The sequence below is a fragment of the Methylobacterium longum genome, from assembly GCF_022179385.1.
Taxonomy (GTDB): Bacteria; Pseudomonadota; Alphaproteobacteria; order Rhizobiales; family Beijerinckiaceae; genus Methylobacterium; species Methylobacterium longum.
Genome location: NZ_BPQS01000001.1, coordinates 340214 through 396146, shown reverse-complemented (window position 1 = coordinate 396146; position 55933 = coordinate 340214). Strand labels below are relative to the sequence as shown.

Annotated in this window: 49 protein-coding genes and 1 tRNA gene (2 of these 50 cut by a window edge); 20 read left to right on the top strand and 30 right to left on the bottom strand. The window is 70.3% G+C overall.

Annotated elements, in window-relative coordinates; genetic code table 11:
* Both tnpB and tnpA read right to left on the bottom strand, forming a co-directional pair.
* A protein-coding gene (gene tnpB / locus MFF58_RS01770) for an IS66 family insertion sequence element accessory protein TnpB (protein WP_238284845.1) crosses the window boundary here: on the bottom strand, positions 1 to 229 show its 5' portion. 14 nt of this gene lie to the left of the window's left edge; the window shows 229 of its 243 coding nt (coding positions 1–229); the start codon lies at positions 227 to 229; its stop codon lies beyond the left edge, outside the window.
* Positions 226 to 642, bottom strand: a complete 417-nt coding sequence (gene tnpA / locus MFF58_RS01765) for an IS66-like element accessory protein TnpA (RefSeq protein ID WP_238284840.1) — start codon at positions 640 to 642, stop codon at positions 226 to 228. Before tnpA ends, tnpB begins: the two co-directional genes overlap by 4 nt.
* Positions 643 to 709: 67 nt before the next feature.
* Here tnpA and MFF58_RS01760 point away from each other — a divergent pair, with 67 nt between their 5' ends.
* The 6 genes from MFF58_RS01760 to MFF58_RS01730 all read left to right on the top strand — a co-directional run bounded on the left by MFF58_RS01760 (position 710) and on the right by MFF58_RS01730 (position 10387).
* Entirely contained in the window at positions 710 to 1174 is a 465-nt protein-coding gene (locus MFF58_RS01760) for a hypothetical protein (RefSeq protein ID WP_238284837.1), read from the top strand.
* Positions 1175 to 1641: 467 nt separating this feature from the next.
* Entirely contained in the window at positions 1642 to 3165 is a 1524-nt protein-coding gene (locus MFF58_RS01755; RefSeq protein WP_238284836.1) for an ATPase domain-containing protein, read from the top strand.
* Entirely contained in the window at positions 3165 to 5213 is a 2049-nt protein-coding gene (locus MFF58_RS01750) for a PAS domain-containing hybrid sensor histidine kinase/response regulator family protein (RefSeq protein WP_238284834.1), read from the top strand. Before MFF58_RS01755 ends, MFF58_RS01750 begins: the two co-directional genes overlap by 1 nt.
* 501 nt (positions 5214 to 5714) lie before the next feature.
* Positions 5715 to 6461 carry a phosphatase PAP2 family protein gene (locus tag MFF58_RS01740; protein WP_373323247.1) on the top strand — a complete coding sequence of 249 codons (747 nt, stop codon included), beginning with the start codon at positions 5715 to 5717 and terminating at the stop codon, positions 6459 to 6461.
* Between the two features lie 330 nt (positions 6462 to 6791).
* On the top strand, positions 6792 to 10016 hold the full coding sequence (locus MFF58_RS01735) for a hybrid sensor histidine kinase/response regulator (protein ID WP_435404754.1): 3225 nt from the start codon (positions 6792 to 6794) through the stop codon (positions 10014 to 10016).
* 164 nt (positions 10017 to 10180) lie between these two features.
* Positions 10181 to 10387, top strand: a complete 207-nt coding sequence (locus MFF58_RS01730) for a DUF6582 domain-containing protein (RefSeq protein WP_238284831.1) — start codon at positions 10181 to 10183, stop codon at positions 10385 to 10387.
* Between the two features lie 340 nt (positions 10388 to 10727).
* On the opposite strand, the gene MFF58_RS01725 is transcribed toward MFF58_RS01730, so the two are convergent.
* On the bottom strand, positions 10728 to 10958 hold the full coding sequence (locus MFF58_RS01725; protein ID WP_238284880.1) for a helix-turn-helix domain-containing protein: 231 nt from the start codon (positions 10956 to 10958) through the stop codon (positions 10728 to 10730).
* An 83-nt stretch (positions 10959 to 11041) separates the two neighbouring features.
* Between MFF58_RS01725 and MFF58_RS01720 the strand changes: the two genes are divergently transcribed.
* Positions 11042 to 11341 carry a hypothetical protein gene (locus MFF58_RS01720; protein ID WP_238284830.1) on the top strand — a complete coding sequence of 100 codons (300 nt, stop codon included), beginning with the start codon at positions 11042 to 11044 and terminating at the stop codon, positions 11339 to 11341.
* Positions 11342 to 11842: 501 nt separating this feature from the next.
* Here MFF58_RS01720 and MFF58_RS01715 read toward each other — a convergent pair.
* From MFF58_RS01715 to pdxY, 6 genes are all read right to left on the bottom strand, one after another.
* Positions 11843 to 11932, bottom strand: a tRNA-Ser gene (locus MFF58_RS01715).
* A 133-nt stretch (positions 11933 to 12065) separates the two neighbouring features.
* Complete coding sequence (gene glgX / locus MFF58_RS01710) at positions 12066 to 14333, bottom strand: glycogen debranching protein GlgX (RefSeq protein ID WP_238284829.1); 2268 nt, start codon at positions 14331 to 14333, stop codon at positions 12066 to 12068.
* Between the two features lie 143 nt (positions 14334 to 14476).
* A complete protein-coding gene (locus tag MFF58_RS01705) occupies positions 14477 to 15451 on the bottom strand; it encodes an ABC transporter substrate-binding protein (protein ID WP_238284828.1) in 975 nt (324 codons plus the stop codon).
* A 188-nt stretch (positions 15452 to 15639) separates the two neighbouring features.
* Positions 15640 to 16362, bottom strand: a complete 723-nt coding sequence (locus tag MFF58_RS01700; protein ID WP_238284827.1) for an NUDIX hydrolase — start codon at positions 16360 to 16362, stop codon at positions 15640 to 15642.
* Positions 16355 to 17239 (bottom strand): PhzF family phenazine biosynthesis protein, encoded by an 885-nt coding sequence (locus tag MFF58_RS01695; RefSeq protein ID WP_238284826.1) that lies wholly within the window; start codon positions 17237 to 17239, stop codon positions 16355 to 16357. The genes MFF58_RS01700 and MFF58_RS01695 overlap by 8 nt, the downstream gene beginning before the upstream one ends.
* 59 nt (positions 17240 to 17298) lie before the next feature.
* Positions 17299 to 18147, bottom strand: a complete 849-nt coding sequence (gene pdxY / locus MFF58_RS01690) for a pyridoxal kinase PdxY (protein WP_238284825.1) — start codon at positions 18145 to 18147, stop codon at positions 17299 to 17301.
* Between the two features lie 127 nt (positions 18148 to 18274).
* Here pdxY and MFF58_RS01685 point away from each other — a divergent pair, with 127 nt between their 5' ends.
* From MFF58_RS01685 to MFF58_RS01670, 4 genes are all read left to right on the top strand, one after another.
* Positions 18275 to 18796 carry a DedA family protein gene (locus tag MFF58_RS01685; RefSeq protein ID WP_238284822.1) on the top strand — a complete coding sequence of 174 codons (522 nt, stop codon included), beginning with the start codon at positions 18275 to 18277 and terminating at the stop codon, positions 18794 to 18796.
* Positions 18797 to 18812: 16 nt separating this feature from the next.
* A complete protein-coding gene (locus MFF58_RS01680) occupies positions 18813 to 19589 on the top strand; it encodes a cobalamin-binding protein (protein ID WP_238284821.1) in 777 nt (258 codons plus the stop codon).
* 92 nt (positions 19590 to 19681) lie between these two features.
* A complete protein-coding gene (locus MFF58_RS01675) occupies positions 19682 to 20194 on the top strand; it encodes an MmcB family DNA repair protein (protein ID WP_238284820.1) in 513 nt (170 codons plus the stop codon).
* 110 nt (positions 20195 to 20304) lie between these two features.
* On the top strand, positions 20305 to 21909 hold the full coding sequence (locus MFF58_RS01670; protein ID WP_238284819.1) for a Na+/H+ antiporter: 1605 nt from the start codon (positions 20305 to 20307) through the stop codon (positions 21907 to 21909).
* Positions 21910 to 21924: 15 nt separating this feature from the next.
* On the opposite strand, the gene MFF58_RS01665 is transcribed toward MFF58_RS01670, so the two are convergent.
* Together MFF58_RS01665 and MFF58_RS01660 are read right to left on the bottom strand one after the other, a co-directional pair.
* Positions 21925 to 22203, bottom strand: coding sequence for a hypothetical protein (locus tag MFF58_RS01665; RefSeq protein WP_238284817.1), 279 nt, complete (start codon positions 22201 to 22203; stop codon positions 21925 to 21927).
* A 149-nt stretch (positions 22204 to 22352) separates the two neighbouring features.
* Complete coding sequence (locus MFF58_RS01660) at positions 22353 to 22811, bottom strand: GNAT family N-acetyltransferase (RefSeq protein WP_238284816.1); 459 nt, start codon at positions 22809 to 22811, stop codon at positions 22353 to 22355.
* Positions 22812 to 23003: 192 nt separating this feature from the next.
* On the opposite strand from MFF58_RS01660, the gene MFF58_RS01655 reads away from it, so the two are divergent.
* The 3 genes from MFF58_RS01655 (at position 23004) to glyS (ending at position 26657) form a co-directional block, all read left to right on the top strand.
* Positions 23004 to 23912: a glycine--tRNA ligase subunit alpha gene (locus MFF58_RS01655; RefSeq protein WP_238284815.1), complete on the top strand. Its 909-nt coding sequence runs from the start codon at positions 23004 to 23006 to the stop codon at positions 23910 to 23912.
* Positions 23913 to 24061: 149 nt separating this feature from the next.
* Positions 24062 to 24505, top strand: a complete 444-nt coding sequence (locus tag MFF58_RS01650; RefSeq protein ID WP_238284813.1) for a DUF3828 domain-containing protein — start codon at positions 24062 to 24064, stop codon at positions 24503 to 24505.
* 52 nt (positions 24506 to 24557) lie between these two features.
* On the top strand, positions 24558 to 26657 hold the full coding sequence (gene glyS / locus MFF58_RS01645; RefSeq protein WP_238284812.1) for a glycine--tRNA ligase subunit beta: 2100 nt from the start codon (positions 24558 to 24560) through the stop codon (positions 26655 to 26657).
* A 93-nt stretch (positions 26658 to 26750) separates the two neighbouring features.
* Here the strand turns inward: glyS and rlmN are convergent, their stop codons facing one another.
* Entirely contained in the window at positions 26751 to 28025 is a 1275-nt protein-coding gene (rlmN, locus tag MFF58_RS01640) for a dual-specificity RNA methyltransferase RlmN (RefSeq protein WP_238284811.1), read from the bottom strand.
* Positions 28026 to 28124: 99 nt separating this feature from the next.
* Between rlmN and MFF58_RS01635 the strand changes: the two genes are divergently transcribed.
* On the top strand, positions 28125 to 28781 hold the full coding sequence (locus MFF58_RS01635; protein ID WP_238284807.1) for a class I SAM-dependent methyltransferase: 657 nt from the start codon (positions 28125 to 28127) through the stop codon (positions 28779 to 28781).
* 73 nt (positions 28782 to 28854) lie between these two features.
* Here MFF58_RS01635 and grxD read toward each other — a convergent pair whose 3' ends face one another.
* The 6 genes from grxD to recQ form a co-directional block, all read right to left on the bottom strand.
* Positions 28855 to 29193 (bottom strand): Grx4 family monothiol glutaredoxin, encoded by a 339-nt coding sequence (gene grxD / locus MFF58_RS01630; RefSeq protein WP_010685583.1) that lies wholly within the window; start codon positions 29191 to 29193, stop codon positions 28855 to 28857.
* Positions 29194 to 29235: 42 nt separating this feature from the next.
* Positions 29236 to 29730 (bottom strand): DUF29 domain-containing protein, encoded by a 495-nt coding sequence (locus tag MFF58_RS01625; RefSeq protein ID WP_279603398.1) that lies wholly within the window; start codon positions 29728 to 29730, stop codon positions 29236 to 29238.
* 23 nt (positions 29731 to 29753) lie between these two features.
* Positions 29754 to 29990, bottom strand: a complete 237-nt coding sequence (locus MFF58_RS01620; RefSeq protein WP_043383516.1) for a BolA family protein — start codon at positions 29988 to 29990, stop codon at positions 29754 to 29756.
* Between the two features lie 27 nt (positions 29991 to 30017).
* Positions 30018 to 32243 (bottom strand): phosphoribosylformylglycinamidine synthase subunit PurL, encoded by a 2226-nt coding sequence (gene purL, locus MFF58_RS01615; protein ID WP_238284805.1) that lies wholly within the window; start codon positions 32241 to 32243, stop codon positions 30018 to 30020.
* Between the two features lie 181 nt (positions 32244 to 32424).
* Entirely contained in the window at positions 32425 to 33579 is a 1155-nt protein-coding gene (locus tag MFF58_RS01610) for a hydrolase (RefSeq protein ID WP_238284801.1), read from the bottom strand.
* 191 nt (positions 33580 to 33770) lie between these two features.
* A complete protein-coding gene (gene recQ / locus MFF58_RS01605; RefSeq protein WP_238284800.1) occupies positions 33771 to 35612 on the bottom strand; it encodes a DNA helicase RecQ in 1842 nt (613 codons plus the stop codon).
* 84 nt (positions 35613 to 35696) lie between these two features.
* Here recQ and MFF58_RS01600 point away from each other — a divergent pair, with 84 nt between their 5' ends.
* Positions 35697 to 35933: a type II toxin-antitoxin system VapB family antitoxin gene (locus MFF58_RS01600; RefSeq protein ID WP_238284799.1), complete on the top strand. Its 237-nt coding sequence runs from the start codon at positions 35697 to 35699 to the stop codon at positions 35931 to 35933.
* A gap of 412 nt (positions 35934 to 36345) precedes the next feature.
* On the opposite strand, the gene denD is transcribed toward MFF58_RS01600, so the two are convergent.
* The 5 genes from denD to MFF58_RS01575 form a co-directional block, all read right to left on the bottom strand.
* Positions 36346 to 37323: a D-erythronate dehydrogenase gene (denD, locus tag MFF58_RS01595; protein ID WP_238284798.1), complete on the bottom strand. Its 978-nt coding sequence runs from the start codon at positions 37321 to 37323 to the stop codon at positions 36346 to 36348.
* A 28-nt stretch (positions 37324 to 37351) separates the two neighbouring features.
* Positions 37352 to 38626 (bottom strand): 3-oxo-tetronate kinase, encoded by a 1275-nt coding sequence (gene otnK, locus MFF58_RS01590; RefSeq protein ID WP_238284797.1) that lies wholly within the window; start codon positions 38624 to 38626, stop codon positions 37352 to 37354.
* On the bottom strand, positions 38623 to 39408 hold the full coding sequence (gene otnI, locus MFF58_RS01585; protein WP_238284796.1) for a 2-oxo-tetronate isomerase: 786 nt from the start codon (positions 39406 to 39408) through the stop codon (positions 38623 to 38625). Before otnI ends, otnK begins: the two co-directional genes overlap by 4 nt.
* 198 nt (positions 39409 to 39606) lie before the next feature.
* Positions 39607 to 40521 carry an L-threonate dehydrogenase gene (ltnD, locus tag MFF58_RS01580; RefSeq protein ID WP_238284795.1) on the bottom strand — a complete coding sequence of 305 codons (915 nt, stop codon included), beginning with the start codon at positions 40519 to 40521 and terminating at the stop codon, positions 39607 to 39609.
* A 177-nt stretch (positions 40522 to 40698) separates the two neighbouring features.
* Positions 40699 to 42021: an MFS transporter gene (locus MFF58_RS01575; RefSeq protein ID WP_238284794.1), complete on the bottom strand. Its 1323-nt coding sequence runs from the start codon at positions 42019 to 42021 to the stop codon at positions 40699 to 40701.
* A 363-nt stretch (positions 42022 to 42384) separates the two neighbouring features.
* On the opposite strand from MFF58_RS01575, the gene MFF58_RS01570 reads away from it, so the two are divergent.
* Both MFF58_RS01570 and otnC read left to right on the top strand, forming a co-directional pair.
* Positions 42385 to 43392 (top strand): LacI family DNA-binding transcriptional regulator, encoded by a 1008-nt coding sequence (locus MFF58_RS01570; protein ID WP_238284793.1) that lies wholly within the window; start codon positions 42385 to 42387, stop codon positions 43390 to 43392.
* Positions 43389 to 44066: a 3-oxo-tetronate 4-phosphate decarboxylase gene (otnC, locus tag MFF58_RS01565; protein ID WP_238284792.1), complete on the top strand. Its 678-nt coding sequence runs from the start codon at positions 43389 to 43391 to the stop codon at positions 44064 to 44066. Before MFF58_RS01570 ends, otnC begins: the two co-directional genes overlap by 4 nt.
* 234 nt (positions 44067 to 44300) lie before the next feature.
* Here otnC and MFF58_RS01560 read toward each other — a convergent pair whose 3' ends face one another.
* From MFF58_RS01560 to kdoO, 4 genes are all read right to left on the bottom strand, one after another.
* Positions 44301 to 45425, bottom strand: a complete 1125-nt coding sequence (locus MFF58_RS01560; RefSeq protein WP_238284791.1) for a mechanosensitive ion channel family protein — start codon at positions 45423 to 45425, stop codon at positions 44301 to 44303.
* 127 nt (positions 45426 to 45552) lie between these two features.
* The gene (locus MFF58_RS01555) at positions 45553 to 50841 is read right to left on the bottom strand and encodes an alpha-2-macroglobulin family protein (RefSeq protein WP_238284790.1); all 5289 of its coding nucleotides are present in this window, start codon (positions 50839 to 50841) and stop codon (positions 45553 to 45555) included.
* Between the two features lie 161 nt (positions 50842 to 51002).
* Positions 51003 to 51302, bottom strand: coding sequence for an antibiotic biosynthesis monooxygenase family protein (locus tag MFF58_RS01550; RefSeq protein ID WP_238284789.1), 300 nt, complete (start codon positions 51300 to 51302; stop codon positions 51003 to 51005).
* 16 nt (positions 51303 to 51318) lie between these two features.
* A complete protein-coding gene (kdoO, locus tag MFF58_RS01545) occupies positions 51319 to 52179 on the bottom strand; it encodes a Kdo hydroxylase KdoO (RefSeq protein ID WP_238284788.1) in 861 nt (286 codons plus the stop codon).
* A gap of 205 nt (positions 52180 to 52384) precedes the next feature.
* On the opposite strand from kdoO, the gene MFF58_RS01540 reads away from it, so the two are divergent.
* Positions 52385 to 52822: an RNA polymerase subunit sigma-70 gene (locus tag MFF58_RS01540; protein ID WP_238284787.1), complete on the top strand. Its 438-nt coding sequence runs from the start codon at positions 52385 to 52387 to the stop codon at positions 52820 to 52822.
* 169 nt (positions 52823 to 52991) lie between these two features.
* On the opposite strand, the gene olsB is transcribed toward MFF58_RS01540, so the two are convergent.
* On the bottom strand, positions 52992 to 53993 hold the full coding sequence (gene olsB, locus MFF58_RS01535) for a l-ornithine N(alpha)-acyltransferase (protein WP_238284879.1): 1002 nt from the start codon (positions 53991 to 53993) through the stop codon (positions 52992 to 52994).
* Positions 53994 to 54140: 147 nt separating this feature from the next.
* Positions 54141 to 54623, bottom strand: coding sequence for an Hsp20 family protein (locus MFF58_RS01530; RefSeq protein ID WP_238284786.1), 483 nt, complete (start codon positions 54621 to 54623; stop codon positions 54141 to 54143).
* A 194-nt stretch (positions 54624 to 54817) separates the two neighbouring features.
* Here MFF58_RS01530 and MFF58_RS01525 point away from each other — a divergent pair, with 194 nt between their 5' ends.
* Positions 54818 to 55852 carry an alpha/beta fold hydrolase gene (locus MFF58_RS01525; RefSeq protein WP_238284785.1) on the top strand — a complete coding sequence of 345 codons (1035 nt, stop codon included), beginning with the start codon at positions 54818 to 54820 and terminating at the stop codon, positions 55850 to 55852.
* A gap of 4 nt (positions 55853 to 55856) precedes the next feature.
* Here the strand turns inward: MFF58_RS01525 and MFF58_RS01520 are convergent, their stop codons facing one another.
* On the bottom strand, positions 55857 to 55933 hold the end of the coding sequence (locus MFF58_RS01520) for a SixA phosphatase family protein (RefSeq protein WP_238284784.1). It continues 448 nt past the right edge of the window; 77 of the gene's 525 nt are visible here — the last part of the coding sequence; its start codon lies off the right edge, out of view — the gene reads right to left on this strand; the stop codon is at positions 55857 to 55859.

Below are 55933 nucleotides of genomic sequence, written 5' to 3'. Positions count from 1 at the left end.
CATGCCGCACTCGACGCAGCCGCCGATGCAGCGAACGTGATCTTCGGTCCCCGCCATCTGAGCTGGTGGTGCTTCCTCGCCTCCGCTGCGGTAACACGAACAGATGCCCGCCATGGGGATCGCGCTTGAGCGTCTCCTGGACGATCAGGCCGAGACTGGAAAAGCCTTTGCGCATGTCGGTGTGGCCGGTGGCCAGCCACACCCGCACGTTGGCCGGCAGCGGGATCATCGGCCCTCCAGGGCATCGAGCACTCGACGCAGCGCCGCGGCATCGACGTCCCTGTCGACCTTGAGACGCCGACCGCCGCCGAGATCGATCTCAATGACGCCGCTCTTGCGCCGAGGCCGACGCAGCGGCGCTGGAGCACGCGGATCATCCGACTGGTGGGTGGGAACAGGAAGTGACGGCTCCGGGGTGATCGCGACGGGCACGAAGACCGGGGCCTGCTCGTCCCCTCCCAAACGGCCTTCCCGAGCCTGACGACGCCACGTGAACAGCAGGCCCTGGGCGATCCCGTACCGGCGCGCCACCGAACACACCGACACGCCGGTCTCGAACGATGCTTCGACGATCCGCACCTTGTCATCGAACGACCAGCGCCGCCGCCGTTCGGCGTTCTCCAGTAGCTCGCCCCGCATCATCCCGACCCGCTGACCTTAACGCCAGCATTAAGGTCAGGCCTCACCGCTGAGTGCGATGCTCTCAACCGTGGCCTTCACCAGAGGCGTACTCTTAGTCTCGCTGTCGGGGATCTTCTCGGCCTGGGTCAACTCGTATCTAGAGGAGTCAGCGCTCGACCTCCTGAAAGCCTACTGGTTTGCAGACCCAGGAGTCCGGCTCAAAGCCGCCTTGTCGTGGGTGATCTGGAGCTTCGTCATCGACTACGTCTCGCTCTACAAGACGAGGATCGTGATCAAGATCCTTCGGAGACACACTCGATGGGGGCCGCTGGTCTGCGTCAGCGATTTCGTAGCGGGGTTCTTGGTCTATATCGCCGGCTTCACGATCCTGTCCCTCCGACCGGTCGTGCTGCGGAGTGACTGGATCTGGCCACCCCCCGCCTCGTTCGAGCTGGCGATGGCGTTCCTCCTCATCGTCGTCTTCTGGGGAAGAGCGCTCGTCCCTGACATAGAGGCTAAAGCGATAGACCAGGGCGTTCCACACGAGAATTAGCGACTTTGATTCACAGCGATGATCCTAAAATCTTGCTGGGCATGGTCTTTGTATTTCAGTTGATATCATTCCTCACGATCGGATCAAATATCTTCTACGCATGATGATGCCGTCCATCTGGCTCTAGATTTTTGTCGGCTCGATCTTCCTCACCAAGGTGATTAGAGGGATCGGCGCCTATCTGCAATTCGAGTTGACGCGTTTCCGGAAGCCGAAGCTGGGAAGACGCCGCCATGGGCGTGAGTCACCGCCTAACCCTTGCCGCGGCAGCAATCCTTCTGAGTGCGACCACCGCCTACGCTGAGCAGGAAACCCGACACGCCGGCCTATGCGGCGCCTTCCACGCCATCCGTTCGCACCCGAAATCATCTTTCCGATGAACGGACGCATATCCTGGGCGATATCGGAGCGTTGTCGGTGCTTGGGCGTTGAGGTCGCGGTTCCGGACCAGGCGGCGCATCGGCGACATGGCACAACAAGCATCCTTATCGGACGGCACCGCCACCCGCGCCCGGATCTCGACCGGAATTCTAGGGCTCGACGATGTCCTCCATGGCGGGCTCACGCCAGACCGTCTCTACCTTCTGGAAGGCACCCCCGGCGCCGGCAAGACGACGCTTTCGCTCCAGTTTCTACTGGACGGAGCCGCGCGCGGCGAACGCGGGCTCTACGTAACGTTGTCCGAGACCGCGGACGAGCTTCGCGCATCGGCCGCGACCCATGGCTGGTCGCTCGACGGCATCGAACTCTACGAGCTCGTCAACGAGCTCGGGCTTGACCCCGACAGCGAGCAGTCGATCCTACACCCATCCGAGATCGAGCTCGGCGAGACGGTCAAGGAGGTCATCGCCCGCGTCGAAGAGCTCAAACCAGCCAGGGTCGTGTTCGACAGCCTCTCGGAGCTGCGCCTGTTGGCTCAGAACCCGCTGCGCTACCGGCGACAAATCTTGGCTCTCAAGCAGTTCTTCGCCAGGCGCGACTGCACCGTCCTGATGCTGGACGACCGCACCTCCGAGGTCGGGGACGTGCAACTCCACAGCATCGCCCACGGGGTCATCTCGCTGGAGCAGGCCCCGCGCGAGTTCGGCTCCGAGCGGCGCCGGCTGCGCATCATCAAGATGCGCGGCATCAAGTTCCGCGGTGGCTACCACGACTTCGTCCTCGACACCGGGGGCATCCGGGTCTTCCCGCGCCTGATCGCGGCCGAGCACCACACGTCCTTCGACCCGACCGCGGCCTCGACGGGCTCTGCCGAGCTGGATCTCCTCCTGGGCGGCGGCCTCGTGCCAGGTACCAACACCCTGCTGATCGGACCCTCCGGCGTCGGCAAGACCACGACCGCCATCCGCTGCATGCTGACGGCGTTGGAGCGGGGCGAGACGGCGACCTACTTCCTGTTCGACGAGGGGCTCGCCACGCTGCTCACGCGCTCAGCCTTGCTGGACATGAACCTCGCGCCGCACATCGAGGCCGGGCGCCTGTCCATCACGCAGATCGACCCAGCCGAACTCGCACCGGGCGAGTTCGCGGCCGCGGTCCGGACCGCCGTCGAGGAGCGCCGTTCGACCCTCGTCGTGATCGACAGCCTCAACGCCTACCTGCATGCCATGCCGGGCGACGAGTTCCTGATCCTGCAGATGCACGAGTTGCTGAACTACCTGAACCAGCAGGGCGTCACGACGCTCCTGGTGCTCGGCCAGCACGGCATCGTCGGCGAGGTGCGCTCCGACATCGACCTGAGCTATCTCAGCGATGGTATCCTGCTGTTCCGGTTCTTCGAGGCCAAGGGCGAGGTGCGCACCGCACTGTCGGTGGTGAAGAGCCGGGTCAACGCGCACGAGCGCACGATCCGGGAGATGCGGGTCGGGATGGGCGGCCTCCAGGTCGGCGAGGCCCTAAGCGATTTCGAGGGGGTACTGACCGGCCTGCCCTCCTACCACGGGAAGGTCTCGATGCTGGCCAGCAACGCACCGCCGCAAAGCGACGACTGATGTCCGAGGCGGAAAGGGAAAGCCGGACCGTCATCCTGGCACCTCGCGGCCGCGACGCCTCCGTGGTGGAGCGGTTGCTGAGCCGTGGAGGCACGCCGACCTCGGTCTGCGCGGACGTGTCGGAGTGGGTGACCTGCCTCAAGGCCGGGGCGGCCGCTGCGCTCGTCACCGAGGAGGCGCTCGCCGACGCGGACATGACCGCGCTGTTCGCGTGGCTCGACGCGCAGCCGGCCTGGTCGGACTTCCCATTCATCGTCCTGGCGACCCGGCAGGTCGGCCGTCGCCCCGCAGCGGCCGCCGACATGCTCTCGCGCCTCGGCAACGTCGTCCTGCTGGAACGCCCGATCAACGCGGAGACCTTGACCAGCGCGGTGGCGTCCGCCCTGCGCGCGCGGCGCCGGCAGTACCAGGCCCGCAGCCTCCTCCTCGAACGGGAGCGCACGCAGGAGCACCTGCACCTCCTTAACGAGAGGCTGGAGCGGCGTGTCGCGGAACGTACCCGCGAGGTCGAGGCTGCACGCGAAACCCTGGCCTTCGCCCTCGATGCCGCCGGCCTGGGCTCGTGGGACCTCGACCTCGCCACTGACGCGTCGCGCCGCTCCCCCCTCCACGACGCGATCTTCGGCTATGCCGAGCCCTTAGCGGCCTGGGGGCGTGCGTCCTTCCGGGAGCATGTCGTCGAGGAGGACCGGTCCACGATGGATGCTGCCTTCTCGTCCGCGATGGAGACGGGTGCCCTCTCACTGGAATGCCGCATCAAGCGCGCGGACGGCGCCGTGCGCTGGATCTCCGTCAAGGGACAGATCAAGCACGGTCCGGACGGGGCACCCGTGCGGATGGCCGGCATTCTGTCGGACGTCACCGACCAGCGCCTGACCGAGGATTCGCTGCGCCAAGCCCAGAAGATGGAGGCCATCGGTCAGCTCACCGGCGGCGTCGCGCACGACTTCAACAACCTGCTCACCGTCATCGTGGGCGGCCTCGACATGATGATCCGCCGACCGGAGCAGGTCGAGCGCGTCAAGCGCCTGGCCGAGGCGGCGATGACGGCGGCGCGCCGCGGCGAGCAGCTCACCCAGCAACTCCTGGCCTTCTCGCGCCGCCAGATGCTGCGACCCCAGACGCTCAATCCCAATCGCTTGCTCCTGGATTTCCGGCCGCTGGCGGAGCGGGCGGCAGGCGGTGCCATCGAGCTGGCCTTCGACCTCGATCCGGCCCTCGACCCGATCCGCATCGACCCGGCCCAGTTCGAGGCGGCGGTGCTGAACCTGATCGTGAACGCCCGCGACGCCATGGAGGCGGGGGCGGGTGGCGCCCGCATCGCGGTGCGGAGCCGCAACGTTCGGCTCGGCACGGCAGCGATCGCCGACAAGGCCGTTCCGCCCGGGTCCTACGTCGCAGTCTCCGTCACCGACACGGGCAGCGGGATCGCGCCGGAGGCACTACAGCGCGTGTTCGAGCCGTTCTTCACCACCAAGGAGGTGGGCAAGGGCACAGGATTGGGCCTGAGCCAGGTCTACGGCTTCACCCGGAGCGCCAGGGGCTTCGTAGATATCGCGTCCGAGGTCGGCGCGGGTACGACGGTGAACCTGTACTTCCCGGTTTCCTCGGACCCGGTCGGCGAGGAGACCGGCCTGGGGCCGCTGGGCGCGCTCCCGCTGCGGAAGGCCGGCGAGGGCGAGACCATCCTGCTGGTGGAGGATGACGCGCAGGTGCTCGACATGGCCATCGAGAGCCTGGAGGAGCTTCGCTACCGGGTCATCGTCGCGCGAAACGCCGCCGAGGCGCTGGAGCATCTGCGCGGCGTCGAACGGATCGACATCCTATTCTCGGACGTGGTCATGCCCGGCGGCATGAACGGGTCGCAGCTCGCCGTGGAGGCGGGACGCATCCGCCCCGGGCTCAAGGTCCTGCTGACCTCGGGTTACGTCGCGAACCTCGACGAGGGACAGGTCATCGGCCAGGGCACGCTGCCCGTGCTCAACAAGCCCTACCGGCGCGACGAACTCGCCCGCTCGCTGCGCCTCGTTCTCGCCGGCGACAGCTGATGGATGCAGGATGCGCGAACTGGTTACCCGCCTGAGGACGGTTTCGTCCCGGCTCCAGCGTCGGCGGTTTCGTTCTTCGAAGTCTCACGCACGCATTCCACTCTGAGCTTACGTTCAATCAGCAGCCAGAACTCGGCCTCCAAACCGTCGGGGCGATGGTTGCGGTCTCAGAGCTCGTAGGCGCGCTCCCGGATCTCGGCGAAGGTGATCTCCCGATCCTTAGCCATGGCGACAGGCATGGAATCCCACGCCCGACGGACAAGGAATATGGAGCGCGCGACGGAAGACTTGGACGGCCGGTTGGAAGCGTTGGCGCGGAACCGCACGTTTTGTTCAGGCCGATGGGACGCGGCACCTTTGCACGCTACCGCGGTGACACGGTGACCTAGAACCGTACGGGGAACGTGGGGAGTCCCGAACGAGTTCTTCGGCTCTGTCGCGTGAGGCGTTGCGTGTCCCGTGCCCGAAGCCTTTCAAGGGACCAACCCAGGAGTTGGGCGCATGAACCAGTCACCTTCGTCCCCTCGAGACGGTGTCATGGCCCGCCTCGGCAAAAGGGAGATCGGCCTCCCCGTGACGCTCTTCTGCGTCGCCGCCCTCATCCTCGGGTTCGCACTCCTGGCCGACGAGGTGATGGAAGGCGACACCATGGGGTTCGACACCCGGGTCGCACGCTTCTTCCGACCTCTCGGTGCGACGGGTCCGATTGGACCGGACTGGCTCCATGAGATGGCCCGCGACGTAACTTCGCTGGGCAGCATGGTCATCCTATGCTTCGTCATCGTGGCGGTGGCGGGCTACCTGCTCCTGATCCGCAAGCGAGGGGCTGCGGCCTTAGCGGTGGGCACGATCCTGGGTGGGACCACCATCAGCTTCGGCCTTAAACTCCTGTTCAACCGTCCGCGTCCGGAGATCCCAGGGGGCATTCAGGTCTTCACCGCCAGCTTCCCTAGCAGCCACGCGATGCTGTCCGCCGTGACCTACCTGACGCTCGGCGCCCTCATGACACGCGTCGCCGTGGGCGCCAGGCTGAAAGCGTACTTCATGGGACTTGCCGTCTTCCTCACGGTACTGGTTGGGGCGAGCCGGGTCTATGTCGGGGTCCACTATGCGACCGACGTACTGGCGGGCTGGTGCGTGGGTTCGGCCTGGGCGGTCCTGTGCTGGGTCGTTGCGCTTTGGCTTCAGCGGCGGGGCAAGGTCGAGCAGCCGGGACTTGGCGCGGTCGGGGCTGGCAGCACGGCATAGGACGAACTGTGCCCCTTCCTGCCGGACGGATCGCCTGTCCCACATTCAGAGAGCGGGTCGAGCAACATAAGACCGTACCGGGTCGGGCAAGGCAGCACGCATAGTCATTCGAAAGAGTGTAAGGGTCGTAGCACCCCATATCCCTGGATTACGGCTTCATCGTCAGCGATGAGCGTGTCCGGATCCGGAAGGATCGCGTCAGGCTCAGCCTCAAGTTCGCCTTCGTCACCTGCCAGTGTCACGGCACGGCTGACACTGCGCACCCGATGCATCGTGTCGACGCCGGACCGTTGCCGACCAGCTCCCGCATAACCGAGCCAGACCGACCGCATGTCGCTGCGTCCGCCCATTTCCTACCCTACTTTCCTCTCGGGTGGTGGGCATATGGGTGCGCAGATGCGGGCCCATGATTGGTCCACTTCGCCACTTGGCTGGCCGGAGACCTGGCCGCAGTGGCTGCGCTCGGTCGTGAGCTTGATGCTCGGTACCAAGTTCCCGATGTTCGTGGCCTCAGGTTCCGACCTCGGTTTTATCTACAACGACGCCTACATCGACATTCTCGGTGACAAGCATCCGGCCGCTCTCGGGCAACGGTTCCAGGACATCTGGTCCGAGATCTGGTCCGATCTCCTGCCGCTGGTCGAAACCGCCATGGCGGGCGAGGCGACTTGGGCGGAGAACCTGCCACTCACGATGAACAGGCGCGGCTACGATGAGCTGACCTACTTCACCTTCTCGTACTCGCCCCTTCGGGACGATGCCGGCGCAGTCATGGCGATGTGCTGCATCTGCACGGAGACGACCGCCAAGGTCCGGGCCGAGGAGGCCCTTCGTGCCAGCGAGGCGCGGGCCTCAGGCGTGCTGGAGGGCATGACCGAGGGGTTCATGCTGCTGGATCGCAATTTCATCATCCTGCAGATCAACGCCGAAGGCCTACGTCTTGAGGGACGTCCGGCAAGTGAAATCGTAGGTCGGTTGCATTGGGACGCCTATCCAGGTTCCGAGCACCTGCCCGTCGGCCAGCTCTACAAGCAGGTCATGCTGGAACGGGTTCCAGAAATGCTGGAGCACCGTTACATCTGGCCTGACGGCCATGACGCCTGGCTGGAGGTGCGAGCCTACCCGGCGCTCGATGGCGTGGCCATCTTCTATCGGGACGTGAGCGAGCGCCGTAGTCGCGAGGAAGCCTTGCGCGAGGCCGAGGCGCGCCTGCGCCGCGCCCAGGAGGCGGGCGGTGTCGGCCTGTTCACGGTCTATGTCGCCGATAATACGCTGCGACCCTCCCCGGAATTCTGCCGGCTCTACGGCCTTCCGGAGCGCGACAGTTATCCGTCGACGGCCTTCGAGGATTTGATCATCTCCGAGGATGCTCACCTCGTCTCGACGGCGGAGACCCGGGCGAATGGCAAGCCGCCGCGTGACGTCGCCTACCGGATCAGGCGCGCGGACACGGGCGAGTTGCGCTGGATCGCGCGGAAGGGGGAGATCGAGACCGACGAGCATGGACGGCCGGAGCGCTTCTCGGGCGCCTCGCGCGACATCACCGAGCAGCGCGCGGCGCAAGAGGCACTGCGCGAGAGCGAGGATCACTTCCGGCACACGGTCGAGCTCAATCCGCAGGTGCCCTGGACGGCCGACCCACAGGGCAACATCACCTCCTACTCGACGCGCTGGCTCGACCTGACCGGTCAGGAGCCCGGCGAGCCGCTCGGCGCGGGCTGGATCAAGGCCCTGCATCCCGACGACGTGCCGCCCACCCTCGATGTGTTCACGGCCGCGCTTGGCTCGGGCGAGCCGGTGGACGTGGATTATCGCATCAATGTCGGCGGACGTGGGGAATACCGCTGGATGCGTGCCCGCGCCTATCCGCGCCATGACGCGAACGGTGCCATTATCCGCTGGTACGGTGTCGTGGAGGACATCCACGACCGGCGGCTCGCCGAGGCACGTCTCCGGGCGAGCGAGGACCAGTTCCGCGTCATGGCCCAGACCGTCCCCAACCAGGTCTGGGCGGGGCATCCGGACGGTTATCTCTACTGGTTCAACGAGCAGGTCTACGCCTACAGCGGCGCGGGGCCCGGTACCCTGGACGGCGTGACCGAGTGGACCCGCATCATCCATCCGGACGATCTGCCCAATGCGGCGGAGACTTGGTCCCGCTCGCTTGCGGCGGGTGAGGTCTACGAGACCGAGTTCCGCATCCGGCGCGCGGACGGCGCGTACCGGTGGTTCCTGGTTCGGGCCGAACCGCTCCGTTCAACCGATGGGTCCATCGCTCGCTGGGTCGGAACCAACACCGACATCGACGAGCGGCGTCGTCACGCCGAGGAATTGGCAACCCTGAACGCCACCCTTGAGGAGCGAGTGTCGGATCGAACGAAGGCGTTGATGGCGACGGAGGAGGCGCTCAGGCAATCGCAGAAGATGGAGGCGGTCGGACAACTGACTGGCGGACTGGCCCACGACTTCAACAACCTGCTGGCTGGCATCTCGGGCAGCCTGGAGCTTCTCCAGACCCGGATGGCTCAGGGGCGGCTGACTGACCTCGACCGCTACATCAACGCCGCCCAGGGCGCCTCGAAGCGTGCTGCGGCGCTCACTCACCGGCTCCTGGCCTTCTCGCGCCGCCAGACCCTCGACCCGAAGCCGACCGACGTGAACGGTCTCGTCGCCGGCATGGAGGAACTCGTCCGGCGCACCGTCGGGCCCGCCATCCACGTCGAGGTGGTCGGGGCGGCGGGGCTGTGGCCGGCGCTGGTGGACCCGCCCCAGCTTGAGAACGCCCTGCTCAACCTCTGTATCAACGCCCGTGACGCGATGCCTGACGGTGGCCGCATCACCATCGAGACCGCCAACAAGTGGCTCGATGAGCGGGCCGCGAAGGATCGCGACCTGCCCCCCGGTCAATACCTTTCGCTCTGCGTCACCGATACCGGCATGGGCATGACGCCCGAGGTGATCCAGCGCGCCTTCGATCCGTTCTTCACAACCAAGCCGATCGGGCAGGGCACCGGCCTCGGGCTTTCGATGATCTACGGCTTCGTGCCGCAATCGGGCGGCCACGTCCGGATCTACTCGGAGGTCGGCGACGGCACGACCATGTGCCTCTACCTCCCGCGCCACTACGGCGACGCTGAGGAGGCCGATGCCATGGGTTCGTTAAGCGACGCGCTACGCGCCGAGCACGGTCAGACCGTGCTGGTCATCGATGACGAACCCACCGTTCGGATGCTGGTCACTGAGGTGTTGGAGGATCTCGGCTACACCGCCATTGAGGCTGCCGACGGGCCAGCCGGTCTCAAGGTCCTTCGCTCGAACGTGCGCATCGACCTGCTGGTGACCGACGTCGGACTGCCCGGGGGCATGAACGGGCGTCAGGTGGCCGATGCGGCCAGGGTCGGTCGGCCAAGCCTGAAGGTCCTCTTCATCACCGGGTATGCGGAGAACGCCGTCCTCGGCAACGGTCACCTCGACCCCGGCATGGCGGTTCTGACGAAACCGTTCGTCATGGAAGCCCTGGCCTCCCGCATCCGGGAACTGATAGCCACGACCTAGTCCGGATGGCCTGGTCATCGAGGCATCGATGCTTCCAACGCCATTGGATGCGCCGTAATCCCGCCGACCAAGGGACGGCGAGGCCGCCCGGTTTCCGCAACCATGAGCCTCGGCACCGCCCCCGCCGCCGGAGCGTTACACCCAGCGTAAGCGCGGAGGTTGCGATGTCGAAGCTCAAGGACGAGGACAGGGACGCGTTGCCGAAAAGCAAGTTCGCTCTTCCGGACGAGCGCAAGTATCCCATCGAGGACGCGGCCCACGCGCGGAACGCGAAGGCCCGCGCCGCGCAGCAGGAAAAGGCCGGAAAGCTGTCCGCATCCGATCGCAAGAAGGTCGATGCAAAGGCCGATCAGGTTCTCAACGGCAAGTAGTCTACCTCAACCGCTTCCGCACCTCCCTTGATGTGGCGCGAAAATAGCCAGCTACCGCTCCTATGTTGCCTTCTCCGGTTAAATCACTACGGCACAACAATCCCTACCGAGATAGAAGCTTATGCGAATGGCCGACCGTAACCAAGAGCGTCTGCTTACGGGATTCCAGCGCAGCTAACGGAATGGCCGGGTTGGGCGCAAAGCTGAATGTCGGCTTTCGAGCGGCAATCCTATGATGGCTCAACAGCGAGGCTGTCGTTCAATCGCCTCGCATAAAGCAAGTCCTCCTTGGGTCGTCCGGCTGTCGTTCGCTGGGAGGTGAAGGCGTCCGGCATGCTCGTCATTGACCTATCAGCGCGAGACGAACACCCCCGGGGTCGCCACCGTTGGTGAATTCGATGCCAGCTTCCCGTAGAGCAGTAGACATTTTCCCGATCGCCTCTGCCGACACCGCGCGTCTTCCTTTCTCGAAATCCACCACCGTCGACAATCCAATCCCAGCTGCCTCCGCGAGGCGCGGCTGGGTCCAATCGAGTAGGGCACGAGCAGCCCGGCATTGAGCAGCGTTCATCATCGATCAACATTTTATGTTGACACCCTTCGAGGGCATGTGTACCCATAGCAACACAAAATGTTGATTGGAAGGGTAAGTCGATGTCCCTTCAGCGCCGCATCTCCTGGAACGCTGCCCTCCGCGATGCGCGCGACGATCGCGCCAGAGTGCCGGCCGGCCTGCTCTCCGCTAAGGCCCGCATCGACCTCACGGTGCGCCTGACCCGCCGCCCCCTGTTCGCTGCCGGTCAGTTCAACCGCGGCGCCATCATGTCGGCCGCCGTCGCCGCTGCCCGAGCCCACCAGGAGCGGTTCGGCGGCACTTGGGGGAAGGCGATGTCCGTCTGCCTCACCGCCGCGTGGCGCTCCGCCAAGCTCGCCCGCCACATGACCGCGAACTGATCCTAACCCGGCCGGCTTCTCGGACAGGCCTACTTGCGAAGCTAAGACACAGTGGCGCTGAGTAGTCGTAAGGGCTGACCCGAGGATGTTAGGGCGCGGTCGAGAACGTTGGTGAAGAGCTTGGACGCAGCGCCTTGCCCACGGTACCGCGGCTGCAGTGCGAGAATGCAGGCGGGAAAGATCACGCGCAAGTGAGATTGCCTTGGCGAGCTCGGCGGTGATGTGCTTCGCCGAGGGCGTCAGGATAACGAGGAGTTGCGCCTGCCGCAGGCGCCGCTTCGACAGCTAAGGGGGGGTACCTGCGGACTGAAATAGAAGATCAGCGGGATCGTATAGCACCCGCCGGCGGGTGGAGAGAGTAACCGGCGGATTCCTACGAAAATTATCCGACCCTCACGACCGCGCTCGCACAAAGAGCAAGCGAATTGTAGGTTTCATTGTCGGTAGATCTAAAGCGAAAACCGCTAACCATCTGATAGATAAGGAATTTCTCGGGTTGAATGGCGGAGGGAGCGGGATTCGAACCCGCGATACGGTTTCCCGTATACACACTTTCCAGGCGTGCGCCTTCAACCACTCGGCCACCCCTCCGTCCGCGAACCGGGCGCGCCCGCGGGCTGCCGGGCGCGGCCAGGGCCGCGCGGTGCCGTGCTGTTAGCCGGGTGCGCCGCCATGTGCAAGGCGCGCGGGGCCGGGCGGCACGAAAACCGCCCGGCCGCCGGTCTCATCCCTCGGCGTCCAGGTGGAAGCGGACATGCTCCACGTTCGCCCGCTCGAAGGCCTGCATCACGTGCTGGTACGAGCGCTCCATCGCGTTGTCGCCGTCGCCCGGGCTGTCCTCGGGCTTGAGCACGAACATCAGCAGCGAGCGGCCGGTCACGTCGTAGCCGGTGTCGAACGTGAAGCTCTCCACGTCCTGGCTGTCCGGCAGGTTGGTGTCGAGGAGCCGCGTCCAGGCCACGCCGCCCACGGATTCCGGCAGCGTGAAGGTCACGAGGTCGTGGTAGGCGTTGAACATGATCAGCAGGGTCGCGTCGCCCCCGCGGCGGTGCAGGCCGGTGGCCTGGGCGCGCCCGTCGAGCTGGACCGCGAAGGCGCGGGCGCCCCCGTCGGTCCAGTTCTCCGGCGTCATCTCGCTCCCGTCCGGGCGCAGCCACGCCACGTCCTTGACGCCGAACTCCTCGTCGTACTGGCCGGTGAGGAACCGCCCGCGGCTCAGGATCGGCAGGGCGTTGCGCAGGATGATCAGCCGCTGCGTGAACTCGGCGAGGTCCCGCTCCTCCGCGGCGATCGCCTCCCAGTCCAGCCAGGAGACCTCGTTGTCCTGGCAATAGGCGTTGTTGTTGCCGTTCTGCGTGCGGGCGAATTCGTCGCCGGCCAGCAGCATCGGCGTGCCGCGGGACAGGAACAGCGTCGCCAGCATGTTGCGCATCTGGCGCAGGCGCACCGCCCGGATCTCCGGGTCGTCGGTGGGCCCCTCGACGCCGTAATTGTACGAGAGGTTGTGCGAGTGGCCGTCGCGGTTGCCCTCGCCGTTCGCCTCGTTGTGCTTGTCGTTGTACGAGACCGTGTCGTGCAGGGTGAATCCGTCATGGGCGGTGAGAAAGTTCACCGAGGCCCAGGGCTTGCGCCCGCGCTTGTTGAACTTGTCGGCCGAGCCCGCGATGCGCGCCGCCAGATCCGGCAGCAGCCCGCCGTCGCCCTTCCAGTAGGCGCGCACGTCGTCGCGGAACCGGTCGTTCCACTCGGCCCAGCCGGGCGGGAAGCCGCCGACCTGGTAACCGCCCGGGCCGCAATCCCACGGCTCGGCGATGAGCTTGACGTTGTTGAGCACCGGGTCCTGCCGGCAGGTGTCGAGGAAGCCGCCGCCCTCGTCGAACCCGTAGGGCTCGCGGCCCAGGATCGTGGCGAGGTCGAAGCGGAACCCGTCGACCTGCATCTCCTGCGCCCAGTAGCGCAGGGAATCGGTGACGAGCTGTAGCACCCTCGGATGCGACAGGTTGAAGGTGTTTCCGGTGCCGGTGTCGTTGATGTAGTAGCGCGGGTCGTTCGGCAGCAACCGGTAGTAGGATGCGTTGTCCACGCCCTTGAACGACAGGGTCGGACCCTTCTCGTTGCCCTCGGCGGTGTGGTTGTAGACCACGTCGAGGATCACCTCGAGGCCGGCGCCGTGGAAGCGCGAGACCATCTCCTTGAACTCGGAGAAGGCGAAATCCGGCACCGCCGCGTAGCGCCGCGCGGGGGTGAAGAACGAGATGGTGTTATAGCCCCAGTAGTTCACCAGCCCTTTCTGCTCGAGGTAGTCGTCCTGCACGAAGGCGTGGACCGGCAGGAGCTCCACCGAAGTGACGCCGAGGCTCTTGATGTAGTCGAGCACGTCCCGCGTGCCGAGGCCGGCATAGGTGCCGCGCAGCTTCTCGGGCACCCGCGGGTCGAGCTTGGTCATGCCCTTGACGTGGGTCTCGTAGACGATGGTCTTCTCCCACGGGACCAGCGGCTTCTGGTGCCGCCCCCAGGTGAAGGCCGGATCGATCACCCGCGAGCGGCGGGTGTAGGGGGCGCTGTCGCGCTCGTCGAAGGTCAGGTCGTCGCCGGATTCCATCTGGTAGCCGAACAGGGCCGGGTTCCAGGTGATCGAGCCGACGAGCCCCTTGGCGTAGGGGTCGATCAGCAGCTTGTTGGGGTTGAACCGGTGGCCGGCCTTCGGCTCGTAGGGGCCGTGCACCCGGTACCCGTAGATCGTGCCGGGGCGGGCGTCGGGCAGGTAGCCGTGCCAGATCTCGTCCGTGTACTCGGGCAGCTCGATCCGCTCGATCTCCTGCTCGCCCTGGTCGTCGAACAGGCAGAGTTCGACCTTGGTGGCGTGGGCCGAGAACAGGGCGAAGTTGACGCCGAGCCCGTCCCAGGTGGCGCCGAGCGGATAGGGTTGGCCTTCCTGGATGCGCGAGCGGGCGGCACGGGTCTGCGAGGCGGGACGACGAGATTCAGGCATGGACACTCCGGAGCGCGACCCGCCCGGGCACGTGCCGCGGCGGGGAGCGTCTGGAGAACGTGCCGCAAACAGCGAAGCTCCCGCAGCGCCGCAAAAATCCCGGGCGTGCGAGAATCCCGGCCGTGCGCGCCGGCGACCGCGCCTCAGTGCGAGGCCGCGGCCGTGAAGCTCCGGTCAACGGCCCGCCCGACGTCGAGCGTCCGTGACAGGATGCCGTAGCGTGTCGCCCGGTCCGAGGCCTCCTGAATCTCCTTGACGACGCCGTCGTCGATCGCCACCGGGCTCGACCGCTGCGCCGCGTAGGCCGCGCGCACGACATCCTCGGGCAGCTTGGTGAGGCCGGCCGTGTTCCGGGCGTACTCATCGAGGTGGTCCAGCGACCAGAGCCGCGCCTTGTTCAGGCGGGTCAGGAAATCCTGTACGGCGACCCGCTTGGTGGCGATCGCGCTGTCCGACGCCACGATGAACGTAATGGTCGGCGTCAGGCCTTCGCCGTCGGCGATCGGGCGGGCGCCGTCCTTCAGGGTCGCGAACGAGGCGTAGGGCTCCCACACCGCCCAGGCATCCACGGAACCGGCCATCAGCGCCCCCCTGGCGTCCACGGGGTTGAGCGGCGCGAAGGTGGCCTCCCGCGGGGCGATCCCGGCCTTCTCCAGGGTCGCGCTGATCAGGAACTGGCCCCAGCCGCCGCGGGTGCCGGCCAGCCGCTTCCCCTTGAGGTCGGTGGCCGAGCGGATCGGCGAATCCTGGCGGACCAGGATGGCCTGCGTCCGCGCATCCGACCGCGTGCCGCCGATCGCCCTGATCGGCGCCCCCGATGCGTAGGCCGTCAGGAATGACAGGTCGCCGGTGTAGCCGACGTCGAGGGCGCCGGCGTTGAGCGCCTCCAGGATCGGCGCGGCGGCGGGAAATTCCGACCCTTCGATCCGGTAGGGCAGGTCCTTCGCGACCCCGGCGATCCCGAGGAGCGACCGGTTGCCGCCCTTCTGGTCCCCGACCCTCAGGACGACCGTGTCGGCCGCGAAGGCGGCCGCCGCCGACGCCAGCGTCACGGCGGCGGGGGGCAGGGCGGCCCCGAGCCGGCGGCCGGCGGGACGGGGGTGGGATCCGAAGCGCATGGGGCCTGTCGCAGTGTGGGGCCCGCGGGACGCGAGCATGTCCGGGTGGCGGCCAAGTTTAGAATCGCATCGACGGCGGTCAATGAAATGAAAATCCGTCTTGGTCCTGCGTCGTGCGAGAATATCCCCTCGCCGCGATGCGCTCGGGAAGGCCGATGCTTCCGGCCGCCACCCGGGGCCGATGCGCGTCAGGAACCCGCCGGGAACGCATCCGCCAGATAGGCCCGCACGAAGCCCGGCATCCGCACGGCATCGATGTCACCTGCGCCGCGCACGACGTGCATGCCGGCGAGTTCCGGCTCGGCCTCGCCGTCGAGATGCGCCGCGATGCGCGCGACGAGCGCCGCGGCCGTCTCCGGGAAGCGCACCGGCCGCAGGAAGGCGAACTGGTTCTCACCCTCGAGGAGCACCCACGCCGTCTCGGCGCCCTCCGGCAGCACGAGGCCGGTCTCCTCGGTCAGTTCCCGCGCGGCGCTGCCGGTCAGGTCGACGCCCGCGCCCCGCACGTCGTCCGGATCCGGGGTGCCGCAGGGGAAGTAGAGTTGGCCGGCATTGGCCGTGTGAGCACCCATCTCGCCGAGCAGGACGGCGCCGTCGACCGTCCAGGGGACGACCGCCGCGAAGGCGTTGATGATGGCCGGATCGGCGTGCCGGATGTGCCGGTAGTACGTGAAGGTCGCGTAGCGCGTGGCGAAGAGATCGAGGCGGGCGACCCCGCCGACGACCGTCTGGGCGCAGCACAGGAGCACGGTCCCGTCGAACATTCCGGGGCTGCGGGCGATCCGCGCCTGCCAGTGCGCCGCGATCGCGGCCGCGTTCTCCCGGGGGAAGGCCCAGTCGTGATCCACGAACCGCGCCGCGACGTCCGCGAGGCGCGTGATCCGGAAGCCCTCGGAGCGGCGCTCAGACATGCAGGACGCCGTCCGAGACGATCACGGCGTCGCCGCCGATCTCCACACCCCGCAGGCCGCCGGACTCGACGGTGAGCTGAAGCGCGATCGCGCTCGGCCGGCCCATCGCCTCACCCTGGCGGATCGCTACGTCGTGGGTGCCGTCGCCGAGCGCCTCGAACTCCATCAGCACCCCCGCGAAGGCGGAGGCCGCCGAGCCGGTGGCGGGGTCCTCGGGCACGCCGAGATGGGGCGCGAACATCCGCACCCGCCAGCCCCGGCCCGACGCCACGGGATCCGGAGTGTAGAGGTAGAGGCCGTCCGACGAATCCGGCGCCTGGGCCGGCCGGGCGGCGTCGAGGGCCGCCACCGACGCCACGGGCACGCAGGTGAAGCTCGGCCCGACGCCGTGGCGGCTCGGGCGATGCCGGCCGGTGCCGATATCCCCGGGCTCCAGACCGAGGAGCGGTGCCAGCACCGCGGGATCGGGCCCAGGGCCGAGATACTCCGGCAGGACCGGCAGCCGGAACCGGGCCCGGCCGCCCGTCCCGTCGCCCGAGGTCTCGACCACGCAGGGCACGATCCCGATCCCCTCCTCCAGGCCGAAGGCGCGGGCGTCGCCCCGGGCCGGATCCTCGAGGGCCAGCAGCACCGCCGCACCGACCGTGGGATGGCCGGCGAACGGCAACTCCCGGGCCGGCGTGAAGATGCGCAAACGCGCCCGGTGCCGGGCCTCCCCGGGCGGCAGCACGAACACCGTCTCGGACAGGTTGAATTCCCGCGCGACGGCCTGCATGGCGGCCGTGTCGAGGCCCTCGGCGTCGAGCACCACGGCGAGCGGGTTGCCGGCGAGCCGGCGCTCGGTGAACACGTCGAGGGTGACGAAGCGGCGCGCCATCGTGTCGGACCTTCCTGCTCTCGCTCAGCCGCGTGCAAGTGTGGCGGTCGGGGGACGCCTCAGACCGCCTCGACCGGAAACCGCGCGCTGGGGTTCACGTATTCCTCCTGCGCGGCCACCGTCAGGATCTCCCGGGACCCGGCCTCGGCGGTGCGCTTGAGCAGACCGTAGACCGAGGCGGCCGCCGCGCCGAGGGCCGCTTCGGCCGAGCCGGTGCGGGCGTAATGGACCAGGAACAGGGCTGCGATGCAGTCGCCCGCCCCGTTCACCGCGATGGCGAGGCGCGGGGTCCGGACGCGGAACACCCGTCCCTCCGCCCCCGCCAGCAGGTCGATGCTGTCGGAGGGTGTGTCGGTGCAGAGCGCCGAGGTGACCAGGACCACCCGCGGCCCGCGCGCCTGGAGCGCCGCGATCGCGGCCGCGGCCTCCGCCAGGGTGCGGCTCGGGAGGTCGGTGAGGAGGCCGAGTTCGAACTGGTTGGGGGTGAGGATGTCGGCGTCCGGCACGGCGCGCTCGCGCAGGAACGCCGCGATGCCGGGCCGCACGTAGACCCCCTCCTCCACGTCGCCGATCACCGGATCGCAGCAGTAGAGCGTCGCCGGGTTGGCGGCCCGCACCGCGGCGACCGCCTCCAGGATAGCGGCACCGATCTCGGCCGAGCCCATGTAGCCCGACAGCACCGCGTCGCAGCTGGAAAGCACCCCGCGCTCGCCGATGCCCTGCACCACGTCGCGGATCATCGCCGCGTCGAAGACGGGGCCGCGCCACGCGCCGTAGCCGGTGTGGTTGGAGAACTGCACCGTGTGCACGGGCCAGACCTCGACCCCGAGCCGCTGCATCGGGAACACGGCCGCGGCGTTGCCGACATGGCCGTAGGCGACGTGGGACTGGATCGACAGGACGTTCAACGCGGGACTCGCTTGCGGTCACGCTACGGTTAGCCGCTTCTCGCCCCGGCCGCACCCCCCGTCTCTTGCCGCCCTCCCCCGCGCGCCTCAGATGGGATCGATCCCTCCCGTCTGCCTCCGAGCCTCCATGGACATCGAAGCCCTGCGCACCTCGGCCCTCGCCTTCGTCGAGGCGCACAAGGCCTGGACGCCGCTGATCGCGGGCGGCCTCGCCTTCTGCGAATCGATCGCGGTCCTGTCGCTGTTCGTGCCGGCGACCGTCATCCTGGTCGGCATCGGCGCCCTCGTCGGCGGCGCCGACATCGCGTTCTGGCCGGTGGTCCTCGGGGCCGCGATCGGTGCCGCCCTCGGCGACTGGATCTCCTACGAGGCCGGGCGCTGGCTCGGGCCCGGCGCGAAGACCAAGTGGCCGCTGCGGCGCTACCCCGAGCTTATGGCGAAGGCCGAGGCCTTCATCGGGCGCTGGGGCATCGCCGCGGTGGCGCTGGGGCGGTTCTTCGGCCCGGCCCGGGCCCTCGTCCCGCTCTTCGCCGGCATCCTCGGCCTGTCGCGCCTGCCGTTCCAGGCGGCCAACATCGCGTCGGCGCTGGTCTGGGCCTTCGTGCTCGTGGCCCCCGGGGCCGGTCTGCTGACCTGGCTCGACCGATGACCCGGCTCCCCCGCTGATGCGCCGCTTCCCACCGGAGCGGATCGTGTGTCTCACCGAGGAGACCGTCGAGACCCTGTACCTGCTGGGCGCGGAGGATCGCATCGTCGGCGTCTCGGGCTACGCGGTGCGCCCGCCCCGGGTCCGGCGGGAGAAGCCGCGCGTCTCGGCCTTCACCAGTGCCGACATCCCGAAAATCCTGGCGCTGGCGCCGGACCTGGTCCTGGCCTTCTCCGACCTTCAGGCCGACATCGTCGCCGACCTCGCCCGGGCCGGCGTGGCGGTCCACCTGTTCAACCAGCGCGATGTGGCGGGCTGCCTCGCCATGATCCGGACCCTCGGCGCCCTCGTGGGCCTGCCGGAGCGGGCCGAGGCCCTGGCGGCCGGCTTCGCGGCCCGGCTGGCGGAGGCCGCGGCGGCGGTGCGGGACCGTCCGGCCCCGCGCGTCTACTTCGAGGAATGGGACGCGCCCATGATCTCCGGCATCGGCTGGGTCTCGGACCTGATCGGCCTCGCGGGCGGTCGCGACGTCTTCCCGGACCTGAGCCGGCAGCCGGCCGCGAAGGACAGGATCGTCACCAGCGGACAGGTGATCGAGGCCGCGCCGGATGTCATCCTCGCCTCGTGGTGCGGGAAGCGGGTCAACGTCGCGCGGATCCGCGCCCGGCCCGGCTGGGACGCGATCCCGGCGGTGCGTGACGGGCGCATCCACGAGATCAAGTCGCCGCTGATCCTCCAGCCGGGGCCGGCGGCGCTGACCGACGGGTTCGACGCGATCCGCGCCTGTCTCGCATGACGGCCGGCGGGGCGATCCCGCGCCGCAGGTGACGGACGGCGCCCGGATTGGCAGGATGTCCCGATTCGGTACAGACGCATCCCCCGAGCTTGATGTCCGCTTCCCTCGGTCTCCCCGGTTCCCCGCCCCCGATCCCCGAGGCGCTGCTGCCGCCCGATCGACGCCAGTCGCCCACGGCCCTGCGCATCCAGCGCGGCGTGCGCCGCCTGTTCTCGGAGATGGGCTGCGTCACGCTGCCGGAATTCTCCCTGGTCAACGGCCGCCGCGCCGACGTGATCGCCCTGTGCGGGGCCGGCAAGCTCACCATCGTGGAGATCAAGTCGAGCGTGGCGGATTTCCGCGCCGACCGGAAATGGCCCGATTACCGCGACTTCTGCGACCGCTTCTTCTTCGCCATCCCCGAGGACGTGCCGGAAACGCTGATCCCCGAGGAATGCGGCCTGATCGTCGCGGACGCCTACGGCGCCGGGATCCTGCGGGAGCCCCCCGAGCACCCGCTCAGCGGCGCCCGCCGCAAGGCCGTGACGCTCCGCTTCGCCCACAGCGCCGCCCGCATCCTGCACGCCCTGGCCGATCCGGGTGCCGTGCGGGAGGGTGCGCTGTAGCGTCCCGTCTGCGTGGCGGGCGGAACGCGGCGGCCCGGTCTTCACAGGACCCGGAAACAGCCTAGAACGGCCGCGCTTGCCGGAGGTCCGGCGCCGGGACCGATCGAGCCATGACATCCGTCGCCCTGTTCGAGCTGATCCTCGGTCTCCTCGGCGCCGCCCTGCTGCTGTCGCTCGCGGCCGGGCGCCTCGGCTTCCCGCCCGCCGCCGCCCTGGTCATCGGCGGCATGGCCCTGGCGGTGGCGCCGGGCCTGCCGGCCTTCGACCTCGATCCGGACCTGATCATGGTCCTGTTCCTGCCGCCGCTCCTGCTCGAATCCGCCTACTTCACCGTCTGGCGCGACTTTCGGGCGAGCCTCGGTCCGATTCTGTCCCTCTCGCTGGGCGCGGTCCTGTTCACGACCCTGGTGGTCGGGCTCGTTGCGCACCTGCTCGTGCCCGCCCTGCCCTGGGCCGCCTGCTTCGCGCTGGGCGCCATTGTCTCGCCGCCGGACGCGGTGGCCGCCAAGGCGGTGCTCGCCCGCGTCGCCCTGCCCCGCCGGATGATCACGATCCTGGAGGGCGAGAGCCTCGTCAACGACGCCTCGGGCCTCGTGCTCTACCGGTTCGCCGTGGCGGCGGCGCTGACCGGCAGCTTCAGCGCCTGGGCGGCGGGCGGCAGCTTCGCGTGGCTCGCCGTGGCGGGCGTCGCGGTGGGCATCGCGTGCGGCCTGGCGGTGAACACCGTGATGCGGCGGCTGCACGAGGCCAAGGCCATCACGGTGCTGAGCTTCCTGGCCGCCTATGGTGCCTACCTGCTGGCCGAGGAGGTCCACGCCTCCGGCGTCCTCGCCGTCGTGGCCTGCGGCCTGATGATGGGCGGACGGGAGCACGAGACCTTCGACGCTCAGGCCCGCCGCCATTCCGTGGCGGTGTGGGCGTTCGTGGTCTTCGTGCTGGAGGCCCTGGTCTTCGTGCTGATCGGCTTGGCGCTCCGCGGCGTGCTGGCCCGGACCGGGGGCGAGTTCGGGGCTGTCTCGGCGAACCTGCCGCTGGCACTCGCCGTCACGGCGACCTGCGTGGCCGCCCGCCTGCTCTGGGTGTTCCCCGCCGTGTACCTGCGGCGCATCCTCTCGGCGCGGGTGCGGGCGCAGGAGCCGCCGCCGAACCCGGCGGTGCCGCTGATCATCGGCTGGGCCGGCATGCGCGGGGTCGTGACCCTGGCGGCCGCCCTGGCGCTGCCGGCCGGTTTCCCGGGCCGCGACGCGATCCTGATCGCGGCCTTCGGGGTGATCCTGTTCACCGTGCTGGTGCAGGGCTCGACGCTGGGCCCGCTGATCCGCCGGCTCCGCCTCGACCCCACGGCGCACCTGCCCGACGGCCATCTGGACGCGCCCATGGCCCGCGTGGTCGTCAACGAGGCGGGCCTCGCCGCCCTGGAAGGGCTGGTGTTCTCCGAGACCGGGGGGCTGCAGCATCCCCGCCTCGTGGACGAGTACCGCCGGCGGGTGCGGGCGACATCCCGGGACCGGGACGAGCGCAAGGCCCTGGAGGCCGAGAAGACCGAGCACTTCGCCGCCGCGCTGCTCGCCGTCCGGTCAGGCCGGTCGGCGCTGATCGGGCTGCACAGGGAGAACCGGATCCACAGCTCGGTGCTGCGGCAGCTGGAGGCGGAGATCGACTTGGAGGAACTCCACCTCAAGCGTCTGGCCGGGACCACGGCGGCCCACGGTTAGGCCGGGGCGATCCCCTCAATGGGCCGCGCAGCCGTCCGCGGGCTTGCCGTAGCCGCTGTAGACGACCCGCACCTTGCGCAGGCAGGTGCCCTCAGCCTTGGGTGCGGCCGCCACGGGGGTGACCTCCACCGGCTCGACCCGCAGGGTCGCGGCGACGGGTTGCTCCTCCGAGGTGGCCAGCGCGCGGCTGGCGCTCATCACGAAGGGCGTGGCGACCAGAGACGAGATCGCGAGCGCGGCGAGGACGGCGATGTTCTTGCGGCCGCTGGTGTTGAGAGTGCGAGTCGTGCGCATGATCGGTCTTCCGACGTATTCGCTTCGGCAGCGCTGAGGTGCCGAGATCCCCTGTTGCGCTGATAACTTGGCCGTCAGCTCGGCGGTTCCGGCTTATTGCCCGAAAACCGCCACGCTTGGGTGTCCCGCCGCAAGTGGGACGCCGGGGCTCAGAAGTTCCTGCGGTACTGCACGAAGCCCGATTTCTCCGCGATCCGGTCGTAGAGCTGCATCGCGTCGGCATTCGTCTCGTGCGTCAGCCAGTGGACGCGGGAACAGCCGGCCGCCTGGGCCGCCGCGTAGACGTGCTCGATCAGCCGCCGCCCGATCCCGAGACCGCGGGTCCCGTCCGCCACGAACAGGTCCTGAAGGTAGCAGTAATCGCCGACCGTCCAGGCCGAGCGATGGCGGATGTGGTGGACGAGCCCCAAGGCCTCGGCGTCCCGCCAGGCCAGGGCGCCGTCGACCGGCTCGGCCGGGTCGTTGAGGCGGGCCCAGGTCGTGTCGGTGACCGCCGCCGAGAGGTCGACCCTGTAGAAGGCCTGGTAGCCCCGCCAGAGCGGGAGCCACGCCTCGCGGTCGCCGGGGCCGATCGGGCGAATCGCGATGCCGGCCGTGTCGCTGTCCATGGTTCCCTCCGGGCGCCGTCCCCCGGGATGGGACCACCATCCGCCCCGGATGCGCAACCCGGGCGCGCCGCCTTGATCGCCTTCGCCGGGATGCCGCCGCCGGACATCTGCGCCTTGCACCCCCGCCCCCCCGCACCTAAACCGACCCGCCAGCGGCCCGACCCGCCGCGCGAGTCCGAGCCTTCGAATCCCATGTCCCAGACAAAATCCTTCCAGGGTCTGATCCTGACGCTTCAGGAGTTCTGGGCCGCGCAGGGCTGCGCGATCCTCCAGCCCTACGACATGGAGGTCGGCGCCGGGACCTTCCATCCGGCCACGACCCTGCGGGCGCTCGGGCCGAAGCCCTGGAAGGCGGCCTACGTCCAGCCCTCGCGCCGGCCCAAGGACGGCCGCTACGGGGAGAACCCCAACCGGCTGCAGCACTATTACCAGTTCCAGGTGATCCTGAAGCCGAACCCGCCGAACCTGCAGGAACTCTACCTCGCCTCGCTCGACGCGATCGGCGTCGATCTGAAGCTGCACGACATCCGCTTCGTCGAGGACGATTGGGAGAGCCCGACCCTGGGCGCCTGGGGGCTCGGCTGGGAATGCTGGTGCGACGGGATGGAGGTCTCGCAGTTCACCTATTTCCAGCAGGTCGCGGGCTTCGAGTGCGCGCCGGTGGCGGGCGAATTGACCTACGGGCTGGAACGGCTGGCCATGTATGTCCAGGGGGTCGAGAACGTCTACGACCTCGACTTCAACGGCGCCGAGGGGCCGGACCGGATCACCTACGGGGACGTGTTCCTGCAGGCCGAGCAGGAATATTCCCGCCACAATTTCGAGGCGGCCGACACCGCCATGCTGTTCCGCCAGTTCACCGACGCGGAGGCGGCCTGCCGGTCCTACCTCGACGCGGGCGCGCCCGACTCGGACGGCGCGCGCCACCGCATGGCGCAGCCGGCCTACGACCAGTGCATCAAGGCGAGCCATGTCTTCAACCTGCTCGACGCGCGCGGGGTGATCTCGGTGACGGAGCGGCAGAGCTACATCCTGCGCGTCCGGGAACTGGCCAAGGCCTGCGGGGCGGCGTGGCTGCGGACGGCGGCCGGGGGGGCGTGAGGCCCTCCCGAACAAGCCCGAACAAGGCGGCGCAGCCCGCCGGCTCGCCTTCGCGGGATGCTGGTTGGCGGAGCCCCTGGCGCCCTCGCGCGTTGCAACCCCCGCCAACCGGCGCGCTCCGGCGCGTCCGCAGACGCGGGACAAGTAAGATGAAGAAGATTCTTTTGACTTTCGGCGCCCTCGGGCTCGCCCTCGCGCCCGCGCTGGCGGCCGATCCCGGCCCGGAGGCCGTGGTCAAGAAACTCTATGCCGAGCCACACCCGAAGCACTCCGCCGTCTACACGAAGCGTCTGCAGAGCCTGTTCGACGCCGACGCCAAGCAGGCCAACGGCGCCACCGGCAACCTCGATTTCGATTACCGCCTCAACGGTGAGCCCCTGAAGCCCGACACGGTGAAGAACCTCACCTTCAGGGAGGCCACCGAGGGCAAGGATCAGGCGAAGGTCACCGTGGAGCGCAAGGGCGGGAACGGCGCGAACGCCGTGGTCTACGATCTCGTGCGCGAGGACGGGAACTGGAAGGTGTCCGACGCCCATGCGATCGGCGACCGCAAGTGGCAGCTCTCGGCCATCCTGAAGGGCGAGGCGCACTGACCCCGGCGCCATAGCCCTCGACAGGCCTGCGGCGCGGCGATATGGCCGCGCCATGCCCGACCTCCTGCTCGAACTCCGCTCGGAAGAGATCCCCGCCCGCATGCAGCGGCGCGCGGCGGAGGATCTCAAGAAGCTCGTCACCGACGCCCTGGTGGAGCGCGGCTTCCTGTACGAGGGCGCCAAGGCGTTCTCGACGCCCCGCCGGCTGGCGCTGCACATCGCCGGCCTGCCCGCCCGCGGCGAGGCCGTCCGGGAGGAGCGCCGGGGCCCGCGGGTCGGCGCCCCCGAGGCGGCCGTCCAGGGGTTCCTGAAGGGCGCCGGCCTGACGAGCCTGGACCAGGCGGGGACCGTCACCGATCCGAAGAAGGGTGCGTTCTACCTCGCGGTGATCGAGCGTCCCGGCCGCGAGACCCTCGACGTGCTGGCCGAACTCCTGCCCGAGATCGTCCGGACCTTCCCCTGGCCGAAATCCATGCGCTGGGGTGCGGCCTCGGCGGAGCCCGGCAGCTTGCGCTGGGTGCGGCCGCTGCAATCCATCGTCGCCACCTTCGGGCCGGAGACCGAGACGCCGGAGGTGGTGCCGTTCTCGGTGAGCGGGATCGCGGCCGGCACGGTGACCTACGGGCATCGGTTCCTGGCGCCCGAGGCGATCGAGGTGCGCCGGTTCGACGACTACATCCAGGCCCTAGAGCGCGCGAAGGTCATCCTCGACCCCGAGCGGCGCAAGGACGTGATCCTGCACGACGCCCGCGACCTCGCCTTCGCCCGCGGCCTCGACCTCGTGGAGGACGAGGGCCTGCTCGACGAGGTGTCGGGCCTCGTGGAATGGCCGGTGGTGCTGATGGGCTCGTTCGACGAAGCCTTCCTCGACATCCCCGCCGAGGCGATCCGCGCGACGATCCGGGCGAACCAGAAATGCTTCGTGCTGCGGAAAAGCGGTTTGGAGGATTTGGCGCCGGCCTTCATCCTGGTCTCGAACCTCGTGGCCTCGGATGGCGGGCAAGCGATCACCGCCGGCAACGAGCGGGTGGTCCGCGCCCGCCTGTCGGACGCGAAGTTCTTCTGGGATACGGACCGGGCGGTGCCCTTGGAAGACCGTCTGCCCAAGCTCGACGCCATCGTCTTCCACGAGAAGCTCGGCACGCAGGGCGAGCGGATCGCCCGCATCGGCGCAATGGCGCAGGATCTGGCGCCGCTGCTGGGGGCCGACCCGGCGCTCGCCGCGCGTGCCGCGCGGCTCGCCAAGGCCGACCTCGTCACCGAGATGGTCGGCGAGTTCCCCGAACTCCAGGGGCTGATGGGGCGCAAGTATGCGGCGCTCCAAGGGGAGCACGACAGCGTCTGCGCGGCCATCGAGGAGCACTACAAGCCGCTCGGCCCCTCCGACCGGGTGCCGAGTGACCCGGTCTCGATCGCGGTGGCACTGGCCGACAAGCTCGATACGCTGGTCGGGTTCTGGGCCATCGGCGAGAAGCCGACGGGGAGCAAGGACCCGTATGCGCTGCGACGAGCGGCGCTGGGCGTGATCCGGCTGGTCCTCGACCGTTCGCTGCGCCTCCGCCTGCTGGAGCAGGTCGGCGCGGCGGATCGGGGGCTCGCCGGGCGGGGTGGCGCGGATGCGAAGGACCTCCTCGCCTTCTTCGCCGACCGCCTGAAGGTCTATCTCCGCGACCAGGGCGCCCGCCACGACCTGATCGACGCCGTCTTCGCCCTGCCGGGCCAGGACGACCTGCTGATGGTCGTTCGCCGTGTCGAGGCTCTGCAGACGTTCCTCGACACCGAGGACGGGAGGAATCTGCTCGCGGGCTACAAGCGCGCGGCCAACATCCTGCGGATCGAGGAGAAGAAGGACGGCCGCGCCTACGATGCCGCGCCGGATGCAGGCCTCGCCGCCGCGGGCGAGCCGGCCGAGCGGGCCCTCGCCGAGGCCCTGGGCTGGGCGCGGGAGACGGCTTCGGCGGCCGTCGCACGGGAGGATTTCGCCGGGGCCATGCAGGCGCTCTCGACCCTGCGGGCGCCGGTGGACGCGTTCTTCCAGGACGTCACCGTCAACGCCCCCGATCCGGGCCTGCGCGAGAATCGCCTGCTGCTGCTCAACGCCCTCCGGGCCGCGACGCGGGAGGTGGCGGAGTTCGCGAAGATCGAGGGGTGAGGCGCACCCGCGCCGCACCATTCGCCACCGCATCCGCGCAGCTCCGTCGCGGTCCGCCCTGACGGGGTCGGGTCTGCGGCGCCGGGCGGGTCCTCAATCGTCCGCGCCGGCGTAGAAACCCTCCACGCCGATGCCCTCCTCCTGCATCATCCGGGCGCGGGCGCGCAGCTTCTCGGTCTCGCTCTTGAGCTGCCCGCAGGCCGCCAGGATGTCCCGGCCGCGGGGCGTGCGCACGGGCGAGGCGTAGCCGGCGTTGAACACGATCTCGGAGAAGTGCTCGATCCGGTCCCAGTCGGAGCACTCGTAGCGGCTGCCCGGCCAGGGGTTGAACGGGATCAAGTTGATCTTGGCCGGGATGCCCTTGAGCAGGCGCACCAGCTCGCGGGCGTCCGCGTCCGAATCGTTGACGCCCTTCAGCATCACGTACTCGAAGGTAATCCGGCGGGCGTTGCTCAAGCCCGGATAGGCCCGGCAGGCGGCGAGCAACTCGGCGATTGGGTATTTCCGATTGAGCGGCACCAGCTCGTCGCGCAGCTCGTCCCGCACGGCGTGGAGCGAGACCGCCAGCATGGCGTTGGCCTGCTCGCCGAGCCGGGGGATCTGCGGCACGACCCCGGAGGTGGAGACCGTGATCCGCCGCTTGGACAGGCCCAGCCCCTCCTGGTCCGACATCACGCCCACGGCATCCACCACCGCGTCGAGATTGTAGAGGGGCTCACCCATGCCCATGAACACGATGTTGGTCACCAGCCGGCCGACCTCGCCGGAGCCACCCGCGTCGCGGCTCGGCATCTGGCCGGGCCAGTCGCCGAGTTCGTCGCGCGCCGTGACGAGCTGCTGCACGATCTCGGGGGCCGAGAGATTGCGCACGAGGCGCTGCGTGCCGGTGTGGCAGAACGAGCAGGTGAGCGTGCAGCCGACTTGGCTCGACACGCACAGCGTGCCCCGGTCCGGCCCGGGGATGTAGACGCACTCGATCTCGGCGCCGCGGTTGTGCTCCTGGCGGTTGGTCGGGGCCATCCGCAGGAGCCACTTCCGGGTGCCGTCGCGGGAGACCTGCCGGCTGGCCACCTCGGGCCGCTCCAGGGTGAAGTGCTCGGCGAGCTGCGCCTTCAACGCCTTGCCGACATTGGTCATCTCGGCGAAGTCGGTCGCCCCGCGGAAGTTGACCCAGTGCCAGAGCTGGCCGGCGCGCATCCGGCTCTCGCGCTCCGGCACGCCCATCCCGATGAGCTGTGCCTTGAGGGCGTCGCGGGTCAGGCCGACCAGCGACGGGCGCCGGCCGGGCAGGGCCTCGGGGAGGAGATCCGGCGCCTTCTCGATCGCGGCATCGGCCGCGCGGGCGCTGTCGAGCGACGGCGTCGCCATGGCGTTCAAACGATCCATACGATTGGAAAGGGTCTGGTATAGGCGATCGCGGCGGCGAAGGCGAATGCGCGCCGCCCACAGGGGGGCCGACGGAGAGCCATGGCGACCGACACCCGAGCCGGGCAGGCGATCTACACGCCGCGGACGCTGCAGGTCTACGACCTCGTCGTGCTGCGCCTGTCGAACCCCCTGATCTGGCGCTGCCCCACGGCGCGGATCCTGGACCTCTACGACCGGCACGTGGGCCTCGCGCATCTCGATGTCGGGGTCGGGACCGGCTGGTACCTCGACCGGTGCCGCTTCCCCACGCCTGCGCCGCGCATCGGCCTGATGGACCTCAACGCCGACAGCCTCGCCTTCGCGGCCCGCCGCATCGCGCGCCACCGGCCCGAGACCTACCGGGTCGACGTGCTCGGCGCCCCGGTGACCGGCATCGCGCCGTTCGACTCGATCGGGATGACCTACCTGCTGCACTGCCTGCCGGGGGACATCGCCGCGAAGGCGAGAGCCTTCGACGCGGTGCGTCCGTGCCTGGCCGGCGACGGCGTGGTGTTCGGCGCCACGATCCTGGCGGGCGGCGTCCCGCTCGGTGCCGCGGCGCGGGCGCTGATGCGGGTCTATAACCGGAAGGGGGTGTTCTCGAACGCCGCCGACACCCTGCCGGCCCTGCGGGCGGCGCTGGACCAGCGGTTTCGGTCGGTGGAGATCACGGTCGTCGGCTGCGTCGCCCTCTTCGTGGCGCGGGAGCCGCGCTGATCCGGCCCCCGACCTCGAACACGAAAAAGGGCGCCCGCAGGCGCCCCGATCCGTCCGGTCAATCCTGAAAGGATCAGGCGGCGGCGGTCTTCACCGGCACGCCCTTCTCGGACAGGAACGTCTGCAGCTCGCCCGACTGGAACATCTCGCGGGTGATGTCGCAGCCGCCGACGAACTCGCCCTTCACGTAGATCTGCGGGATCGTCGGCCAGTTCGAGAAGGCCTTGATGCCCTCGCGGATCTCCTGGTCGGCCAGCACGTTCACGCCCTTGAACGGCACGCCGAGGTAGTTAAGGATCTGCACCACCTGACCGGAGAAGCCGCATTGCGGCATCTGCGGCGTGCCCTTCATGAACACCACCACGTCCTGGGAGGCGATCTCGTTCTGGATGGTCGTGTTGGCGTCGGTCATCGTTCTGTCCTCAGCTGTTCGGTCTCGTATGTGCTGTCTCGATCAGCGGCGCGCAACCGAGGCAGCGATCACGCGGAGTGCATGATCGACATCAAAGCGGTCGTTAAGAAGATCCTCAGGCACGATCGGGCACGAATCCGGCAATCCCGGAAGAAGCTGGTTCCCAAGGGCACCAAGACCGGCCTCCGCGGCTGTGACCGCGGATGTCCAGATCCTGGGCCAGTTTAACCTCTGCCGCATCGACGATTCGTAGGCATTCCAGGCCGTGATCTGGAATGTCGCGATCTCTGCCCGCCAATGCAAGCTTGCCGGCGCAAGCGGGGCGGACGCGCGCTTGAGGAGGTGGGCGAGCGTCTGGATCAGCAGCCCTTCGACGGCCCGCAGATGCGCACGCCCCACGCTCTCAATCTCCCCGGCAACGTTCTCCCAATCGACCGCATTCGACAGGTCGGGCCGCTCAGCGAGCGCGCGCAGGGCCGCCGCCTGTTCCTCGGCCCAGGTCACGATATCGTCGTCATAGAGACTCGGTCGATCCATAGGGAGAACTGCCGCGAGAGGGCTCAATCCTGCGGGACGCCCGTGGTCAGCGCAAGGGCGTGGAGCACGCCGCCCATCCGGCCCTGGAGAGCGCCGTAGACCATCTGGTGCTGCGCTACCCGGCTCTTCCCCTTGAAGGCCGCCGACAGGACGGTGGCCGCGTAATGGTCGCCGTCGCCGGCGAGGTCGCGGATCTCCACCTGCGCGTCCGGCAGGGCCTCGCGGATCATGCGCTCGATCTCGCCCGCATCCATCGGCATCGGGAAACTCCTTGTGGTAAACGGGGCTCAGGACGCCGGAGCGGCCGGCTGGCTGGCCATGTAGGCGGGCAGCCAGCCCTCGTGCGCCGCGGTCAGTTCGGCGAGCGGTATGGTCTCGCCACCCGGCAGGGTCAAACGGTCGGAGCCGGTGACGCCGACCACGGCCGCGGCGATACCCTGTGCCGAGGCGCTGTACAGGAGGTCGCTGGCCGCCTCCGGCTCGACCGCCAGCAGGTAGCGGGCCTGATCCTCGCCGAACAGGTAGGCGTGGGGGGCGAGGTCCACCGGGACCTCCGGGAGCGCCGCGCCGAGGCCGCCCGCCATGGCCATCTCGGCGAGCGCCACCGCGAGGCCGCCGTCGGAGATGTCGTGGACCGTGTCGACGGTGCCCGCCTGGATCAGGGTGCGGACGAAGTCGCCGTTGCGGCGCTCCAGGGCGAGGTCGACCGGAGGCGGCGCGCCCTCCTCGCGGCCCTCGATGACCGACAGGTAGGCGGACTGGCCGAGCCAGCCCTCGCCCGCCCCGACCAGCACCAGCACGTCGCCCTCGCGCTTGAGGGCGATGGTCGCGTGGCGCGCCACGTCGTCGAGGACGCCGACGCCGCCGATGGTCGGGGTCGGCAGGATGCCGACGCCGTTGGTCTCGTTGTAGAGCGAGACGTTGCCGGACACGACCGGGAAGTCCAGCGCCCGGCAGGCCTCGCCGATGCCCTGGAGGCAGCCGACGAGCTGGCCCATCACCTCGGGCTTCTCGGGATTGCCGAAGTTCAGGTTGTCGGTGATCGCGAGTGGCTTCGCGCCCACCGCGGTGATGTTGCGCCACGCCTCGGCCACGGCCTGGCGGCCCCCCTCGACCGGGTCGGCCTCGCAGTAGCGCGGGGTGACGTCGCAGGTCAGCGCGAGGCCCTTCGGCCCGTCCTCGACCCGCACGATGGCGGCGTCGCCTCCGGGTTTCTGGACCGTGTTGCCCAGGATGAAGTGGTCGTACTGCTCGAAGACCCAGCGCTTCGAGGCGAGGTCCGCGGAGCCGACGAGGCGCTTGAGCGCGTCGGTCAGCGAGGCCGGGGCCGGCACCTCGGAGACCGCGATCACTGGCTGGTGAGTGTTGGCGCGATGCGGCCGGTCGTAGAGCGGCGCCTCGTCGCCCAGCTCCTTGATCGGCAGGTCGGCCACGGTCTCGCCATGCCACTTGATGACGAACCGGAGCGTGTCGGTGGTCCGGCCGATCACCGCGAAATCGAGGCCCCACTTCACGAAGATGGCTTCCGCCTCCGCCTCCATGCCGGGCTTGAGCACCATGAGCATGCGCTCCTGGCTCTCGGAGAGCATCATCTCGTAGGGGGTCATGCCCTCCTCGCGGGCCGGCACCTTGTCGATGTCGAGCTCGACGCCGAGGTCGCCCTTGGCGCCCATCTCCACCGCCGAGCAGGTCAGCCCCGCCGCGCCCATGTCCTGGATGGCGATCACCGCGCCCGAGGCCATCAGCTCCAGGCACGCCTCCAGCAGGAGCTTCTCGGCGAAGGGATCGCCGACCTGCACGGTCGGCCGCTTCGACTCCGAGGCCTCGTCGAATTCGGCGGACGCCATGGTGGCGCCGTGGATGCCGTCACGGCCGGTCTTGGAGCCGAGATAGACGATCGGGTTCCCGACGCCGGCGGCGGCCGCGTAGAAGATGCCGTCGGTGCGGGCGAGGCCCACCGCCATGGCGTTGACCAGGATGTTGCCGTCGTAGCGCCTGTGGAAGCCGGTCAGGCCGCCGACGGTGGGCACGCCGAAGGAATTGCCGTAGCCGCCGACGCCCGCCACGACCCCCGAGACGAGGCTGCGCGTGCGCGGGTGGTCGGGGGAGCCGAAGCGCAGGGCGTTGAGCGCCGCGATCGGCCGGGCGCCCATCGTGAAGACGTCGCGCAGGATGCCGCCGACGCCCGTCGCCGCGCCCTGGTAGGGCTCGATGTAGCTCGGGTGGTTGTGGCTCTCCATCTTGAAGACGCAGGCGAGACCGTCACCGATGTCGATGACGCCCGCGTTCTCGCCGGGCCCCTGGATCACGTGAGGGCCCGAGGTCGGCAGACCGCGCAGGTGCTTGCGCGAGGACTTGTAGGAACAGTGCTCGTTCCACATCGCCGAGACGATGCCGAGTTCGGTCAGCGTCGGGTCGCGCCCGATCAGGCCGCGGAAGCGCGCGTACTCGTCCGGCGTCAGGCCGTGCTGGGCGACGAGTTCGGGGGTGATCGGAACGTCGTTGCGGAACATGCGAAGGGTCTCGGCGAGAGCGGTCCGTGCCGGAGGCCGTGGCCGCGGCGAACCCGAACCGGGCGGGGATCCAGGCTGCCCCGGCTCTAGAGCGGAAGCGCCCACGGTGGCAACATCCCAGGTCGGGACGGTCTGCGGATGGCGGCGGGCGAGGGATCACCGCCGACGCGGGGGTCGGCGATCAGATCCCCGCCTCGGCGGCGGTCGCCCGGGTCCTGACGCGCGCCCGGCACCGGGCGATCAGCGTGTGGACCGGTTCCGGCCCGGTGACCATGTCGAGATAATCGAACCCGGTGGCGCTCTGGCTCGCCATGAGCAGCTGGAAATGCATCTGGAACAGGTTCCACTGGCGCCGCCCCACGTCGGAGCCTGTGATCAGGTCGTGGATCATGACCCAGAGCTCGGCCGGCCGGCCGGCATCGGGCACGGGGAGGCCGCAGGCGGTGAGCGGATTCCGCTTGTGGATCGACAGCCAGTCCCAGGGCGCGCGCACGTCGAGCCAGCCGATCTGCGCCGCCCGCGCGAAGCGCGCGAGGGTGTCGCGGAACCCCACCGCCGCCGGATCGAGTCCGAGCCAGGGGATGACGCTGCCGATGCTCACGAACGAGACCGGCGTGCCGCGACGGCCGAAGCCGGGATCGCGGGCGAGCACCCGGTCCAGCACCTCGATACCGAGGAAGCTCGACGTGGAATGGCCGACGACGACCACCTCGTCGGCCTCGCCCTCGGCCGCGCCGATGCGCGCCGCGAAGGCATCGAGGCGGGGCTGCATCTCGGGGGCCGCACCCGCCGCATAGGCATGCGTGAAGGCGGTGTCGTCCACGAGGTGGGGCACGTAGAGCGGCTTGCCGCGGGTCGCCCGCATCAGGACGGCGAGGAACGCGAAGGCCAGCGGCGGGACCGCCAGGATCGACCAGGGCTGCAGCGCGGACGGGGCCAGGGCGGCCAGGCTCGCCGCCGCCGCAAGGCTGAGGAGCGCGAGGGCGATGTAGATGTAGTGGACGCAGAAGATCACCGTGGCGAAGCGCCAGCCCTCACGCTGCAGATCCGCCTTGTAGCCCGACCGCCACAATCGCCAGAGCAGCGCCGGGACCCCCGTCAGGCGCGTCCAGTCGGATTGCGGGAAGCGGGCCCGGACAATCTCCTCCCAGCGCAGGAGGACGTAGCGCGTCGACACGCCGTGCGCCTCGGCCGTCCAGGTGAGTTCGATCCCGTCCGCCGAGCGGACCGGATCGCCGACCGTGATCGCCGCCCCGCGCCGCGCCCCGGTGAGCCGGGCCTCACGGCGGAACAGGCCCCAGTAGGTCTCGGGATCGCGCGGGTCGAAACCCGGCATGTAGAACACGATCCGGGAGGTCAGCGACGACGGCGCGGTCCTGTCCGGCTCGGCCGCCGGAACCTGCGGGGCGTCCTGGATGGGGGCCGCGGCGGGATGTGCGGGTGTCGAAATGGTCGATCCGATCGGTGCGGGTTGGGGGCCGCCTGCCTACACGAACCGGCCCGGCGCGCCAGTGCGAACCTGCGTCGTCAGGGGGCCGGGGGCTGAGCCAGGAACTCCGCGATGGCCGACACGAACTTGTCGCCGTAGGCCTCGCGCTTGCGCTCGCCGACCCCGTGGACCGTGCGCAGGGCCCAGAGGTCGACGGGCTTCTGGCGGGTCATCTCGATCAGCGTCCGGTCGGGAAAGACCATGAAGGCGGCGATCCCCTCGGCCCGGGCCAGCGTGGCGCGCAGGCCGCGCAGGTGCTGGAACAGGGCCTCGTCCGCCTCGGAGAGGGCGATCTCGCCGTCCTCGCGCGGGGCGGCACGGCGGCGCTCGCGGGCCTCCGTCCGCGGCTCCGGATCCGGGCGGAGCTGGACCGGCTCCCGCCCGAACAGGATCGCCTCGCCCTTCTCGGTCATGGACAGGCCGCCGTAGCCGTCGGCATTCTCGGCGATGGCCCCGGCGGCGAAGAGCTGGCGCAGGATCGCCCGCCAGGCCGCCACCGGCTTGTCGGCGCCGACCCCGAAGGTCTTGAGGCCGGCATGCCCGTTGCGGCGGATCTGCTCGCTCTCCTTCCCGTGGACGAGGTCGCAGATATACGCCGCGCCGAAGCGCTGCCCGGTGCGCACGATGGCCGAGAGGGCCTTCTGGGCCGAGACCGTCCCGTCCACCAGGGTCACGCCGCCGCGGCACAGGTCGCAGCGGCCGCAGGGACCGCTCGCCTCGCCGAAATAGGCGAGCAGCGACTGGCGGCGGCAATTGGCCCCCTCGCACAGGGTGATCATCGCCTCGAGCTTGCGCCGCTCGACCCGGCGGCGCTCGTCGGAGATCTCCTTCTCGTCGATCTGCCGGCGGCGCAGCGCCATGTCGTCGAGGCCGTAGAGGGTCAGCGTGTCGGCGGGCAGACCGTCGCGGCCGGCGCGGCCGATCTCCTGGTAGTAGCCCTCGACGTTGTTGGGCATGTCGGCGTGGCAGACGAAGCGCACGTCGGGCTTGTTGATGCCCATGCCGAACGCGATGGTGGCGGTCATCACCACGCCGTCCTCCTGGAGGAACCGATCCTGGTTCCGCATCCGCGTGCCCTGATCGAGGCCGGCATGGTAGGGCAGCGCGTCGAACCCGTCCCGCTTGAGGGTCTCGGCGAGCTGCTCGGTGCGCTTGCGCGACGAGCAGTAGATGATCCCGCTCTCCGCCCGCCGGTGCTTCAGGAACCGCTCGATCTGCCGGGCGGGATTGTCCTTGGGCTGGAAGGTCAGGCGGATGTTCGGCCGGTCGAAGGAATGGACGAAGATCTTCGGCGGACGCCCCTGCGGGAACAGGCGCTCGGCGATCTCGGCCCGGGTGGCGGCGTCGGCGGTGGCGGTCAGCGCCAGGGTCTGGACGTCGCCGAGCGTCGTCCGGGCCCGGGCGATCTCCCGATATTCGGGCCGGAAATCGTGGCCCCATTGCGAGACGCAGTGCGCCTCATCGACCGCCAGGCGCCGGACGCCCGCCCCGCGCAGCGCCTCGATGCAGCCCTCCATGAGCAGGCGTTCGGGGGAGACGAACAGGAGCCGCAGGTCGCCCGAGCGCAACGCGCGCCACGTCTCGCGCGAATCCGATTCCGCGACCGACGAGTTGAGGGTCGCGGCCTGGATGCCGACGCTCTTCATCTGCTGCACCTGATCGTGCATCAGCGCGATCAGGGGGGAGACCACCACCGTGAGGCCCGGATCGACCAAGGCCGGGAGCTGGTAGGTCATCGACTTGCCCGAGCCCGTGGGCATGACGGCAAACACGTCGGCGCCGTCCAGCACCGCACCGATCACCTCGTCCTGGCCGGGTCGGAAATCCTCATAGCCGAAGGTCTTCTTGAGCGCGGCGCGGGCCTCGTCGAGGCGGGTCATCGGAATCCTTGATCGGGTGTCGGCACCGAGTCTGCGGCGCGGATATGGAGACCCTAGCCCCCGCGCGTCTACACGGAGGCGGTCGTGCCGCTCAACATCCGCAGCGAAGAGCTGAAGCCCCGCGCCGAGAAGCTGGCATCGCGGGCCGGCGTGAGCAAGGCCGAGGCGGCGCGGATCGCGCTAACGAACGCGCTGGACCGCCAGTACCGCGGGAGCGATGCGCTCCCGGCGCGCATCGGCGGGTTCAGGACGCGCGCCTCCTCGCCGAAATCCGGTCCCGAGGCCGACGAGGCGTTCGACGACGGCCCGAACGTCGCGTGACGTCCGTCGATGCCCGGGCCATCGTGGCGATCCCGCTCCGGGAGCCGGGCCATGAGGATCTGCGGCATTGCCTGCGCGCGATACCCGCGCGGCTCGCGCGCGGTGTCGCCGTCCATGAGGCGGTGCTCGCCCTTGCGCGACGCCGGAGAAGCGAGCCACACAGGGCCGGATCCGTCGTGGACAGCGTCCTGGACGCAAGGGACGTGCGCTGGCCCCGATCACGGGCAGCAAAGGCACCTCGCCACCGCCGCCCATGCCGGCCACGGCACGGGCCGCCCCCCGCAGGCCTGCGCCTCGGCGACCGCGTCGCCTCGGCCGGCGCGCAAGTCGACGGCGTCCCGCTGCGCGGTGTCGGCGACGGCCGTCCGCAGACCGACATCAGACCGACATCCCTCAGCCCGGTCCTGACGCTTCAGCCGCCGTGGAACTCGGCCACGTGCTGCGCCACGATGGCGTCGAAGGAGTCATCCGCCCGGAAACCCAGACCCAGGGCCGCCTCCGGCTCGAACGCCTCCGGCCAGGAGCCGACGATCCGCGCGATGGTGGCGTCGGGGGCGCGCCGGATCAGCGCCACGGCCCTGTCGCCGGCCGCGCGGCGCAGGGCCTCGATCTCCTCGGCGACCGTCGCCGAGACGCCCGGCATGGTCAGGCTGATCCGCGGGCCGATCGCCGCGAGGTCGAGCCCGGCCGCGTGGACCAAGAAGCCGACCGCCGCGTCGGGGCTGGCGAACCAGTGCCGCACCGTGTCGGGCACCGGCAGGATCGCCTCCTGGCCGGCCAGCGGCTCGCGGATGATGCCCGAGAAGAAGCCGGAGGCCGCCTTGTTGGGCTTGCCGGGCCGCACGCAGATGGTCGGCAGGCGCAGGCCGATCCCGTCGAGGAAGCCGCGCCGGGCGTAGTCGGCGAGCATCAGCTCGCCCATGGCCTTCTGCACCCCGTACGAGGAGGCCGGACGCAGGATGTGGTCGTCCGGGATCACCTTGGGGAAGGGGGGGCCGAACACCGCGAGCGAGGAGGTGAAGATCAGCTTCGGCCGGTACCCGTCCGCCGCGTTGGCCTTGCGGATCGCGTCGAGGAGCAGCCGCGTGCCGTCGAGATTGACCCGGTAGCCGAGTTCCAGGTCGGCCTCGGCCTCGCCCGAGACCACCGCGGCGAGGTGGAAGATCACGCCCGGCCGTTCGGCGATGGCGGCCTCGGCGGCGCCGGGGGCGGTGAGATCCGCCGCGTCGGCCCGCACCTGGCCGGAAAAGCCCCCGGGCGCGGCGGGCTGCACCACGTCGAGCAGGGTCAGGGCGCTCAGCGGCTGACCGCCGACCTGACCCGCCTTCACCAGGGTGTCCACGAGGCGGCGGCCGATCATGCCGGCGGCGCCGAGAATCAGGGCATGCATGGAAAACCTCCCGTCGGGTTGTGCGGCGTCAGGCCATCATGTCGAGGGCGCGGCCGAAGAAGTCCGGACCGCCGAAATTGCCGGATTTCAGGGCGAGCAGCATCGGCTCGGGCCGTCCGGCGGTGCGCAGGACCGGAACGCCCGCGGCGATCTCCGGCCCGAGCAGGAAGGCGGTGAGGCCCAGCCGGTCGACCACTGCGCCGGACGTCTCGCCTCCGGCGACCACGAGCCGGCGCACGCCGCGGGCGACGAGGCCTTCGGCGATGGCGGCCAGCGCCGCCTCGATGGCGTGGCCGGCGGCGTCGACCCCATGGGCGGCCTGGAGGGCCCGGACCGCCTCGGGAGGCGCCGAGGAGGCGATCAGCACCGGGCCGGAAGGAAGCCGTTCCTCCGCGAAGGCCAGGGCCTCGCCCACCACGTCGGCGCCGGCGAGGAGCCGCGCCGGATCGAGGCGGAGCACCGGCATCAGCGCCTCGGCGGCGCCGACCTGCTGGAGCGTCGCCTGCGAGCAACTGCCGGCGAGGCAGGCGGCGGATCCGCCCACCGGCTCGCCGATCGCCGCTCCGGCCGCGTCCCGGGTGCCGCGTCCCGCGGCAACCAGTGCCCGGGCGAGCCCGAGTCCGAGCCCGGACGCGCCCACCGAGAATGTCCGCTCGATGATCGCCCGGCCGAGCACTGCGAGGTCGCTGTCGAAGATCGCGTCCGCGATGGCGGCGCCCTTACCTTCCGCCACGAGGGCTTCGAGGCGGGCCGCGACGGCCTCGGCGCCGCGGGCGACCGTGGCGGTATCCACGAGCCCGACCGGATACGCGCTCTGGCGCTCGAGCACGCGCACCAGGTTGGCATCGCGCATCGGATTGAGCGGGTGGTCCTTGAGGGGGCTCTCGTTCAGCGGCACGGCGCCGACGAAGAGGTTGCCCTGGTAGACGCTGCGCCCCGTCTCCGGGAAGGCCGGGGTGACGAGCGCGATGGCCTCGCCCGCATCCCCCCGCAGGGCGTCCATGACCGGGCCGATATTGCCGGCCTCCGTGGAGTCGAAGGTCGAGCAGACCTTGAACATCACGTGGGCGGCGCCCCGCGCCCGCAGCCAGCCCTCGGCCTCGCGGGAGCGCGCCACGGCCTGGTCGGCGGGGATCGAGCGGCTCTTCAGCGCCACCACCACCGCGTCGGCCTCCGGCAGGGCGCGGTCATCCTCCGGGACGCCGATGGTCTGGATCGTGCGCAGGCCCGCCTTGGTCAACGTGTTGGCGAGGTCCGAGGCGCCCGTGTAATCGTCGGCAACGCATCCCAGCGCGAGGCTCATCGGGCGCTTCTCCCCTTGTAGGCGGCGAGCCAGCCGAGACCCGAGACGGTGTCGGCGGCCGGGATGTACTCGCAGCCGACGAAGCCGGCGTAGCCGAGTCGATCCAGCTCGTCGAACAGGAAGACGTCGTTCACCTCGCCGGTTCCGGGTTCGTGCCGCTCGGGCACGCTCGCGGTCTGGACGTGGCCGATGATCGGCATCAGGGCGCGCAGACGCATGGTCACGTCGCCGTGCAGGATCTGGCAGTGGTAGAGATCGAACTGCAGCTTCAGGTTCGACAGCCCGAGATCCTCGATCAGGTCCGCGGCGCGGCCGAAATCGTTGAGGAAATAGCCCGGTATGTTCCGGCCGTTGATCGGTTCCAGAACGAGGTCGAGGCCGGCGGGCGCCAGCCGCTCCGCCGTCCAGGTGACAGCCCGGCGGTAGGCCGCGACGGCGCCGGGATCGTCGTGCGGGGCGAGGCCCGCCATCAGGTGCAACCGGCCGACGCCGGTCGCCTCGACGTAGCGCAACGCCGTGTCGACCCCGGCCTTCAGCTCGTCGAACCGTTCAGGAAACGCCGCTAAGCCGCGCTCGCCCATTGAGAAATCGCCTGGCGGCAGGTTGAACAGCGCCTGGGTCAGGCCGTTGTCCCGGAGCCGCGCGCCGACCGCCTCCGGTGAATGCTCGTAGGGAAACAGGAATTCGACGGCGTCGAATCCGGCCCGGGCGGCGGCCTCGAACCGGTCGAGGAACGGCACCTCGTTGAACATCAGGCTCAGGTTTGCGGCAAAGCGCGGCATTCTCTTGGGCCTCCCTGCCCGGTTCTCGACACCCGTCCGATCCGCTCAGCGAACCGTCATCCCCGATTCCCTCATCCCGAGGTGCTGCGCCGCAGCCTCGCGGGAGTCCGCCAGCCCGCCGCGCGGTCCCCGGCCCCCTTCTCGAAAGCCTGCCGACGCTGGCACCTCAGGGTGCGGGCGCGGGGGGATCGCCGCTGGTCACTTCGTCCCCGGAAGCTTCGCCCCCGAGACCTGCGCGTAGAGCCGAGCCACGGAGGCGTCGTCGTCCCGGCCCATCCCGGCACCGGAGGCCATCAGGAACATTTGCAGCGCCGCCGCCGCCACCGGGACCGGGTATTTCTCCGCCCGGGCCATGTCCTGCACGATGCCGAGGTCCTTGACGAAGATGTCGACCGCGCTCTTCGGAGCGTAATCCGCCTCCAGGATGTGCGGCACTCGGTTCTCGAACATCCACGAATTGCCGGCCGACTTGGTGATCACCTCGTAGACGCGCGCCAGGTCGAGGCCCTGCTTGGCCGCGAAGCTCATCGCCTCGCAGGCGGCGGCGATGTGGACGCCCGCGAGCAGCTGGTTGATCATCTTGAAGGCCGCACCCTGGCCGGCCGCGTCGCCGAGTTCGTAGAGCGTGCCCGCCATGGCATCGAGGGCGGGCCGGGCCCTCGCGAAGGCCGCCGCCGAGCCCGAGGCCAGGAAGGTCAGCCCTCCATCCGCCGCGCGGGCGGCGCCTCCGCTCATCGGGGCGTCGAGGTAGTGGCGGCCGGTGGCCTCCAGCCGGGCCGCGAGCGCCCGGGCGACGGCCGGATCCATGGTGGCGGAAGAGACGAACACGGCCCCCTCCGGCATCGCGGCGGCGGCGCCGTTCGCGCCGAACAGCACCGCCTCGGTCTGCGCGGCGTTGACCACCACGCTCACCACCACGTCGGCGTCCTGCGCCGCGGCGGCGGGGTTCGCGGCCCCGCGACCGCCGGCGGCTTCGAACCGTGCCACCGCGTCCGGGTTCACGTCGCAGGCGGCGACCGTGAAGCCGGCCCGCAGGAGCGAGCCGGCCATGCCGGAGCCCATGGAGCCCAGGCCGATCACCGCGGCGCGGCGGATGTGCGTGTCGGTGGTCATCGAATGCCTCACGAGCTTCAAGGCCGGCATGGCCGACGCGACGTCACCGCGGGCGACGCGCGCTCCTCCCCCTGGCGGGGAGGAGTGAGAGGTGGGGTGGTACGGGATGGGGCGATGCGGTGCCGTCCGCGCCACCCCGCCCCTGGCCCTTCCCCGGGGGGAAGGGGGAGCATCTCCTCAGCGATTGACCATCCGGGCCGGCGTCACGAACACGCAGATCGAGCCGACCACCAGCATCACCGCCAACGCGTACATGCCGGTGGCGGTGCTGCCGGTGGCGTCGCGCAGTGCCCCGATCACGTAGGGGCTGACGAAGCCCGCCAGATTGCCCACCGAGTTGATCAGCGCGATGCCGGCCGCCGCGCCGGCTCCGCTCAGGAAGGCGGTGGGCAGCGACCAGAACAGGGGCGAGCAGGTCAGCACGCCGGCCGCCGCCACTGAGAGCGCCGCCACCGCGACCGTGGTCGAGCCCGCATTGGCCGAGACCACGAAGCCGACGGCGCCGAGCAGGGCCGGGATGATGAGGTGCCAGCGGCGCTCGCGCATCCGGTCGGCGGAGAGGCCCAGGAGGACCATCACGATCGCCGCGCAGACGAACGGGATGGCGCTGATCAGCCCGATGTTGAAGTTGCCCTGCACGCCCGATGCCTTGACGATGGTCGGCATCCAGAAGGTCAGCCCGTACTGGCCGGTGACGAAGGCGAAGTAGATCAGGCTCATGAACCACACGCGGCCGTTGCGGAACACGGTGGCGATGGAGTGCGGGCTCGATTCCTTGCCGTGGTTGTCGGCGGCGATGTCGCGCTCCAAGAGCTGCTTCTCGGCGTCGGTGAGCCACTTCGCCTCGGCGGGGCGGTTGTCGAGGTAGAGGAACACCGCGACGCCGATCAGCACCGCCGGCACCGCCTCGATCAGGAACATCCATTGCCAGCCGGACAGGCCGTGGGCGCCGTTGAGCGCGTCCATGATCCAGCCCGAGAGCGGGTTGCCGAAGATGCCGGAGATCGGGATCGCCGCCATGAACACCGCGATCACCTTGGCCCGGCGATGGGCCGGGAACCACGAGGTCGTGTAGAGGATCACCCCCGGGTAGAAGCCGGCCTCGGCGAGACCGAGCAGGAAGCGCATCCCGTAGAAGCTCCACTCGGAGTTCACGAACAGGAACGCCCCCGAGATCATCCCCCAGGTGATCATGATCCGGGCGATCCAGACCCGGGCGCCGACCCGGTGCAGGATCACGTTCGAGGGTACCTCGAACAGGAAGTAGCCGAGGAAGAAGATACCGGCGCCCAGCCCGTAGACCGTCTCGGAGAATTTCAGCTCCTGCGACATCTGGAGCTTGGCGAAGCCGACATTCACCCGGTCGAGATACGCCACGACGTAGCAGAGCATCAGGAACGGCACGAGGCGCCAGAAGACCTTCGCGTAGGTGCGGTCGTCGAAGGTCTTCTCGTCTGCTTGTTGGGTGGCGCCCCCCAGCGGGGCGGCTCGGACCGGCATGGCGTACTCCCTGATCCGGACCGTGCGGTCGCCGGACGATGGTCTTCGCCGCTCGTCGGGCGGCGCTGACCGGTGCCATATCTCCTTTTGGCAGCGCTGCCAATGCGGTTGTGCGCGATAATGCAGGCGGCTATGTCGGCTGGCGGATCGCCGAGGACGGTCGTCCCATCCCTCCCCTCACCCCGAGGTGCCAAAGCCCAGCGGAGGCCTCGAAGGCGTCCTCCCGGGATCGCGCGGCCAGCCGGAGGGCTCCTCTCCGGGGCCGCTGGCGCGGGCCTCTCGGGCGGGCATCTCGGGATGAGGGCGAGGGGCGGGAGGTACGAAGGGCGTCGCGAGACGAGACCGCGTCGGGAGAACCGGGTCATGGACGACATTCAGCCGCCGGGGCGGCTCGTGACCCTCACCGACGTCGCCCGCGCGGCCGGTGTCGGCGAGAGCACGGTCTCGCGGGTCCTGCGCAACCACGGGTCCTATTCCAAGCGCGCCGGCGAGCGGGTGGCGGAAGCCGTGGCTCGGCTCGGCTACGTGCCGAACCGCCTGGCCGGGAATCTGGCCGGGTCGGGGGCGAGCGCGCAGCTCGTCGGCGTCGTGATCCCCTCCCTCGCCAACGTGGTCTTCCCGGACCTGCTGCGCGGCCTGACCGCCTCCCTCGACGCCGAGGGCATCCAGTGCGTGATCGGCGTGAGCGACTACGATCCGGACCGGGAGGAGGCGCTGGTGGCCGCGCTCCTGTCGTGGCGCCCGGCCGCGCTCCTGCTCACCGGCCTGGAGCACAATCCCGGGACCGTCGCCCTGGCCAGGGCCGGAAGCGTGCGCGTCGTCGAGATGATCGACACGGATGGTGACGGGATCGACGCCGTGGTCGGCTTCTCCAACCGGGCCGTCGGGGCGGCGAGCGCCCGCCATCTGGCGGGGCGGGGCTATCGCCGCATCGCCTATCTCGGCCACGATCTCGCGGTCGACCTGCGCGCGGGCAAGCGGCTGGCGGGTTTCGAGGAGGCTCTGGCGGATGTCGGGCTGGCACTTCTCGGCCGGGAAATCCGGCCGGGACCGTCCTCGCCGGCCTCCGGGCGGGCGGGTCTGGAAGCGCTGCTGGCGCGTCATTCGGATCTGGACGCGGTCTACTTCTCCAATGACGACATGGCGCTCGGGGGCTATTTCGCCTGCCTGTCGGCCGGGCTGGTGGTGCCGGGTCGGATCGCGCTGTTCGGCTTCAACGGGCTCGACTTTGCAGCCGCGATGCCTCAGCCCCTGTCGACGGTGCGCACACCGCGGCTGGAGATCGGCCGGCAGGCCGCCGCCTGCCTGACGGGGGGCGGTCCGAAGAGAATCGATCTCGGATACGAGCTGATCGAGGGAGCGACCGCATGAACGAGACGGCGTTGCGCGAACAAATCTGCCGCTACGGCCGCTCGCTGTTCGAGCGCGGCCTGACGCCGGGCTCGTCGGGCAACATCTCGCTCCGCCTGCCCGACGGCGGCTGGCTCGTGACGCCGACCAACGCGTCGCTGGGTTTCCTCGACCCGGCGCGGATCTCCCGGCTCGACGGCGAGGGCCGCCTCGTCTCGGGCGACAAGCCCACCAAGGAGATCCCGCTGCACACCGCGCTCTACGAGAGCCGGACAGACGCGAAGGCCATCGTGCACCTGCACTCGACCCACGCGGTGGCGGTCTCGATGCTGCCGGAGATCGACCCGCGTCAGGTGCTGCCGCCGCTGACGCCCTACTACCTGATGCGCACCGGCGGCACGGCGCTGGTGCCCTATTACCGTCCGGGCGACCCGGCCGTGGCGGACGCGATCCGGGGCCTCGCGGGGAAGTACAGCTCGGTGCTGCTCGCCAACCACGGACCGGTGGTGGCCGGCGACAGCCTGGAGGGCGCGGTCTTCGCCACGGAGGAGCTGGAGGAGACCGCCAAGCTTTACCTGCTGTTGCGCAACCTCAACCCGCGGCAACTGAGTCCCGGGCAGATCGCCGATCTGGTGAGCCATTTCGGGCTGACCCTGCCGGATCCGGAGGATCATGCCGGGCACGATCACGGGTGAGGTCGGCCGCCCGCCTCTCCGATCCGGTGTCGTTGCGGCCCACGCGAAGCAGCCGGCGGGGAACTGCACCACGCGCGCGGAGCCATATGGGAGGGGCCACGCACGGCCTCCTCGACGATCGGCTGCAAGGATCTCGATCCGGCCGTACGATGCCGGTGCCGCCGTCCGCCTGACGGGACTGCGCGACCTCCGTGTACGCGATCCACGGATCGCCGCGCTTCCGAGGACGGGGGATCACGCCGCGAACCGCCGCTCCTCGGCCCTCCGCAGCGGGGGCTCCCCCGCCCCGACCCATTCCGTGCGGTGGCGCGGCAGCGCCTCCGGGTGCTCGGCCTGGAGCCACGTGATCATCGCCTCGCGGACCGCGCAGCGCAGGTCCCAGGCCTGGGGCGCGTTGCGGGCGCTCACCAGCATCCGGATCTCGATGGTCGATTCCTTGGCGTCCGAGACCTGGAGGTTGACCACCCGTCCGTCCCACAGGGGCGAGGCCCTGGCGATCTCGACGAGCCTCTCGCGCATCGCCGCCACGGGCGCCCGGTGGTCGACGTAGACGAACACGCTGCCGATCAGCGAGGCGCCGTCGCGGGTCCAATTCTGGAACGGCTTCTGGATGAAGTAGGTCAGCGGCAGGACCAGCCGACGCCAGTCCCAGAGGCGGACCACCACGTAGGTGGCGGTGATCTCCTCCACCCAGCCCCACTCGTTCTCGACGATGATCGCGTCCTCGATCCGGATCGGCTGCGTGATGGCGATCTGGATGCCCGCCACGAGGTTCGACAGGACCGGCTGCATGGCCAACCCGAGGACGAGGCCCGCCGCGCCCGCCGAGGCCAGCAGGCTGACGCCGTACTGGCGCACCGGCTCGAAGGTCATCAACGCCACCGAGAGGGTGACGAGGGCCACCAGCGTCACGCCGGCCCGCTCCAGGATGCGCATCTGCGTGAAGTGCTTGCGCGCCAGGAGATTGTCCTCGGCGTCGAGCTTGAACCGCCGCAGGTAAATCACGGTCGCGATGTGGAGCGCCGTGGCGCAGCACCAGCCGGTCAGCGTCACGAAGGCGACCAGCAGGATCTGGTTGAGGGCGATCCGCACCTCCCAGGACAGGTGCACCGTGGTCGAGGCGAGGCTGATCGCCACCACGATGAGGCCGAGGCGGCTCGGGCCGCGCGTGCGCGACACGAGCGAGCGCCAGAACAGGCTCTTGGCCGAGACCGCCCGCTTCATCGCCCGGTAGACGACCCCGTGCAGGGGCATCACCACCGCGCAGCAGGCGACGATGAGGATCAGGCTCTCGGCCCACCACGGCAGGTAGGCCAGCGCGCGGGCTGCGGAGCCGGCGAGCGCGTCGAGGTCCGGCATCGGGCATCGCTCCACGGGTTCCGAAGGGGACCCGTGGGAATGGGCGGGCGATCGCGGGGGTTCCGCAGCGCACCATGTGCCTGCCGCAACGCAGCGGCCCGGCCCGGCGGGTTGCGGTCGCCAGCCCCTACTTGGCCGCTCCGACCGTCACGCTGCCCGCGGCGGTCCGTCCGAACCGCGCCGGCCGGTACATGTCCTCCACGGTGGCGCCCGGATGGACGTAGGTCCCGGGGGAGACCGCCCGCACCGTGTAGGCCACGGTGAAGAAGGCCGACTGGCTCGGTTCGCGGTCGTAGGCCGCCACGAACCGGTCGTCCCGGAACTCGGTGTGGACCGGCTGCACGTCGGACTTGGCGAAGGCGAGTCCCTGGAGCGCGTCGGCGTCCAGCAGCTTCGGGTTGTCGATCTCCAGCCCCGCCGGCAGCGGATCCACCAGCAGGAGCCGCGCCGCCTCCGCCTTGGCCTCCGTGACCTTGAGCACCACCACGAGCCGGTCGTTCTGGCGCAGGCCGCCCGCCGGGTCGACGACGCTGCCGTCGAGGCGGCGGAAGCTGCGCTCGATCGTGTAGCCCTGCTGCGCTGCCGGCTCCGGCACCAGGGGGCTGCCGTTGACGCTCACGGCCACCTGCACGGGGCTGCGGCCGGTATTGGTGAGCTCGACGCCCCGGTCGGCCAGGGCCGCCTCCCGGTAGGCCCGAGCCAGCAGGCCGGTCTGCGGCACGCCGTCCAGGGTGAACGACAGGGCGCCCGCCTCGTTCGACAGGCTCTCGGCGGCGAGCACCATCCAGGCATTCTCCTGCGTGCTCGTCGCCCGCTCGGATTGCTGCTCCTCGCCGAGCACGGAAGCGGCGGGGCCGAGGGCCCCCTGCGCCAGCCCGCTCTCGGCGGCGAGCGTGATCAGCCCGGCCCCGTCGCGCAGGCGGGAGCCGTAATCGGCGCGGTACAGGCCCTTGTCGCGCTCGGCGCGCAGCACGGTGAGCGCCGAGTCCATCGTCTTGGCGGCCCGGCCGCGGTCACCGAGCAGCGCCAGGGCGGCGGCGAGCTGCGCGCGCCCGAGGGCGGAGGAGAAGTCGCCGATCTTGGTGTCGGCGAGGTAGCGCAGGTCGCCCATCACCGGCCGGCCGTTCCGGGCGAGCACGTAGGCCGCGTAGGCGAGGTCCGCGCCGCCGTTGCGCACCTCGGTGGCGTTGGCCACCGCGTTGCGCAGGTAGTCCAGCGCCTGGGCGAAGGCCTTCTGCGGCACCGCGAAGTTGCGCTCGCGGGCGCGGGTCAGGAAGTCGGTCACGTAGGCGTCGAGCCAGAGGTCGCTCGAGCCCTGCGCCGACCACAGGCCGAAATCGCCGCTCGAATCCTGGCGGGCGAGCAGGCGCTCGATCGACTCGCGCACCCTTTCGTCCGCGCCCGCGTCGAGGGCAAGCTTCTGCAGGGCCGCGAGCTTGTTGACGTAGAGCAGCGGCATCGCCCGGCTCACCACCTGCTCCGAGCAGCCGTAGGGGTAGCGGTCGAGCGCCCGGAGCAGGGCCGCCACGTCGACCCCCGGCAGGGGCGTGGCCGAGAGCGAGACGCTGCCGGTCCCCGGCTGCAGGTCGGCGAGGAGGTCCGAGGTCAGCGTCAGGTTCGCCCCGGGGGCGAGGCTGCGCACCGAGCGGCGCAGCAGGGCGCCGGTCCCCGGCGAGATCCCCAGGGCGAAGCTCTGGTTCAGGGCGGCTGGGAGGCCGGGCCCCGACAGGGCGAGGTCGAGGCGGGCCGTGCCCGGTCCGGCGGCGGTGAGCGGGATCGCGAACTGGCCCTTGGCGCCGGCCTCCAGCCGCAGCGTCTGCCGCAGCGCGCTGGCACCGACCACGACCGGGCCGGTCGGGCTCAGGTCGAGCGTGTACTCGCCCGCCGGCCCCTCGACATTGTCGAGGGCCACGAACAGACGCGAGCGGTCGCCGGTGTCGAGGAAGCGCGGCAGCGTGGCGCTGAGCACGACCGGATCGCGGATGATCACGTCGGCCTGCGCCTGCCCCACCCGGTCGCCGCTCCAGGCGGTGACCATGACGCGGCCGGTGCCGTTGAAGGCCGGGATCGGGAAGGTCACGCTGGCCGCGCCGTCCGGCCCCACGGTGACGACCCCGGAATAGAGGGCGAGCGGCGCCTGGGTCGGCGGGGAATCGGCGAGTTCGCCCCCGCCCGCATCGCCGCCGGAGCGGATCGCCCCGGCCGAGCCCTGCATGCCGTCGATCAGGTAGCCGTAGAGGTCGCGGACCTCCGGCCCGAGCGCCCGCTGGCCGAGGAAGTACTGCGTCGGGTCCGGCGCCGCGTAGCGGGTCAGGTTGAGGATGCCGACATCGACGAGCGCGACGGTGATCCGCGCCGGTGCGCCGGATTTCAGGCCCGCGAGCTGGACCGGCAGGGTCAGGTCTTGGCGCGGGCGCGCCCGCTCCGGCGCCTTCAGGGCGACCCCGAGGCTGCGCCGCTCCCGGTCCACCGAGAACCACGCCAGACCCAGCGCCCGGCCCGGAAGGCGCTTGGCCGCCTGGTCGAGGGGCCGGTAGGCGGTGGCCACCAGGTAGGCGCCGGCGCCCCACTCGGCCTTCACCGGGATGCTGACCGTGGTGCCGCCCTCCGGCACGCTGACCTCCAGGGTCTGGTGCACGCGGTCGCTGACGATCATCAGGCTGGCCTGACCCTTGAACGTCGGACTGAGCTTGGCCCGCAGGGTGTCGCCGGCCGCGTAGGCGGCCTTGTCGAGGGTCAGGTCGAGGAGGTCGGGCGCCTCCGCGGTCTCGGAGCCGCCCCAGCCCACCTCGAAGCCGAGGCTCGCGGTCGCCTCCGGGGCGCCCGCGGCCGAGACCTCCAGCCGATAGCGGCCGAGGCCCACCGGCGCCTCGATCCGGCCCGGGCCGGCGGCCGTGAGGTCGACGGTGCCGCTGGCGATGCGCCGGGGGGACTTGACCGACTCGAACGACCAGCGCCCGTCCGCCCGGTACCACTGGTAGGAGGAGTCGATCCGCGACAGGGTCCAGGTCACGCCCGGCCGGGCGAGGAGCGCCCCGTCGGGGTTCGCCAGCACCACGTCGAAGCCCGCGATCCCGCCCTCCTTCAGATCGGCGAAGCCCTTGCGCAGGGCGAGGACCGGGCTCGACGGGAGGATCGGCAGGGTCAGGCTGCGCGACAGCGCCCGGCCGCCGGGCTCGCCGACCGCCAGGGTGATCTTCGCCTCCAGCGCCCGCGGGGCCGCGACCAGGGGCACCGGCACCGTGACGGTGGCGCCGCCCTGCCCGTTCGTGGTGGCATGGTCCTGCAGTTCCTGGGTGGCCGGCTCGACCGCCTCGTCGTCGAGACCGATGGCATAGGCCTCAAGCCCCTTGATGCCGCTCGTCGCGGCCGCCTGCACGGTCACGCTGCCCGACACGTCGAGATCGGCGCCCGGGGCGCCGTAGAGGTAGCGGGCGGCGACGTCGATCTGCGCGGCCTCGCCCCGGTTCAGGGCCGTCTGCCGGGCCTTGAGGGTCACCTCCAGCCGCTCGGGGACGTAATCCTCCACGAGGAAGCTGGTCTCACCGATCGCGGGCGCCTTCGGGTCCGTGTAGGCGGAGACCCGCCACGTGCCGTGCATCGCCCCCGACAGGAGCGGCAGCGGCAACGCCCGGCCGCCGAGCCCCTGGTCGGGCACCGAGACGCGCCGGTACTCGACGCCGTCCGGCCGCTTGACCACCAGGGTCAGCGGCAGGTCCGGCACGGCGGCGCCGCGGGGATCGCGCAGCAGGGCCGTGAGCTGGACGGTCTCGCCCGTGCGGTAGACCCCGCGCTCCGGGAACAGGTAGGCGTCGAGGCCGCCGGTCTCCGGCCGTCCCTTCACGCCGCGGTCGGTGAGGTCGAAGGCGCCGAGGTTCAGGTCGAGGAAGCCGTAATCGCCGCCGGCTTGCGCCACCACGAGGCTCGGCGCCAGACCGCCCTCCCCGCGGGCGAGCCCCGGATCGAAGGCGACGTGCCCCTGCGCGTCCGTGGTCCTTGCGCCCAGCACCTCGTTGTTGCGGGCGATCAGCCGGATCTCGGCGCCCGCCATCACCTGCGCGGAGGCGAGCGAACGCAGGACCACGTTGACCCCGTCCCGGCCCTTGGTGGCGGTGAGCCCCAGGTCGGAGACCACGAACCACTGGGTCGCCTGGGTGTCGTACTCCTCGTCGCTGGCGGCCGTGCCGGAGGGGCGGGCCAGCATCACGTAGAGCCCGGGCTCAAGCTTGCCCACCGCCTGCAGGACCGGGAAGGCGGTGACCGCCTCCTGGTTCACCTCCGCCTTGGCGGTGTCGAGGGTGCCCTTCCAGACGCGCTGGCCCTTCTCGGAGGCGATCGTCCGGGCGGTCGAGCCGCTGAGCTGGCCCAAAAAGTCCTCGGAGCGCAGGGTCGGCAGCAGGCCGCGGTCGCCGATGCGCAGCACCTCGACGTCGAGCTTCGCCGCGTTCACCGAGACGAGGGGCACGCCCGCCTGGCCGGTCCGGGGCAGGACGTAGTTGCGCCCGGTGAAGCGCACCTGGGGAGCGCGGTCGCGGACGTAGATTTCGTAATCGGCGGCCTTGAGCAGGCTCTCGCCGACGGCCGCGGGCAGGCCCTGGCGGAGCACGATGGCGTAGCGGCCGCCGTGCTTGAGCCCGTCGACGCAGACCTGGGAGCCCTCCCCGGTCACGGCGGCCGCGCTGCTGCCCGAGACAGCCACGAAGGGCGCGTAGTCGGTCTTGGGCTTGATCGCCTCCGAGAAGGTGAAGCAGGCCCGCGGGGCGGCCGCGTCGGAATCGACCTTGTAGTCGAGGATCCGGAAGCCGTGCTCGGCCCGCAGGGTCTCGTAGGCCGCCCGGACCGGACCGGCATCGGCCAGGGCGAGGCTCGCCGCGTAGGCGTCCAGCGCCGGCCGCCAGGATTCCTGCTCGGCCTCCGCGGCGCCCAGCGCCGCCAGCGCCGCCGCCGCGTCGGCGGCCGTGCCGGCGCGCTCGTAGGCGCGGTAGGCGGCGGCCGTCACCCGCCCGCGCAGGCGCGCCCGGCCCTGGTAGTCGTTGTCCTCGAGCGCGCCCAGGGCCGCCGCCGCCCCGCGGGCATAGGCCTGCCAGTTGCGCGGGTCGGCCGGGTCTGCCGCCACCGCGGCGGCGAGGGGGGCGACGGCCTCATCCGGCTTGTCGGCGGCGAGAAGGGCCTGACCGGCAGCGCGGGACTGGCCCGCCGGTCGGAGCGCGCCCCCGGCCTCTGCTTTGAGAGCCGCCTCCAGGCGGACCGAAGCGCTGGCGAGGTCGGTCCGGACGAAGCTCCTGGCGAACGGCGCGGCGGCCGCCGCCGGCCGGGACGTCGTACGGGCCGCCGGCGGGGTCTGGGCGAGGACCGGACCGCCCGCGATCCCTCCGAGGAGCACCAAGACACCCGCGAGCCGTCCGAGCCGCGCCATCAGCCTGTTCCTCGCCAGCCGCGAACCCGATGATTCGCCTCGGGTCCCATGGCGCGGGAGCCTAGCACCGGCGGTTAGGCTCGCAACGCTTCGGGCCGTTGGAGCCTCGTTGGGGGCCGCCTCGCGGCGCGAGGCGGCTCCGCGTTCCCTCGCGTCGAGGCTCAGAACGCCTTCAGCACCTGCTCGGCGTGCTCGACGGCCACCGGTCCGGCGAAGCAGTGGGCGACCAGGGCGCGGTAATCCTGCCAGGGCTGCGAGCCGGTGAAGTCCTTGGTGTGGGCCTCCAGCGTGTCCCAGTGGATCAGGAGGCGGTAGCGCTGCGGATGCTCGATGGAGCGCCGCACCTCGAAGGTTCGGCAGCCCTTGGCCTGCTTGAAGATCACTGAGGCCTCGGTGATGCCCGACTCGAACTCGGCCTCCATGCCGGGCTTGATCTCGATCTGCGCGATTTCGAGGATCATCGGTGACGTTCCTGTCTCAGGTGCGAAGGGCGCGGCCGAGCTTGGCCGCCAGGATGCGCTGCGGGCTCAGGGCCGGGTCGGCCTGGGCGGCGACGGGCAGGTAGGCGGTCTGCTCCAGCATGTAGCGGCCGCCCATGGCCCCGTGCATCACGAGGTCCGAGAAGGTCACCCAGGTCTCGCCGGGGCGGAACTCCACGTCGGCCTGGGGGGCCGACGCCTGATAGGCCGCGTCCTGCTTGAGGGCGTCGTGCAGGTGCAGCATCAGGTGGTCGTATTCCGAGCGCCGGGCCTTGGTGATGCGCAGGGCCGAGAGCAGGCGCGCCGAGAGGGGCGAGTAGCCCGGCAGACGCGGCAGGAATTTCTCCGCCATCGACCCGAAATCCTCGCCGACCCGCCAGCGGCGCGGCTCGCCCGCGGGGTTGATGTTGCGGAACACCCGCAGGATCCGCTTCTCGCCGATCGGGTTCGACGGAAAGGCGTCGACGTGCAGCCGGGTGTCGTCGCGCCGCCAGCTGAGCTTGCGCCGGTCCACGTCGAAGGGGCGATAGGACGTGCCGGCCAGGCTCACGCGGTCCGCGTAGTCCGGCAGGTAGGTTCCGATGAGGTCGCGCGCGAAGGTACGGTAGCGGATCAGGATCTGGCGCAGGGCCTCCTGCTCCTCCGGCGTCCCCGCCGCACCGCGCAGCGCGGCCGCCGCGCCGCGGATGTTGACGTTCTTGGCCTTGCCGTCCGCGAAGGGCCGCTCGGTGAACCGGCGTTCGAACGCGCTGAACGGGAAGGGCAGGTCCGGGAACAGCAGCACCGCCCCGGCCTCGAGCTCCCGGGCCAGGGAACCGTGGGTCTCGCCGGCGACGATTCTGCGGATCGGGCTGATCATCGGGTGCGGGCCGGGCCTGCCATGGCGGGTGGGCCCCTGTAGCCGAGTGGCCGCGGGCAGGCCAGGGGCGGCTTTTCCGGTGGATGACATCCCGCGTCCACCGACACCGGCGCGGAGGCCCGTCCCCAGCGCTTGCGCAACGGTTGCGTTCCCGGCACGTTCTCCGTGCGTAACCGGCCTGAGTGCCCGGCGGAGGATGGCGCCGATGGCGACGTTGAAGGAATTCGAGGAGGCCCTGCGCGAGCACGGCATGAACATGGCGCTGGCGCTGCTGGAGCGCCTGCGCGAGCGCGACCGCGCGACCCGGACGGTCAAACCCGCCCGGCGCCTGACCGGCCAGAAGATGACCCCGGAACTCGCCCGGTCGATCCTGGACCTGCACGCCACGACCGGGATGACCCAGCAGGAGATCGCCTTCAAGGTCGGGGTCAACCAGGGCCGCGTGAACGAGGTGATCAAGCGCGGCAAGTGGCTGAGCGACGACCCCACCGCCCCGGAGGCGGTCGCCCGCGACAAGGCGGTGGCCCGGATGCGCGGCGACCCGAAGCCGAAGAAGCCGGCCGCGGCGGCGCGGGCCAAGGAGCGCAAGGCCGCGCCGCCGAAGGCGCGCAACCAGGGCCAGCTGGCCCTGGGCGATCTGTAGGGGACTGTGCGGCAGGTCCTCGGGGAAACCTCCCCTCTACGGTTCGTCCCCGGTCTGCGATGCGGCGAACCCGCCTCGAAGGAACCGTCGGGGGATCGCGCCGCCCGCTGACGCGGTCATCTCAGGTCGATAGGCCAGGTCGGATCGACCTTTCGGAGCGACCCGACCCTCATCGCGCCGGTGCGAAATGTCCCCGGTAGCGCGCGCCGATCACCTCCACCGGCAGCGTCACGAAGACGTCCGTCGTGCCGAACTGGCGATCGATGACGGCACCGTCGCCGAAGGTGGCGCCGAGGCGGAGATAGCCTTTGACCAGGGGCGGCAGGGCCTGCAGCGCGGCCTTGGGATCGACCGCCTCCTTCGGCAGCCGGTCCATTGCCACCGACCGCTCCGGCAGCGCCCGGGCCCGCCAGCCCTCCGGCGCGCGGGCATGGTGGTGCAGGAAGGCCAGCGGCAGCGCCAGCCGCTCCGGATCGGTGCCCTCCAGGCTCGCGCAGCCGATCAGCGCGTCGATCCGGTGGTGCAGGACGTAGGCGTAGATGCCCTGCCAGAGCAGCTCGACGGTGCGCTTGCCGCGGTAGGGCTTCAGCACGCAGGAGCGGCCGAGCTCCAGCAGCCGCCGATGGCCCTGCGCCGCCAGCAGCGGTGCCAGATCGTACTCACCCTCGGAGTAGAAGCCGGCATGGCGCTCGGCCACCTCGCCGCGAAGCAGCCGGTAGGTGCCCACCACCTTCGGCCGGGGCTCGACGAAGGGCTGCTTCCGCCCCGGCGCGGCGTGGTCGAGGACGAGGAGATGATCGCAGAGCGCGTCGTAGCTGTCGGCGTCGCGCCGCGACAGGGACGCGAGCCCGGTCGGGACCGCCGACATCTCCTCGTAGAACACCTTGAAGCGCAGGCGCTGCGCCCGGCGGATCTCGGATCTCCTAGTCGCCAGCCTCACCTCCAGGTTGCCGATGCGGCCGAGGCTGCGCCCCTCGAACGGGTCCGGCAGGCGAATCGCGCGCTCGGCGGAGAGGATCTCGGCGATTCCGGTCGGGCCGCCCTGGATTTCCTGCGGATGCATCTGCCGGCGGCGCAGCTTCGCGATCGGCGCGCCGACGCCCCACTGCACGCCCCTGTGCCAGCCGGCTCCGAGTGCGCTGTAGGCCCCGCGGGCGAGATTGGCGACCATGGTCGGGTTCACTCCGGGTGCGCGTCCGTGCACCGTCGAATCCGACACAGAGCACGAAGCGCACACGCCATTATGACAGCCGACGCAGGAAAGCGCCCCGGCCGGGGCCGGGGCGCTGCAACATTCTGAAGTTCAAGCCGAGATGGATCAGGCGGCCTGCGGGACCGTGTCCGTGCGGACGTCGCCCTCGATCACCGGGGCGCTGGCGCGACCCGCCGTGGCGATCTGGATGCGGCGCGGCTTCTTCGCCTCCGGTACCTCGCGGACGAGGTCGATATGGAGAAGGCCGTTCTCGAGGGCCGCGCCCGTCACCTGTACGTGGTCGGCGAGCTGGAAACGGCGCTCGAAGGTGCGGGCCGCGATGCCCTGATGCAGGAATTCAGCCTTGCCCTCGGCCTTGCGCTCGCCCCTCAGGGACAGCGCGTTCTCCCGAACATCGATCGACAGGTCGGACTCGGTGAAGCCGGCGACCGCGACGGTAATGCGGTAGGCGTTCTCGCCGGTCCGCTCGATGTTGTAGGGCGGGTAGGTGGGCGCAGCCTCGGCGCTCGCGAACTGGTCGAGCGCGGAGAACAACCGGTCAAAGCCGACGGTGGAACGGTAGAGGGGCGCGAGATCGAACTGACGCATGACATATCCTCGTGTGAGCAACATGCAATTCCGGTCCGCCCGATGGGCCGGACCCGTCTTTCGTGCCGCCTGATGGCCGGCACAGGCGAGATATCGGAGGGGGAAAAACACGCTTCAAGACCCCGGACGATGGCGAGGCCTGAGATTTTTTCGGTAGGGTCCGTCCGCGTACGGACGCGCTTGAGGTGAACCCTGTGGGACGGTTCGACGGTGAGACCGGGCGGGAGCCACCGCTCCTGACCCTGCGCGGCACGCCCGGCAACCCGGCGCCGCCGAACGGCACGCTGATCGCGGTGGGCACGCGCGACGACTGCACCCTGCGGGCGGCCTATTGGCAGACGACGGCGCGGACCTGCCGCGGCACGGTCTGCCTGCTCCAGGGCCGGGCGGAATTCATCGAGAAGTACTACGAGACCATCCAGGAGTTGCGGGCACGGGGCTTCGCGGTGGTCGCCTTCGATTGGCGCGGCCAGGGGGAGTCGGACCGCCGGGTCGACGATCCCCACAAGGGCCACGTCGCCCGCTTCGACGATTACCGGCTCGACCTCAAGGCCGTGGCCGAGACCGTGCTGGTGCCGCTGATGCCGGAGCCGCATATCGGCCTCGCGCACTCGATGGGGGGCTGCGTGGCCCTCCTCGGGGCGCTCGACGGCTGGCTGCCGTTCCGGCGCCTCGTGGCGCTGGCGCCGATGCTGTCGATCCGGATGATCCGCTGGCCGGCCGGCGCCGCCCTGCTCTCGCGGGGCTTGCAGCGGCTGGGACTCGGGAGCCGCTACATCCCCTTCGGCAAGCCGGTCTCGATCGCCACCAATCCCTATGCCGGCAACCGGCTCTCGCGCGATCCCGTCCGCTACGCCCGGAACGCCGCGGCGGCCCGGCAGGTCGGCGCCGGTGCGGTGGGCGACCCGACGATCGCGTGGCTCGCCGAAGCGTTCCGCGCCATGGCGCGCCTGCGCGACCCGAGGGCGGCGCCGCGCATCACCCTGCCGACGCTGCTCCTGGCGGCGGGCGCCGACCCGGTCTGCGGCACCGCCGACACCGAGCGCTTCGCGGCCCGGCTCAAGGCCGGCCACATTCTCGTCCTGCCGGATTCCCGGCACGAGATCCTGACCGAGCGCGACGCCATCCGGCAGGATTTCTGGGCGGCCTTCGAGGCCTTCGCGCCGGGCTCGCCCCTGCCCTCGCACGCGGAGGTCGAGTCTCACGCCGCCGCGGTGCCGGTGGCGTGAGCCGTCAGCCCCCGAGATCCGGGTTGATGTCCCGCGGGCGCGCGAACCGCTCCAGGCGTCCCCGGCCCGGCGCCACATCCG

What these genes read in the sequence shown, in the direction of transcription:
- tnpA (WP_238284840.1), bottom strand. Translation starts at nt 642, where the DNA reads ATGATGCGGGGCGAGCTACTGGAGAACGCCGAACGGCGGCGGCGCTGG.
- MFF58_RS01755 (WP_238284836.1), top strand. Translation starts at nt 1,642, where the DNA reads ATGGCACAACAAGCATCCTTATCGGACGGCACCGCCACCCGCGCCCGG.
- MFF58_RS01750 (WP_238284834.1), top strand. Translation starts at nt 3,165, where the DNA reads ATGTCCGAGGCGGAAAGGGAAAGCCGGACCGTCATCCTGGCACCTCGC.
- MFF58_RS01740 (WP_373323247.1), top strand. Translation starts at nt 5,715, where the DNA reads ATGAACCAGTCACCTTCGTCCCCTCGAGACGGTGTCATGGCCCGCCTC.
- MFF58_RS01735 (WP_435404754.1), top strand. Translation starts at nt 6,792, where the DNA reads ATGTCGCTGCGTCCGCCCATTTCCTACCCTACTTTCCTCTCGGGTGGT.
- MFF58_RS01730 (WP_238284831.1), top strand. Translation starts at nt 10,181, where the DNA reads ATGTCGAAGCTCAAGGACGAGGACAGGGACGCGTTGCCGAAAAGCAAG.
- MFF58_RS01725 (WP_238284880.1), bottom strand. Translation starts at nt 10,958, where the DNA reads ATGAACGCTGCTCAATGCCGGGCTGCTCGTGCCCTACTCGATTGGACC.
- MFF58_RS01720 (WP_238284830.1), top strand. Translation starts at nt 11,042, where the DNA reads ATGTCCCTTCAGCGCCGCATCTCCTGGAACGCTGCCCTCCGCGATGCG.
- glgX (WP_238284829.1), bottom strand. Translation starts at nt 14,333, where the DNA reads ATGCCTGAATCTCGTCGTCCCGCCTCGCAGACCCGTGCCGCCCGCTCG.
- MFF58_RS01705 (WP_238284828.1), bottom strand. Translation starts at nt 15,451, where the DNA reads ATGCGCTTCGGATCCCACCCCCGTCCCGCCGGCCGCCGGCTCGGGGCC.
- MFF58_RS01700 (WP_238284827.1), bottom strand. Translation starts at nt 16,362, where the DNA reads ATGTCTGAGCGCCGCTCCGAGGGCTTCCGGATCACGCGCCTCGCGGAC.
- MFF58_RS01695 (WP_238284826.1), bottom strand. Translation starts at nt 17,239, where the DNA reads ATGGCGCGCCGCTTCGTCACCCTCGACGTGTTCACCGAGCGCCGGCTC.
- MFF58_RS01685 (WP_238284822.1), top strand. Translation starts at nt 18,275, where the DNA reads ATGGACATCGAAGCCCTGCGCACCTCGGCCCTCGCCTTCGTCGAGGCG.
- MFF58_RS01680 (WP_238284821.1), top strand. Translation starts at nt 18,813, where the DNA reads ATGCGCCGCTTCCCACCGGAGCGGATCGTGTGTCTCACCGAGGAGACC.
- MFF58_RS01675 (WP_238284820.1), top strand. Translation starts at nt 19,682, where the DNA reads ATGTCCGCTTCCCTCGGTCTCCCCGGTTCCCCGCCCCCGATCCCCGAG.
- MFF58_RS01670 (WP_238284819.1), top strand. Translation starts at nt 20,305, where the DNA reads ATGACATCCGTCGCCCTGTTCGAGCTGATCCTCGGTCTCCTCGGCGCC.
- MFF58_RS01665 (WP_238284817.1), bottom strand. Translation starts at nt 22,203, where the DNA reads ATGCGCACGACTCGCACTCTCAACACCAGCGGCCGCAAGAACATCGCC.
- MFF58_RS01660 (WP_238284816.1), bottom strand. Translation starts at nt 22,811, where the DNA reads ATGGACAGCGACACGGCCGGCATCGCGATTCGCCCGATCGGCCCCGGC.
- MFF58_RS01655 (WP_238284815.1), top strand. Translation starts at nt 23,004, where the DNA reads ATGTCCCAGACAAAATCCTTCCAGGGTCTGATCCTGACGCTTCAGGAG.
- MFF58_RS01650 (WP_238284813.1), top strand. Translation starts at nt 24,062, where the DNA reads ATGAAGAAGATTCTTTTGACTTTCGGCGCCCTCGGGCTCGCCCTCGCG.
- glyS (WP_238284812.1), top strand. Translation starts at nt 24,558, where the DNA reads ATGCCCGACCTCCTGCTCGAACTCCGCTCGGAAGAGATCCCCGCCCGC.
- rlmN (WP_238284811.1), bottom strand. Translation starts at nt 28,025, where the DNA reads ATGGCGACGCCGTCGCTCGACAGCGCCCGCGCGGCCGATGCCGCGATC.
- MFF58_RS01635 (WP_238284807.1), top strand. Translation starts at nt 28,125, where the DNA reads ATGGCGACCGACACCCGAGCCGGGCAGGCGATCTACACGCCGCGGACG.
- grxD (WP_010685583.1), bottom strand. Translation starts at nt 29,193, where the DNA reads ATGACCGACGCCAACACGACCATCCAGAACGAGATCGCCTCCCAGGAC.
- MFF58_RS01625 (WP_279603398.1), bottom strand. Translation starts at nt 29,730, where the DNA reads ATGGATCGACCGAGTCTCTATGACGACGATATCGTGACCTGGGCCGAG.
- MFF58_RS01620 (WP_043383516.1), bottom strand. Translation starts at nt 29,990, where the DNA reads ATGCCGATGGATGCGGGCGAGATCGAGCGCATGATCCGCGAGGCCCTG.
- purL (WP_238284805.1), bottom strand. Translation starts at nt 32,243, where the DNA reads ATGTTCCGCAACGACGTTCCGATCACCCCCGAACTCGTCGCCCAGCAC.
- MFF58_RS01610 (WP_238284801.1), bottom strand. Translation starts at nt 33,579, where the DNA reads ATGCCGGGTTTCGACCCGCGCGATCCCGAGACCTACTGGGGCCTGTTC.
- recQ (WP_238284800.1), bottom strand. Translation starts at nt 35,612, where the DNA reads ATGACCCGCCTCGACGAGGCCCGCGCCGCGCTCAAGAAGACCTTCGGC.
- denD (WP_238284798.1), bottom strand. Translation starts at nt 37,323, where the DNA reads ATGCATGCCCTGATTCTCGGCGCCGCCGGCATGATCGGCCGCCGCCTC.
- otnK (WP_238284797.1), bottom strand. Translation starts at nt 38,626, where the DNA reads ATGAGCCTCGCGCTGGGATGCGTTGCCGACGATTACACGGGCGCCTCG.
- otnI (WP_238284796.1), bottom strand. Translation starts at nt 39,408, where the DNA reads ATGCCGCGCTTTGCCGCAAACCTGAGCCTGATGTTCAACGAGGTGCCG.
- ltnD (WP_238284795.1), bottom strand. Translation starts at nt 40,521, where the DNA reads ATGACCACCGACACGCACATCCGCCGCGCCGCGGTGATCGGCCTGGGC.
- MFF58_RS01575 (WP_238284794.1), bottom strand. Translation starts at nt 42,021, where the DNA reads ATGCCGGTCCGAGCCGCCCCGCTGGGGGGCGCCACCCAACAAGCAGAC.
- MFF58_RS01570 (WP_238284793.1), top strand. Translation starts at nt 42,385, where the DNA reads ATGGACGACATTCAGCCGCCGGGGCGGCTCGTGACCCTCACCGACGTC.
- otnC (WP_238284792.1), top strand. Translation starts at nt 43,389, where the DNA reads ATGAACGAGACGGCGTTGCGCGAACAAATCTGCCGCTACGGCCGCTCG.
- MFF58_RS01560 (WP_238284791.1), bottom strand. Translation starts at nt 45,425, where the DNA reads ATGCCGGACCTCGACGCGCTCGCCGGCTCCGCAGCCCGCGCGCTGGCC.
- MFF58_RS01555 (WP_238284790.1), bottom strand. Translation starts at nt 50,841, where the DNA reads ATGGCGCGGCTCGGACGGCTCGCGGGTGTCTTGGTGCTCCTCGGAGGG.
- MFF58_RS01550 (WP_238284789.1), bottom strand. Translation starts at nt 51,302, where the DNA reads ATGATCCTCGAAATCGCGCAGATCGAGATCAAGCCCGGCATGGAGGCC.
- kdoO (WP_238284788.1), bottom strand. Translation starts at nt 52,179, where the DNA reads ATGATCAGCCCGATCCGCAGAATCGTCGCCGGCGAGACCCACGGTTCC.
- MFF58_RS01540 (WP_238284787.1), top strand. Translation starts at nt 52,385, where the DNA reads ATGGCGACGTTGAAGGAATTCGAGGAGGCCCTGCGCGAGCACGGCATG.
- olsB (WP_238284879.1), bottom strand. Translation starts at nt 53,993, where the DNA reads ATGGTCGCCAATCTCGCCCGCGGGGCCTACAGCGCACTCGGAGCCGGC.
- MFF58_RS01530 (WP_238284786.1), bottom strand. Translation starts at nt 54,623, where the DNA reads ATGCGTCAGTTCGATCTCGCGCCCCTCTACCGTTCCACCGTCGGCTTT.